The organism is Parasphingorhabdus sp. (genome assembly GCF_039968395.1).
GTDB lineage: Bacteria > Pseudomonadota > Alphaproteobacteria > Sphingomonadales > Sphingomonadaceae > Parasphingorhabdus.
The window spans coordinates 57,672-114,345 of record NZ_JBDVPV010000004.1 but is presented as its reverse complement, the minus strand read 5'-3'; the positions used below and the strand labels follow the sequence as shown (position 1 = coordinate 114,345).

59 protein-coding genes (2 of these 59 only partly in view) are annotated in these 56,674 nt (G+C 53.5%); 45 read left to right on the top strand and 14 right to left on the bottom strand.

All coding sequences use genetic code 11. From position 1 onward, the window contains the following. On the bottom strand, positions 1–1,948 hold the 5' portion of the coding sequence (locus ABJI30_RS09830) for an ABC transporter ATP-binding protein (protein ID WP_348018014.1). The gene continues 647 nt to the left of window position 1, outside the view; 1,948 of the gene's 2,595 nt are visible here — the first part of the coding sequence; it begins with the start codon at positions 1,946–1,948; its stop codon lies beyond the left edge, outside the window. Between the two features lie 223 nt (positions 1,949–2,171). Here ABJI30_RS09830 and infA point away from each other — a divergent pair, with 223 nt between their 5' ends. Genes infA through ABJI30_RS09795 form a run of 7 tightly spaced genes read left to right on the top strand, consistent with a single transcriptional unit; the run spans position 2,172 to position 7,641 of the window. After that, positions 2,172–2,390, top strand: coding sequence for a translation initiation factor IF-1 (gene infA / locus ABJI30_RS09825; protein WP_066742521.1), 219 nt, complete (start codon positions 2,172–2,174; stop codon positions 2,388–2,390). Between the two features lie 18 nt (positions 2,391–2,408). Then, positions 2,409–2,978: a nucleoside triphosphate pyrophosphatase gene (locus ABJI30_RS09820; protein ID WP_348018013.1), complete on the top strand. Its 570-nt coding sequence runs from the start codon at positions 2,409–2,411 to the stop codon at positions 2,976–2,978. Next, complete coding sequence (locus ABJI30_RS09815) at positions 2,971–3,981, top strand: ribonuclease (protein WP_348018012.1); 1,011 nt, start codon at positions 2,971–2,973, stop codon at positions 3,979–3,981. Before ABJI30_RS09820 ends, ABJI30_RS09815 begins: the two co-directional genes overlap by 8 nt. Then, positions 3,944–4,660 carry a maleylacetoacetate isomerase gene (gene maiA / locus ABJI30_RS09810; protein WP_348025471.1) on the top strand — a complete coding sequence of 239 codons (717 nt, stop codon included), beginning with the start codon at positions 3,944–3,946 and terminating at the stop codon, positions 4,658–4,660. Before ABJI30_RS09815 ends, maiA begins: the two co-directional genes overlap by 38 nt. A 2-nt stretch (positions 4,661–4,662) precedes the next feature. Beyond that, positions 4,663–5,073 (top strand): GFA family protein, encoded by a 411-nt coding sequence (locus ABJI30_RS09805; protein WP_348018010.1) that lies wholly within the window; start codon positions 4,663–4,665, stop codon positions 5,071–5,073. Positions 5,074–5,076: 3 nt separating this feature from the next. Further along, positions 5,077–7,188 (top strand): TonB-dependent receptor, encoded by a 2,112-nt coding sequence (locus ABJI30_RS09800; RefSeq protein WP_348018009.1) that lies wholly within the window; start codon positions 5,077–5,079, stop codon positions 7,186–7,188. A gap of 9 nt (positions 7,189–7,197) precedes the next feature. After that, positions 7,198–7,641 (top strand): MarR family winged helix-turn-helix transcriptional regulator, encoded by a 444-nt coding sequence (locus tag ABJI30_RS09795; RefSeq protein ID WP_348018008.1) that lies wholly within the window; start codon positions 7,198–7,200, stop codon positions 7,639–7,641. A gap of 69 nt (positions 7,642–7,710) precedes the next feature. On the opposite strand, the gene ABJI30_RS09790 is transcribed toward ABJI30_RS09795, so the two are convergent. The 7 genes from ABJI30_RS09790 to ABJI30_RS09760 form a co-directional block, all read right to left on the bottom strand. Then, complete coding sequence (locus ABJI30_RS09790) at positions 7,711–8,724, bottom strand: type II secretion system F family protein (protein ID WP_348018007.1); 1,014 nt, start codon at positions 8,722–8,724, stop codon at positions 7,711–7,713. 18 nt (positions 8,725–8,742) lie between these two features. Continuing rightward, positions 8,743–9,714 carry a type II secretion system F family protein gene (locus ABJI30_RS09785; RefSeq protein WP_348018006.1) on the bottom strand — a complete coding sequence of 324 codons (972 nt, stop codon included), beginning with the start codon at positions 9,712–9,714 and terminating at the stop codon, positions 8,743–8,745. Positions 9,715–9,757: 43 nt separating this feature from the next. Further along, a complete protein-coding gene (locus ABJI30_RS09780) occupies positions 9,758–11,041 on the bottom strand; it encodes a pilus assembly protein CpaE (protein ID WP_348018005.1) in 1,284 nt (427 codons plus the stop codon). Beyond that, on the bottom strand, positions 11,041–11,643 hold the full coding sequence (locus ABJI30_RS09775; protein ID WP_348018004.1) for a CpaD family pilus assembly lipoprotein: 603 nt from the start codon (positions 11,641–11,643) through the stop codon (positions 11,041–11,043). Before ABJI30_RS09775 ends, ABJI30_RS09780 begins: the two co-directional genes overlap by 1 nt. Positions 11,644–11,664: 21 nt before the next feature. Continuing rightward, positions 11,665–13,293: a type II and III secretion system protein family protein gene (locus ABJI30_RS09770; RefSeq protein WP_348018003.1), complete on the bottom strand. Its 1,629-nt coding sequence runs from the start codon at positions 13,291–13,293 to the stop codon at positions 11,665–11,667. Further along, entirely contained in the window at positions 13,293–14,252 is a 960-nt protein-coding gene (cpaB, locus tag ABJI30_RS09765) for a Flp pilus assembly protein CpaB (RefSeq protein ID WP_348018002.1), read from the bottom strand. Before cpaB ends, ABJI30_RS09770 begins: the two co-directional genes overlap by 1 nt. 75 nt (positions 14,253–14,327) lie before the next feature. Then, positions 14,328–14,825, bottom strand: a complete 498-nt coding sequence (locus ABJI30_RS09760) for a prepilin peptidase (RefSeq protein ID WP_348018001.1) — start codon at positions 14,823–14,825, stop codon at positions 14,328–14,330. Between the two features lie 60 nt (positions 14,826–14,885). Here ABJI30_RS09760 and ABJI30_RS09755 point away from each other — a divergent pair, with 60 nt between their 5' ends. From ABJI30_RS09755 to ABJI30_RS09745, 3 genes are all read left to right on the top strand, one after another. Further along, positions 14,886–15,848 carry an alpha/beta hydrolase gene (locus tag ABJI30_RS09755; RefSeq protein ID WP_348018000.1) on the top strand — a complete coding sequence of 321 codons (963 nt, stop codon included), beginning with the start codon at positions 14,886–14,888 and terminating at the stop codon, positions 15,846–15,848. Beyond that, complete coding sequence (locus tag ABJI30_RS09750) at positions 15,845–16,960, top strand: FAD-binding oxidoreductase (RefSeq protein WP_348017999.1); 1,116 nt, start codon at positions 15,845–15,847, stop codon at positions 16,958–16,960. The genes ABJI30_RS09755 and ABJI30_RS09750 overlap by 4 nt, the downstream gene beginning before the upstream one ends. 98 nt (positions 16,961–17,058) lie before the next feature. Further along, the gene (locus tag ABJI30_RS09745) at positions 17,059–17,235 is read left to right on the top strand and encodes a DUF1508 domain-containing protein (RefSeq protein ID WP_348017998.1); all 177 of its coding nucleotides are present in this window, start codon (positions 17,059–17,061) and stop codon (positions 17,233–17,235) included. Positions 17,236–17,250: 15 nt separating this feature from the next. On the opposite strand, the gene rnhA is transcribed toward ABJI30_RS09745, so the two are convergent. From rnhA to ispH, 3 genes are read right to left on the bottom strand one after another with little or no spacing between them, the layout of a single operon-like run. Next, positions 17,251–17,706, bottom strand: coding sequence for a ribonuclease HI (gene rnhA / locus ABJI30_RS09740; protein ID WP_348017997.1), 456 nt, complete (start codon positions 17,704–17,706; stop codon positions 17,251–17,253). Then, complete coding sequence (thrB, locus tag ABJI30_RS09735) at positions 17,703–18,662, bottom strand: homoserine kinase (protein WP_348017996.1); 960 nt, start codon at positions 18,660–18,662, stop codon at positions 17,703–17,705. Before thrB ends, rnhA begins: the two co-directional genes overlap by 4 nt. Continuing rightward, a complete protein-coding gene (ispH, locus tag ABJI30_RS09730) occupies positions 18,662–19,621 on the bottom strand; it encodes a 4-hydroxy-3-methylbut-2-enyl diphosphate reductase (protein ID WP_348017995.1) in 960 nt (319 codons plus the stop codon). The genes thrB and ispH overlap by 1 nt, the downstream gene beginning before the upstream one ends. Positions 19,622–19,808: 187 nt before the next feature. Between ispH and ABJI30_RS09725 the strand changes: the two genes are divergently transcribed. The 9 genes from ABJI30_RS09725 to tatC all read left to right on the top strand — a co-directional run bounded on the left by ABJI30_RS09725 (position 19,809) and on the right by tatC (position 26,988). Next, entirely contained in the window at positions 19,809–20,438 is a 630-nt protein-coding gene (locus ABJI30_RS09725; protein WP_348108519.1) for a hypothetical protein, read from the top strand. Between the two features lie 75 nt (positions 20,439–20,513). Continuing rightward, complete coding sequence (gene argS, locus ABJI30_RS09720; protein ID WP_348017993.1) at positions 20,514–22,235, top strand: arginine--tRNA ligase; 1,722 nt, start codon at positions 20,514–20,516, stop codon at positions 22,233–22,235. A 53-nt stretch (positions 22,236–22,288) separates the two neighbouring features. Next, on the top strand, positions 22,289–22,918 hold the full coding sequence (locus ABJI30_RS09715; protein ID WP_348017992.1) for an SPOR domain-containing protein: 630 nt from the start codon (positions 22,289–22,291) through the stop codon (positions 22,916–22,918). Between the two features lie 124 nt (positions 22,919–23,042). Continuing rightward, positions 23,043–24,050 carry a beta-N-acetylhexosaminidase gene (gene nagZ, locus ABJI30_RS09710; RefSeq protein WP_348017991.1) on the top strand — a complete coding sequence of 336 codons (1,008 nt, stop codon included), beginning with the start codon at positions 23,043–23,045 and terminating at the stop codon, positions 24,048–24,050. Next, positions 24,050–24,832, top strand: a complete 783-nt coding sequence (locus ABJI30_RS09705; RefSeq protein WP_348017990.1) for a ScpA family protein — start codon at positions 24,050–24,052, stop codon at positions 24,830–24,832. The genes nagZ and ABJI30_RS09705 overlap by 1 nt, the downstream gene beginning before the upstream one ends. Next, a complete protein-coding gene (scpB, locus tag ABJI30_RS09700; protein ID WP_348017989.1) occupies positions 24,825–25,556 on the top strand; it encodes an SMC-Scp complex subunit ScpB in 732 nt (243 codons plus the stop codon). The genes ABJI30_RS09705 and scpB overlap by 8 nt, the downstream gene beginning before the upstream one ends. A 25-nt stretch (positions 25,557–25,581) precedes the next feature. Next, the gene (locus tag ABJI30_RS09695; protein ID WP_348017988.1) at positions 25,582–25,806 is read left to right on the top strand and encodes a twin-arginine translocase TatA/TatE family subunit; all 225 of its coding nucleotides are present in this window, start codon (positions 25,582–25,584) and stop codon (positions 25,804–25,806) included. A 34-nt stretch (positions 25,807–25,840) separates the two neighbouring features. Further along, positions 25,841–26,212: a Sec-independent protein translocase protein TatB gene (gene tatB / locus ABJI30_RS09690; RefSeq protein ID WP_348017987.1), complete on the top strand. Its 372-nt coding sequence runs from the start codon at positions 25,841–25,843 to the stop codon at positions 26,210–26,212. Further along, positions 26,209–26,988 carry a twin-arginine translocase subunit TatC gene (gene tatC, locus ABJI30_RS09685; RefSeq protein WP_348017986.1) on the top strand — a complete coding sequence of 260 codons (780 nt, stop codon included), beginning with the start codon at positions 26,209–26,211 and terminating at the stop codon, positions 26,986–26,988. Before tatB ends, tatC begins: the two co-directional genes overlap by 4 nt. Before the next feature lie 16 nt (positions 26,989–27,004). Here tatC and ABJI30_RS09680 read toward each other — a convergent pair whose 3' ends face one another. Together ABJI30_RS09680 and ABJI30_RS09675 are read right to left on the bottom strand one after the other, a co-directional pair. Beyond that, complete coding sequence (locus tag ABJI30_RS09680; RefSeq protein WP_348017985.1) at positions 27,005–27,130, bottom strand: entericidin A/B family lipoprotein; 126 nt, start codon at positions 27,128–27,130, stop codon at positions 27,005–27,007. An 11-nt stretch (positions 27,131–27,141) separates the two neighbouring features. Beyond that, complete coding sequence (locus tag ABJI30_RS09675) at positions 27,142–29,298, bottom strand: TonB-dependent receptor (protein ID WP_348017984.1); 2,157 nt, start codon at positions 29,296–29,298, stop codon at positions 27,142–27,144. Between the two features lie 141 nt (positions 29,299–29,439). Between ABJI30_RS09675 and ABJI30_RS09670 the strand changes: the two genes are divergently transcribed. From ABJI30_RS09670 to ABJI30_RS09655, 4 genes are all read left to right on the top strand, one after another. Next, on the top strand, positions 29,440–29,904 hold the full coding sequence (locus tag ABJI30_RS09670; protein ID WP_348017983.1) for a VOC family protein: 465 nt from the start codon (positions 29,440–29,442) through the stop codon (positions 29,902–29,904). Positions 29,905–29,998: 94 nt separating this feature from the next. After that, positions 29,999–31,189: a formate-dependent phosphoribosylglycinamide formyltransferase gene (purT, locus tag ABJI30_RS09665; protein WP_348017982.1), complete on the top strand. Its 1,191-nt coding sequence runs from the start codon at positions 29,999–30,001 to the stop codon at positions 31,187–31,189. Between the two features lie 16 nt (positions 31,190–31,205). Beyond that, entirely contained in the window at positions 31,206–31,889 is a 684-nt protein-coding gene (locus ABJI30_RS09660; protein WP_348017981.1) for a hypothetical protein, read from the top strand. Positions 31,890–31,935: 46 nt separating this feature from the next. Next, a complete protein-coding gene (locus tag ABJI30_RS09655; RefSeq protein WP_348017980.1) occupies positions 31,936–32,622 on the top strand; it encodes a hypothetical protein in 687 nt (228 codons plus the stop codon). 73 nt (positions 32,623–32,695) lie between these two features. Here ABJI30_RS09655 and ABJI30_RS09650 read toward each other — a convergent pair whose 3' ends face one another. Then, a complete protein-coding gene (locus tag ABJI30_RS09650) occupies positions 32,696–33,121 on the bottom strand; it encodes a hypothetical protein (RefSeq protein WP_348017979.1) in 426 nt (141 codons plus the stop codon). Positions 33,122–33,317: 196 nt separating this feature from the next. Here ABJI30_RS09650 and ABJI30_RS09645 point away from each other — a divergent pair, with 196 nt between their 5' ends. The 22 genes from ABJI30_RS09645 to ABJI30_RS09540 all read left to right on the top strand — a co-directional run. Then, entirely contained in the window at positions 33,318–34,019 is a 702-nt protein-coding gene (locus ABJI30_RS09645) for a glutathione S-transferase family protein (RefSeq protein ID WP_348017978.1), read from the top strand. 99 nt (positions 34,020–34,118) lie between these two features. Then, positions 34,119–35,117: a cysteine synthase A gene (locus ABJI30_RS09640; protein ID WP_348017977.1), complete on the top strand. Its 999-nt coding sequence runs from the start codon at positions 34,119–34,121 to the stop codon at positions 35,115–35,117. Positions 35,118–35,159: 42 nt separating this feature from the next. After that, the gene (locus ABJI30_RS09635; protein WP_348017976.1) at positions 35,160–35,507 is read left to right on the top strand and encodes a hypothetical protein; all 348 of its coding nucleotides are present in this window, start codon (positions 35,160–35,162) and stop codon (positions 35,505–35,507) included. A gap of 2 nt (positions 35,508–35,509) precedes the next feature. Further along, positions 35,510–36,301, top strand: coding sequence for a DUF4350 domain-containing protein (locus tag ABJI30_RS09630; protein ID WP_348017975.1), 792 nt, complete (start codon positions 35,510–35,512; stop codon positions 36,299–36,301). 305 nt (positions 36,302–36,606) lie between these two features. Then, complete coding sequence (locus ABJI30_RS09625; RefSeq protein WP_348017974.1) at positions 36,607–37,095, top strand: division/cell wall cluster transcriptional repressor MraZ; 489 nt, start codon at positions 36,607–36,609, stop codon at positions 37,093–37,095. Then, the gene (gene rsmH / locus ABJI30_RS09620; protein WP_348017973.1) at positions 37,092–38,057 is read left to right on the top strand and encodes a 16S rRNA (cytosine(1402)-N(4))-methyltransferase RsmH; all 966 of its coding nucleotides are present in this window, start codon (positions 37,092–37,094) and stop codon (positions 38,055–38,057) included. Before ABJI30_RS09625 ends, rsmH begins: the two co-directional genes overlap by 4 nt. Then, on the top strand, positions 38,054–38,662 hold the full coding sequence (locus tag ABJI30_RS09615; protein WP_348017972.1) for a colicin transporter: 609 nt from the start codon (positions 38,054–38,056) through the stop codon (positions 38,660–38,662). Before rsmH ends, ABJI30_RS09615 begins: the two co-directional genes overlap by 4 nt. Continuing rightward, positions 38,659–40,347 carry a penicillin-binding protein 2 gene (locus ABJI30_RS09610; RefSeq protein WP_348017971.1) on the top strand — a complete coding sequence of 563 codons (1,689 nt, stop codon included), beginning with the start codon at positions 38,659–38,661 and terminating at the stop codon, positions 40,345–40,347. The genes ABJI30_RS09615 and ABJI30_RS09610 overlap by 4 nt, the downstream gene beginning before the upstream one ends. Positions 40,348–40,350: 3 nt before the next feature. Next, positions 40,351–41,820: a UDP-N-acetylmuramoyl-L-alanyl-D-glutamate--2,6-diaminopimelate ligase gene (locus ABJI30_RS09605; RefSeq protein ID WP_348017970.1), complete on the top strand. Its 1,470-nt coding sequence runs from the start codon at positions 40,351–40,353 to the stop codon at positions 41,818–41,820. Beyond that, positions 41,817–43,223, top strand: a complete 1,407-nt coding sequence (gene murF / locus ABJI30_RS09600) for a UDP-N-acetylmuramoyl-tripeptide--D-alanyl-D-alanine ligase (protein ID WP_348017969.1) — start codon at positions 41,817–41,819, stop codon at positions 43,221–43,223. Before ABJI30_RS09605 ends, murF begins: the two co-directional genes overlap by 4 nt. Further along, positions 43,223–44,293 (top strand): phospho-N-acetylmuramoyl-pentapeptide-transferase, encoded by a 1,071-nt coding sequence (mraY, locus tag ABJI30_RS09595; protein WP_348017968.1) that lies wholly within the window; start codon positions 43,223–43,225, stop codon positions 44,291–44,293. Before murF ends, mraY begins: the two co-directional genes overlap by 1 nt. Before the next feature lie 9 nt (positions 44,294–44,302). After that, on the top strand, positions 44,303–45,637 hold the full coding sequence (gene murD, locus ABJI30_RS09590; RefSeq protein WP_348017967.1) for a UDP-N-acetylmuramoyl-L-alanine--D-glutamate ligase: 1,335 nt from the start codon (positions 44,303–44,305) through the stop codon (positions 45,635–45,637). Positions 45,638–45,660: 23 nt separating this feature from the next. Continuing rightward, positions 45,661–46,881: an FtsW/RodA/SpoVE family cell cycle protein gene (locus ABJI30_RS09585; protein WP_348018172.1), complete on the top strand. Its 1,221-nt coding sequence runs from the start codon at positions 45,661–45,663 to the stop codon at positions 46,879–46,881. Continuing rightward, complete coding sequence (murG, locus tag ABJI30_RS09580; protein ID WP_348017966.1) at positions 46,878–48,062, top strand: undecaprenyldiphospho-muramoylpentapeptide beta-N-acetylglucosaminyltransferase; 1,185 nt, start codon at positions 46,878–46,880, stop codon at positions 48,060–48,062. Before ABJI30_RS09585 ends, murG begins: the two co-directional genes overlap by 4 nt. After that, positions 48,059–49,465, top strand: coding sequence for a UDP-N-acetylmuramate--L-alanine ligase (murC, locus tag ABJI30_RS09575; protein WP_348017965.1), 1,407 nt, complete (start codon positions 48,059–48,061; stop codon positions 49,463–49,465). The genes murG and murC overlap by 4 nt, the downstream gene beginning before the upstream one ends. After that, positions 49,462–50,376 (top strand): UDP-N-acetylmuramate dehydrogenase, encoded by a 915-nt coding sequence (gene murB / locus ABJI30_RS09570; RefSeq protein WP_348017964.1) that lies wholly within the window; start codon positions 49,462–49,464, stop codon positions 50,374–50,376. Before murC ends, murB begins: the two co-directional genes overlap by 4 nt. Beyond that, entirely contained in the window at positions 50,373–50,870 is a 498-nt protein-coding gene (locus ABJI30_RS09565) for a DUF4262 domain-containing protein (RefSeq protein WP_348017963.1), read from the top strand. The genes murB and ABJI30_RS09565 overlap by 4 nt, the downstream gene beginning before the upstream one ends. Continuing rightward, the gene (locus ABJI30_RS09560; protein WP_348017962.1) at positions 50,867–51,787 is read left to right on the top strand and encodes a D-alanine--D-alanine ligase; all 921 of its coding nucleotides are present in this window, start codon (positions 50,867–50,869) and stop codon (positions 51,785–51,787) included. The genes ABJI30_RS09565 and ABJI30_RS09560 overlap by 4 nt, the downstream gene beginning before the upstream one ends. 11 nt (positions 51,788–51,798) lie before the next feature. Continuing rightward, on the top strand, positions 51,799–52,665 hold the full coding sequence (locus tag ABJI30_RS09555; protein ID WP_348017961.1) for an FtsQ-type POTRA domain-containing protein: 867 nt from the start codon (positions 51,799–51,801) through the stop codon (positions 52,663–52,665). Positions 52,666–52,706: 41 nt separating this feature from the next. Next, positions 52,707–53,966, top strand: coding sequence for a cell division protein FtsA (gene ftsA, locus ABJI30_RS09550; protein ID WP_348017960.1), 1,260 nt, complete (start codon positions 52,707–52,709; stop codon positions 53,964–53,966). Between the two features lie 104 nt (positions 53,967–54,070). After that, entirely contained in the window at positions 54,071–55,606 is a 1,536-nt protein-coding gene (gene ftsZ / locus ABJI30_RS09545) for a cell division protein FtsZ (RefSeq protein WP_348017959.1), read from the top strand. A 135-nt stretch (positions 55,607–55,741) separates the two neighbouring features. Continuing rightward, positions 55,742–56,674 carry the 5' portion of an SPOR domain-containing protein gene (locus tag ABJI30_RS09540; RefSeq protein ID WP_348017958.1) on the top strand. The gene runs 897 nt beyond the window's last position, so 933 of the gene's 1,830 nt are visible here — the first part of the coding sequence; it begins with the start codon at positions 55,742–55,744; its stop codon lies beyond the right edge, outside the window.

The following is a 56,674-nucleotide window of genomic DNA, read 5'->3' as shown; positions in this document are numbered from 1 at the left end:
TTCTTTCCCGGCGCCCGGATGCTCCGGTTCTGCCGCCACGCCGCTGGCCAAAGCGTTTCGAGAAATTCAATCCATATCGAACCGTCTCTCTTCGAACTTCGCTGTAGGTGACGGGGCGGCGATCAATTGCGATCAGCCAACCGTCATTGTCGCGAGTCACGCGATCCTGAAACGCGGCCTCAATCTCGGGCGTCAGCAACGGGAAGCTGGTTGCAACATTCTCGCTATTGTTGCGGTTATACTCGACAAGCAAGGACAGATTATCCATCCATTTTGGTCGATAGCTTAGCGCCAGCTTGACGTCGCGCCGTTTTTCCGCGGGCAGGTTCCGATTTCCGCCAGTCGTAATATCAGCCAACACCGTTTCGCCATTTGTGAAATCAAAGATCGCTACATTGGGCGTCGTGATCAATGGATTGCCAAGCTGTGCGATTTCGGGGGCAGCCTCTTCACCAATTGCCGAGGCAGTGAAAACAAGACCATCCAGCGGTTCCCAATTCAATCCAAAACCAAATTCCAGCAATCCTCCAAAATCGGACAATTCGCTGTAGCCGAGATTTCCGTTGATCGAGAATTTGCCGATCGTGTCGACGACATCGATATTCTCGTCCGCCAGAGGAATTTCAAAATTAAAGCCAGTGTTGAAATCATTACGTGCGAGACTGCTGTTGGTAGTAACGCCATCCGTTATGTCGCGGCTGTCGATGCTCTCGCGGTCATATCCGCCGCGTAACGTGACGATAACCGGACCCGAGGGGAGCGTCAAAAGCGTTCCCGAAATCGTTGCCAGGCTGTCTATCGTCTGATTGATTGCTCGTGCTTCATCGGTGCGAGGGCCCCCGATGAGCGAACCCAGATCGTCTGAGAACGGATCAACAATGCCAGCATTGATTGATGTCTGCAGGGCCGCAAGATCGGCGGATCGGTCGGTAGTCGTGTCAATTTGTTCCCGGATATATTCCGCGGTTAGGGACCAGCGCCATTCCGACAATTTTCCGTTCAAAGCTGCACCTGCTTTGCCTGTATGTGTCTTGACGTCACGACGGAGCGGCCCAAATTCCGGAAAATAGCGCAAGATGCTCTCGTCCACGGGCGAAATAGCGAACGGGCTGGTCGCCGGAACATCCAGACTTGCGTTTGGCAAGCCCTGCAAACGCCGGGAACGATCATATTCAAAGTCCCCGTTGATTGAAAGCGCCGTGCCGTTCTCAAACGTCCGGCTGTAATTCGTATTAAACTCGAGATTATCAGTCGATGCGGAAAGACTTCTGAAGTCACCCAGATTGACCGCAGCACCCTCGTCGCTCTGGATAATATTGCGGTCTGCTTCGCTAATCCCGGTATTTTTCTGATATTCGAGATTCAGGTTTATTCGGCTGTTCTTGCCAATGCGGGTAACGTTGGTTTCATATTCCGTGTGCAACCGATCGCCGCGGGTTGGCTGGCCAATCTCTCCTTCAAGACTAAAGCCGGTAAAATCATCTTTCAGTATGAAGTTAATGACGCGCTGGTCGGGGCGATAGCCATATTGCAATGCCAGTTCTTCGGGAAATACCTGTACATTTTTGATCGCTTCTGGAGGAAGATCGCGAACTTCACGAAAACCGGATGTACGCTGTCCGTTGATCAGGACAATTGGCCGGCCGCTGCCGCGACCCCGACTGGACGTGGTCTGCGCGGAGATGGCTGTCAGCAGATCCTGAACCGACGACGCTCCAAAACTGTCGATATCCGCACTGTCCAGTTCGAGAACCGGAGGGACATCGGTGACCACGGCACCTCGAGCATATTCTGCGATAACCACAATCTCTTCGTCCCTGCGTTCCGTTCCATCTTCGGATTGGGCGAGTACCGGGGTCGAATGAAGCGCGGTTGACAGGATCAGACCTGTAGCGAGCGACAGCTCAAATCGGCAACGGGCAATGTACGGTGGAGAACCTTTTTTCATTTTTCCGATATGGTCGCATTGGTGTCAGGGGAGAATATGGCCTGAATGACGGGGTTTCCGTCTGGAAACAATCATTTCCTTGTAATAATTTGTCGCAAGAATTTGCCGGAAAGCGACAAGCGACATCAAATCCTTCCCTTTTGCGGTATTTCCGTTTATGTGCCCCTGAGCTGTACGAAACAGGCCGATTTTCCGGCCAGTGAACAAGGATAAGTCAAGCCGAATGGCAAAAGAAGAATTATTGGAAATGAAGGGAATGGTTCGCGAACTGCTCCCGAATGCGATGTTCCGGGTCGAACTGGAAAATGGTCACGAGATTTTGGGCCACACGGCAGGTAAAATGCGGAAAAACCGTATTCGTGTGCTCGTTGGAGATGAAGTTCTGGTCGAACTGACCCCCTATGACCTGACCAAGGGTCGTATCACTTATCGATTCAAATAAGCCGGGACTGGCGCGCGCATGCGGCTTGTCCTTGGCTCATCCAGTCCGCGCAGGCTTGAATTGCTGGGACGGCTGGGCATCAAGCCTGACAGGATTACTTCTCCCGACATTGATGAAACTCCGTGGGCCGGCGAATTGCCCCGCGATTATGTATTGCGCATGGCTCAAGAAAAAGCCTCTGCAGTCGCGCGGGATGCAGATGAGGTGCTGATCGCCGGAGATACCACGGTCGCGGTTGGTCGGCGCATTTTGGGGCAGGCGGTAGATGCGACCGAACAGCGACGGTTTCTCCAACTCATAAGCGGCCGGAGGCACCATGTTCTGTCCGCGGTTTGCGTCGTTGCGACCGACGGCACCACCCGCACGAAAATCTCCGACAGCTTGGTGAAATTCAAGCGGTTCGAGGCAACGGAAATTGATGCCTACATAAGCTCCGGAGAAGGGCAGGGCAAAGCTGGAGGCTATGCCATTCAAGGGCAGGCCGAGGCATTTGTTGTCGCAATGTCCGGCAGCTATAGCGGGATCATGGGCTTGCCTTTGTACGAGACCCGAAATCTTCTGATCAGTTCCGGTTATTCGGTTGTCTGAGACTTCGACATACTGGCTGTATGAGGCCGGCATTGGTGAAAATCGCGCGATGCTGGTCGATGGCGGAGTTTGTCGGAAAATCCGGATCGAGCGGCTGGAATCCGGCGTCAGGGCCGGGGGCGTTGTGGACGCGCGTTTTGTCCAGCAATGGGTTGCCGGCATGTCGGGCATTGTTTGCCTTGAAACAGGAGAGGAAGCGTTGCTGCAGCCAATACCGGAAGGTTTGACGGAAGGAAGCAATGTTCGTGTCGAAATCACGCGCGCAAGCTGGAATGAGAAAAACGGACAGGAAAAACGTGCCAAAGCCAGACCCGCCGCCTCCGGTACGGCAATAGCTGCCGGGCCCGGCTTGCTCGCGCAAATTGAAGCGAACGGAATTGCAGTAAAACCTGTCCGTGCCCATGGCGTCGATGATCTGACTTTGCAGGGATGGCCGGAAGCACTGGAAGAAGCGGAAACCGGCAAATTGGATTTTGATGGCGGAACTTTGCTAATCTGCGTGACGCCGGCAATGACGGTCATTGATATTGATGGTCCACTGGCTCCGTTTGAACTGGCAAAACGGGCAGCAAAGCAAGTGGCATTGTTGCTTCCGCGATTGGATATTACGGGTTCAGTTGGTGTAGATTTTCCAACTTTGGATACAAAGGCAAAGAGGACCGAAATCGGCAAGATTTTCGATGATCACATGTCAGCCGATTGCGAACGGACAGCTGTTAACGGTTTTGGCTTCATGCAGATTGTCAGCCGAAAAACAGGTCCATCAGTAGTCGAGCTTCTTCAAGCAAACCAAATTCTGAATGCGGCCCTGCAAATGCTCAGGCAAGCCGAACGAAGTACGGGAACAGGCGAGTTGTGCCTGGAATTGCACTCCGCCGTCGCGGCGAAACTGAACGCACATCCGCAATGGTTGGAAGAGCTGGCCAAACGATCCGGGCGTCCGGTCCGGCTCGAAGCAAAAGGCAATGTTCCAATCCAGGGTGGCCGGATCGTCACAGGTTGATCGAACCGGGCTTGCTTTTTGGAAGCTGGCTCTCCACAAGTCGCGAATGTCAGATATCATCCTCCACGACTATTGGCGCAGCTCGGCAAGTTACCGTGTGCGAATAGTCCTGAATCTCAAGAAAATTGAATATCGGTTACGGTCGGTCAATCTGCTCGAAGGAGAACAGCGCGGGAAGGATTATCTGTCCACCAATCCGCAAGGGCGCGTTCCCACACTGACGGTGGATGGAGAGGATATCATCCAGTCACTGGCGATCATCGATTATCTGGATGCAACATATCCTGATCCACCGATGGTGTCATCCGATCCGGTTGAGCGCGCAGCGACGCTCGCACAAGCTTTGATCGTCGCGACGGACATCCATCCGATCAATAATATCAGTATCGGCAATTATCTGAAAAGCGAATTTGGAGCAGATGGCAAGGCCGTGATTCAATGGATGCAGCACTGGATGACAACCGGGTTTGCAGCGCTTGAAAAACTGGCACCCGATACCGGATTGTTCGGCGGTGATACCCCCAATCTTGCCGACGTTTGCCTGGTTCCGCAAATGTACAATGCGCGGCGGTTTGAAACGGATCTGACCGCATTCCCGAAACTCGTGCGGATCGATGCAGGGTGCAACGCTCTGGAGGCTTTCGAAAAAGCAACGCCGGAAGCGGTAAAGGAGAATTAGAGATGAAGTTTGAAGGCGGATGTTATTGCGGCGCGGTGCGCTATTCGGCAGAAGGCGAGCCGATGATGAAAGCGGAATGTTTCTGCCGGGAATGCCAATATATTACGGGCGGAAATTCGCTATTGGCCATGGCGATGCCAGCGGAGAATTTTGCCATCACCAAAGGCGCGGTAAAAGGCTATAAACGCGCCGATCTGGAAAAAGGCGTCACCCGGGAATTTTGTGCCGATTGTGGTACTCATTTGACTACGCGCGCTCCGAGTTTTGAAGCTGGCGTAATCCTGAAGGTTGGCACAATGGACGATCCTTCGCTTTTCGGTGGCGCTGAAAGCGCGAATTTCGCATGTGACAAACAGGAATATCATCGTCTGCCCGATGACATGCCGGTTCACCAGAAGTGGATGCACAGCTAGATCATGACAAAAAAATGGATGTTTGCGTTGCCGCTTCTGGCGGTGAGTGGGGCGGCTTGGGGGCAGGTTTTTGATGATCCAAATGATCCCGACACTCTGATCATCAGGACCAATCATGATATTGTTGTTCAAGGCTTGCCTTTGCCAGATGCGAAGGGCGATGAGGCATATTCGCGAATATGGGTTGATCTTCGAGTTTCAGATCGTTCAGAAAACGCGCTTCGTCAGTTACCAGGCCTTCAACAATTCCGTCGCAGTGATGCGCGATCTGCGAACCCGACCAGCCAAGGTATCACGCTACGCGGATTAGGCGGTAATGCTTCGTCGCGAGCAGTATTGCTGCTGGATGGCGTACCGCAAGCTGATCCTTTTGGTGGCTGGGTTGCCTGGCCGGGATACGATGCCCTGCCGCTTGCTGAAGCGCGTATTCGTCGCGGTGGTGGCAGTGGAAGCGACGGCTCTGGCGCCATTGCAGGAACCATAGAACTTTTCAGTGAAGATGTTGGTGATCTGATCGAGTTCGGCGCCGCATATGGCAGCCGCAACAGTGTCGATGCTGATCTGCTGTTCGGGCGCGAATTAGGGCAAGGGCAATTGACCATATCTGCCAGTTATGCGCGTGGTGATGGCTTCATTCCGATCGTCGAGAGCCAGCGCGGGTCGGTCGATCGCCAGGCGGAATATGAACAGGCGGGCATTGCTGTGCGCTATGTAACGCCTCTGGCTGATGATACCGAACTGCAAGCCAACTTCCGCGCATTCACCGATGAGCGCGAACGCGGCTTTGAGTTTAGCGATAATCACAATGACGGTGCGGATGCGAGTATCAGACTGGTCAATCGGTCGGAAAGTGGCTGGCAATGGTCTGCTCTGGGTTATGTTCAGATCCGAAATTTCAATGTGAGCTTTGGCGGTGTGGCGGCAGATCGCAACAGCGTGAACCGCGTGTTTGAACAGTTTAATGTGCCATCGACCGGACTTGGAGCGCGTTTCGAGGTGCGACCTCCGGTCGGAGAAAATGCGGAGCTTAGGATTGGTGGCGACTGGCGCCGAACCGAAGGCACAACCAATGAGAATTTCTTTTTCCTCGACAATGATACACCTCGTCGCAGCCGGCGGGCAGGGGGTAATACTGCGACCTATGGCGCATTTGTGGAAGCCAGCTTGCAGGCGACAGATGCATTGGTGCTCACGGGGGGAGGGCGTGTCGACTTCTGGTCCATCAATGATGGTTTTCGGCGCGAAATCGAACTGATCAATCCTTTCCCCGGTTCTGTCCGGACTGATGCGAGCTTTGCCAATCGTAGCGGTAGTGAATTCACTGCAAGGGGTGGGTTTGCATTTGATGCCAGCGATGCGGTGACCTTGCGCGGAGCGGCCTATCTCGGTTGGCGTCTGCCTACGATTAATGAACTTTTCCGGCCCTTCCGGGTTGGCCCGGACGCTACGGCGGCAAATGAACTTCTCGAGCCGGAAAGGGTCAAGGGTGCCGAATTCGGAGTGGACTGGCAGACTGAAAACGTGTCGGTCAGCATCACGGCTTTTTATAACCAACTCGACAATGCCGTTGCCAATGTAACTTTGGACAGCGGTCCAGGTCTTTTCCCCGGTGTCGGGTTTGTGTCCGGAGCCGGGCTGTTCCGGCAACGGCAGAATCTAGACTCCATTGAATCCAAAGGTATTGAAATTGATGCGAGTTTTGATCTTGATGCCATCACCGAAAATCTGTCGCTCCGCGCCGGATGGTCCTATGTTGATGCGGATGTAAATGCGTCAGGGGCCGCGCAGCCGGTCGATGGATTGCGGCCTGCGCAGATTCCAAAGCATAACGCATCCGCTGGCGTGCAGTGGGAGCAGGATAATGGAACCGGTGCCAGTGTTTCGTTGCGCTATATCGGTAGTCAGTTTGAAGATGACCAGAATAGCCGGAGGTTGAACGACGCGTTCACCGTTGATGGTCGATTGGGCTATGCATTGACGGACGCGTTGCTGCTGGAAGGCCGGGTCGAAAACCTGTTCAACACGCAAGTTGAGACTGCGATAAGCGGCGCCGGTATCATTGAAAGAGCCTATCCGCGAACATTTTGGATTGGACTTCGCGCCAAAATTGAATAAATATTACTTATGACCACCAATCTTGATGATTTTATTCCATATCAACTGTCCACTGCGTCCAATGCCGTCAGTGATCTCATTGCCAGTGAGTATAAAAGCCGTTTCGGTTTGAAAATTCCGGAATGGCGCGTGATGGCCGTTTTGGGTAGCCGGGGAGCTGCGACACAGCGCCAGCTCGTGGAAGCTACATTGATGGATAAGGTTACAGTCAATCGCGCCGTCAAGTTGCTGGTAGACCGGGCATTGCTTGGACGCAGCCCCAATAGCGAAGATGGTCGATCGCATCACTTGATGCTCAGTGACACCGGACGTGATTTATATGATCAGATCATGCCCGCCGCCGAAACGATGGAAAAGAAGATTATGTCGGTGCTCACGGAATCGGAACAAAAACAGCTGTCCGGGTGGCTTGCCAAGATAAAAAACTCAGCTGATGCCATCGCTTCAGACTAGATAGTTGATGAAAAAAGGAGCGGCTGTTGAAGGCCGCTCCTTTTTTTGATTTCAGTATTCCGGACCGTTTTATAGCAGAGCATCGGAGATCGAGCAGGCCGCTGGCCCCAGGATCACGATAAACAACACCGGCAGAATGAACAAAATCAATGGAATTGTCATGATCGCCGGCAGGCGAGCTGCTTTTTCCTCAGCTCGCATCATGCGGTCATTTCGGAATTCCGCTGACAGAACGCGCAGAGCAGATGCCAGTGGTGTACCGTATTTCTCGGTCTGGATCATCGTTGTTACAACGCCTTTGACATGCTCCAGCGCCACACGATAGGCCAGATTTTCGAATGCCTGACGACGCTCGGTCAAAAAGCCCAGCTCGATCGAAGTAAGCGAGAATTCATCCGCCAGTTCAGGATAGGCATCGCCCAGTTCCTTGGAAACACGAGCAAAAGCAGCGTCGACCGTCAAGCCAGCTTCCGCACAGATCACCAGCAAGTCGATGGCGTCAGGCAGACCTTTGCGGATCAGATCGGTCCGCTTGTTGATCAGATTGTTGACATAGACATCAGCGCCTTTGTAGCCAGCGATTACCGAGCCAGCAAAAACCGCAAACTTCTTGATCGGCGTATAGTCAGGCAGATATCCCAAACCATAGATTGCCAATGCGGTGCCGCCGCCCAGCAGGATGGGAAGGACCAGTCGACTGAAAATAATCGCATAGGCCAGATCTTTTGAGCGGATACCAGCCTGGGCCAGCTTCTGCTGTGCCTCACTCAGCTGATCATCTTGCAACACTTTCATGGATTGCAAAATTCCACGCATACGGTCTGTTGTGTCGTTCTGGCGAACAATCTTCGCGCGTTTTTTGGTAGTGGAGGCGGTAATACCGGCCTTCAGCTGTTCCCGGCGCTCGTTGAGTGATTTGACTCGTTTCGCCATCGGATCGCGCACTGTTATCGCGGCATAGATTGCGAAAAAGACAGCCATGGTTGCGACAGCTGCCAAAATGGTTGCTACCCACAGGACATCAATGCCGAGTAAGGTTGGTCCACCCGTTGTCGCAGCGGCAGAAATTGCTAGATTGATCATATTCTCTGCTCCCTCCGACTAGATTTCGAAATTGACCATTTTGGCCATGATGAACACACCGATGCTCATCCACGTCAAACCGCCAAGACCTGCAATAATCAGGCGTTCTTCGTAGAAAAAGCCGGCGATATATTCCGGATTGACCGACCAGACGAGGCCGAAAACAATAAACGGTAGCGAGCCAACGATATAAGCAGAAGCTTTGGATTCGGACGACATCGCCTTGATCTTCAGTTTCATCTGACCACGTTTCCGTAGCACGTCAGCGAGGTTCGACAGGGTTTCTGCCAGGTTACCGCCGGTTTCGCGTTGAATTGCTATGGTTATACAGAAGAACTTGAATTCAGCTGTGTTCAGGCATTTTGCACTTTCAAGCAGCGCATCTTCCATCGTCCGCCCGATCTTGATCCGGTCAACGACCTTTTGAAATTCTTCACCGACAGGTCCCGAAATTTCTTTCGCCACCACACCGATAGTTTCGGTTACCGGAAGTCCTGAACGCAGTCCGCGCACGAGCAATTCGATAGCGTCCGGAAAGCTGGCGGTAAACTTGCCAACCCTTCTGGCAATCAGAAAGCTGATTGCGAGGTGTGGAAATCCGACACCGACGGCAAGACCCACGAACAGGCAGAGAAGAATCGGAGCGCCCTGCGTAAACAGGCCGACCGTGGTAACGATGAAAAGACCAACACAAACATAGGCAAACTGAGACAGACGCCATGGTTTTCCGGTCCGTTCCAGCCGAACCGCCAAAGCTTCTATCCGGGTCATGTTGTCGCCGGTGGGTCGATGCTGCTTGCGACGGGCGCTCAGCGCCTTTTTCATCTGCGCTTCAACTTTGACATTGGCACTTTCAGAATGGCGAAACTTGACCTTGTCCAGTCGTTTTGCCTGTGCCTTCGCTCCGGAAGGACCGGCAAATGCGAATATGAGCAGCAAAAGGCAAACGAGAGTGCCCGCTCCGATAATGAAGATTTGCATCATGTCCATTGCTTAAGTCCTTGAAGTTGAAAAAACCTTTGGAAACGGGTGCCTATTCGGCGTTCTGTTCCACCGATTTTTTCTTTGAAGGCAGAAGCGACTTGATGTTCAACTTGTCCATCAGCGAAGATTTCGCCTGACTGCCTGACTCATCATCATCGTCATCCACCGTTCCCAGTACCTGGTCAGCCAGTTCCACGATTTTTGTGGAAGCTTTGCTGGATTTGCCAGCTTCAACAAAAGCCTGACCCAATTTTGCAGATTGCGCCGCAGTTTTTGGATCGGACGGGATCACGATATCGATCTTGCGTTCGATCGATGTTTCGAAATCCTGCCTGGAAATTTCCAGACCGCTGGACTGAACCTTGTTGGCAACAACTATCACCTTGCTTTGTGCGGCATGGGATTTGAGCCATGACAGAAGTCGAATTGCATCGCGAGCAGATGCCAGCGTCAGTTCGGTGACAATCACCGTAGCGTTGACGTCGCCAAGAAGATGCGGATAGCTGATCAGCATTTCACGTGGCAAATCGATGACAGTGCATTCAAATGCTGCCCGGAATTCTTCCTGAAGTTGGAAAAATGCCGTACCGTCAGTCATCATGGGCGAGTTAATCGGTGCTTCTGCGGACAGCAATGACAGCTTGTCATTCGCCTTGATCATTGCGCGTTCGATAAAGAGACCGTCAATTCGGCTGGGATTGTCGATTGCATCCGTGAGACCACGTCCGGGTTCCAGATCCAGCGAAAGCGCGCCAGTTCCGAAATGCACGTCAAGATCAAGCAAGGCGGTGAGCCGTTCGCGATCCTGGCTGAGCAACCATGCAAGCGATGTCGCAATAGTCGAGGCACCTACACCTCCACGCGTGCCGATAACGGCGGTCGAGACATGTGGTTTCTCACTCGCAGCCTCGTCAGTTTTCGGAGCGTTCAGTACGGCATTGGCCTGACTGAGAACGTCACGAAGCTGTTCGGGGCTGAACGGTTTCAGCAGATAATCCTGCAGGCCGCTCACGATCAGATCGCGATAGAGGCGGACATCATTGACCTGACCCATTGCAATCACAACCGTTCCAGGTTCGCAAACCTCGGCCAGCGAGTTGATATCGCTCAGTGGATCTCCCGATTCGGAAAGATCTACCAGCAGGATATTCGGGCTCGCCGCGACAGAGAGCGATTGCACTGCGTTGCGCAAGCCGCCCTTGTGACATTTGTCAGCTGCCCATCCCATCTCTTCGACGACAGGGCGCAGAAGATCGAGTGTGTCATCGTCACAAACAAAGGCAGAGAATACATCCCGGCCATTAATCGAGCCTGGTTTCCAGGGAGCGTTCATTATTGACCTCCTACATTTTTGTTGCGATAGGCGCGAATGGCTTTCGATGCCCGGGCTTGATTATCGCCATCATCAGAAACGCCGCGAACCAGATCTTCGGGGTCAGCGATCATCGCAGACATTGTGCTGTTAATGCCGCAACCATAGTTTCCGCTGGTTCGACCCTGGAAATCCGTATGGCTCCGGTGGCTCCAGTCAGGGCATCCCGGAACACTTGCGTGCGAACGCGAAACAACTACGCGAACGGTACCCGGAGACACATTGCCTTCGGTCACCGGTGCGAGGTCGTTGATAAGCAACCCATATTGTGCTGCCAGTGCCTCTACGGCGGCTTTGGCATCAGCATTGGCGCCATAATTCGGGTCATCAATCGAAACGCGATCGCCATAACCGAGTTCGAGAGCTTCGAACCAGCCAGCGAGACGACGCTGTTCGGCTACAGGCATCGCTCCCGTATTTCCGATGTTAACATCAAGAACCAGATGGCTCCGGGTGACAACAGGCTGACGAACACTTTCAATTGTGCGATTGGCAGTGTTGCTGCCACAAGCCGTTACTGAAAGTCCGACGGCGGTCACTAGTGCTATTGAAACAAAACGCATGATAGATTCTCCTGGTCGGACTTAGTTGTCAAAGCTGAAGCCAGGCGCTGCGCTGCCGGACTTGCTTTTCTTTTTGGCGGATTGCGACTTTGCCGGCGCTTGCAGACTGCTGATCGCAGGACCACTTTCGACCGGAGGTGCCACTGTCGGTTTTGGCCGATCACCGGTTCCGGTAGAGCTATGACGGTTCATGAAAACCCGCTCAAAGTCATTGGCCTGCTTGAAACCGTCAGTTGGCAGAACGATTTCGTTCTCGCTCACCGGTTTCACCAGATATGGTGTCACCACAATCATCAATTCGGTCTCGTTTTTGCGATAACCGTCTGATTTGAAAAGATTACCAAGCACTGGAACATCGGCCAGGCCAGGTGTCTTGTCGACAGTCGAGCTATAGCTGTTCTGCATCAAGCCCGCGATCATGAAGCTTTCGCCAGAACCCAGTTCAACCGTGGTTTCAGCTTCCCGCGTCGAGATTGCGGGGATTTCAAAGCCGTTGATCCGCACTGCGCCAGCCGACGACAGTTCTGAAACTTTCGGAGCTACACGAATTGAAATTCGGCCATTGGACAGAACTGTTGGCGTGTAGGAAAGGCTCACACCGAAATCCTGATAGGTTACGCTGACTTCACCAAATCCCGACGATTGTGGGATCGGAAACCGTCCACCAGCCAGGAATGTCGCCGTTTCGCCAGAGATAGTCGTCAGGTTTGGCGATGCGAGGGTCGTTACAAGGCCGACACGCTCTGACACATCAAGTGCCGTTGCGATGTCCAGTCCGAACAGGCGACCTGCAGCTTGAATTGTGTTCAAGCCGGAACCCTGATTGAAGTTAAACGCCGTTCCGCCCTGGGTCACAAACTGTCCCGTAGCCGTGTTGAACGGCAGCGAAACAGAACCAGCTGGCAGACCGAACAGGTTGGATGCATCCAATGTCGGGAATCCGCTGGTATCAAAATTTGATATTGAACCAAACGCGCGGCCGCGAGACAATCCAAATTGAAATCCATTGGTATTGTCGCGTGTAAGGACATTACCATTGATTTCTTTTGCGAGGGTGCGACTGACTTCTGCAAAGCGAACCCGCAAGTTCACCTGCATCGGCGTCGCTGTTTTCAAGCGGCTAACAACATTTGTGCCTTCACCAACATATGCCTGAACAAGGTTCTCTGCTTCTTCCGCATCATCCGGATCCGCGATCGTGCCCGTCAGCAGAACAAAGTTGTTTGTTGTGCTGACCGCGATGTCTGCACCCGGCATTGCCAGTGACAGCATCTGATCGATCGAGGATATTTCGGCACCAATGACGGCAATTTCAGCTGAATACACAACTTTTCCGGAAGCATTTGTGGCATAGAAACTGGTCTCACCACTCTTCTTGCCGAATATGTATAGCTGACGAGGCGAGCGAACTTGCACGTCTGCAATACCATTTTCAGCAATGAAAATATCTTCAATCGGAGCAGGTAGCGTAACCAGCTTACCGCGGCTTACCGCAAGAGTAACACGCGAATTTGGCGTGGTGATCTTGGCAGACTGTGCCTGAACCGGAGTGGCGCTATTTGCTACCAGTGCGATAGCCAGGGTTGCGGCAACGGCCGCACCGATTGCTTTTTTGGCTGGATAGCTGTGATTTGCAAATGGGATGGTCATTACTTGCCTCCGAACTCGACTTCAGTGACAGCGTTGCCGCGTGACACCCGGACTACAGGTCCTTTTGGTTTTTGACCTTCGGGCAGTGCCGGAGGGCTGCGGGATTCAAAGCGAGATACTTCGCCGCCAGTTGAATAGGTTGATTTTCTGGCCGTTGGGCGTGCTGCCAGCGATTTGATGATCGCAGCTTCTTCATCCGGATTGTCCGTTTCAGGAAGCTTGATCTCTCCAGACGCAATCGCCTCTTCGAGCTCAGCATGGCTGTCTGCAAGAGAACGAAGCGATAAGCTCAATGTTCCCAGAGTCTGGGCCACAGCGATTTTCTCGGCAATTTTTGGTGTCGATTCCAGCGTAACCAATTTGGTCTTGGTTGCAACCATCTGGCCAGCCTCGTTTTTTCTCGAAGTCACTCGGTTGTCGGTGGCGAGAACGCGGACATTGCGAATGACTGTTTCCGATACTTTCATGTCGGGACCCTGTCCCTGTACGGTCTGGGTCAACATCAAATCAATACGGTCGCCGGGAAAGACGAAACCAGCCACGCCGGTGAGACCGGATACCGGGATTGTAACGGCACGCATGCCAGGTCCGAGTGCCGCAGCAAGAAATCCGCGTTCGCCCGGGCTAACAATAGAACCGCGTGTCAATGGCTGACCAGCTGTGATGGCATTACGAACGACTGTACCGTTTAAGGAGTTTATGTCGGTGCCTTCTTTTTGATAATAGGCTTCTTCGACAAGTTCTTCCGGCCAAGGCTGGAAGCGGAAGCTTTCAGGCGTAATGATTGTGCCGACGGGAAGCGCGCGGGTCGCGACCAGCACTTCTTCACCAAGCACTTCTACTTTTTGGGCTTCTGCCTGAGGCGCGGATGCACCTGTGAACATGTTCCTGGCCAGCAAGGCAGTGACTGCAGCCACCACCAGTGCGCCTATGAGTAAAATTAGTTTCTTCTTGTCCATGACGTCTCACGCCTCCTGAATGCCCCACCTGTTTTGATCATCTTGAAAATAATCAGATGGCGGTAGATTTCTCTTTCAAGCAAAATGGTTAAAATATCGTTCGTACAATTTTGTAACTTGATCCCCCCAGATCGTCCAAAGTCCCGCAAATGATATTGCGACACCGTAGGGCACCTTTATTGGACCAGGGGTTTTGTGGATTCTGTTTCGGATCATCATTAACGCCGTCAACACGCCGCCGGCGATCGACATGATGATCAACATGTGCACCAAAGGGAGCCAATGGAGCCATAAAGCAATGGCTCCCAACAGTTTTACATCCCCGCCGCCCATGGCGCCCAGAGCGAAAAAACCGGCAAATATGGTAAACACCAAAGCAGCGATACCAATTTGCATGATCATTTCCGGCCAGAAGTTCATGCCGCTGGCAATCCAGAAGACAGGTGCACCGAGTGCAATAAGGATGTTGAGCCGATTGGAAATCGTGCGGCTTTTGATATCCGTAATCGCAGCAACGATTAGTGCAATTGCCAAGCCGCTCCAGAGCAAGTAGATAAATTGTTCGCCGTTCATGCGATCTGCTTTAGAAAAAATGACTTACCAAATAGTAACCATGATAGCCGGAGCCCATTTTTGAACCGATCCATTGACCCGCCGTTCAATCGACGATCAATCCCGGCAATGGCGGAGGAATCTTTCTGGACCACTCCGGATGACTGGGATTTACGCCGTATTGACTGGAACCAGCAGAATGGAAAACCCAAAGGATCCGTTCTGTTCATGACCGGTCGTGCCGATTTCTATGAGAAATATCTGGAGACATTTCACGATTTTCATCGCGAGGGCTGGAACGTAACATCCGCGGATTGGCGTGGACAAGGAAGATCGGGACGATGTGGACCGCATCCTCATGTTGGTCATATCAAAGATTTCGCGATTTGGGTCGATGACCTGACAGCATTGTTCGCGGATTGGCAGCAAAGTCATCCTGGACCGCATGTCGTGATTGGACACAGCATGGGTGGGCATATCGTATTGCGTACGTTGGCTGAACAGCGGATCCATCCAGACGCATCGATATTGAGCGCTCCCATGCTTGCCCCGGTCGGCGGCGGAATGCCTGAATGGACCGCTCATCTGATCGCCCGCATCATGTGCGGGATGGGAAGGGCAAAGCGCCGCGCATGGAAAGTCAGCGAAAAACCGCTGGAACCGGAGGTGCTACGTCAAGGGTTGCTGACTCACGATGTCGAACGTTACTCAGATGAGTTTTTCTGGTTTTCCGAACGCCCCGATCTGCGCCTTGGTCCTGCGAGTTGGCGCTGGGTTGAACGGGCCTATGGTTCCACCAAAAAGCTCAGGAACCGCAAGAACCTGGAGTACATGGATATTCCGATGCTGGTGTTGGCGACCGAAACAGATGAATTGGTCGACCACCCGACGATCATGCGTGCGGTGCATTTGTTGCCCCACGCCAGGCTCAAGCTCTTTGGACAGGAATGTGCACACGAAATATATCGCGAATGCGATGCTGTTCGCGACGAGGCGCTGAAGTCCAGCTTCCAGTTTCTGGATGAGGTGCTGACAAAGCGATGACGGATTATGATGTTATTATCGTTGGTGCGGGCATAGCCGGGGCCAGCGTCGCTTCCGAAATTTCGGAAGATTGTTCGGTGTTGATTTTGGAAGCCGAATATCAGCCCGGCTATCATTCGACCGGCCGGTCTGCGGCTTTCTGGACAGAAAGCTATGGCGGCCCGTTGGTTCAGCCCTTGACCACCGCATCTTGTGCTTTCCTTAAAAACCCGCCTGCCGGTATTTCCGAAAAGAGTCTGCTACTGCAGCGAGGCGCCATTAATATCGGGCGGACCGAGGAAGCACATCTCGCTGACCAGCTTTTGTCCGCATTCTCCGGAAGCGGAGTCGCGATGGATCGCTGGAGCCGAGAGGAAATCCAGACCAGGGTACCGCTTCTCAAAACAGGTTGGGATCACGCCATTTTTGAACCGGATTGCTGTGACATCGACGTTGCCGGGCTTCACACTGGATATCTGGCCAATGCCCGGCGCAATGGAACGGTGATTCAATGCAACGCACGTGTGACCAATATCAGTCGCACAAACGACATCTGGCGGGTTAAAGCTGGCGACAAAAGCTATTCCGCTCCTGTTCTCGTTAATGCTGCTGGCGCATGGGCCGACACGATCGCTAATTTTGCCGGTGCTGCGCCCATCGGTATCCAACCCATGTTGAGAACTATGGTTCAGCTTCGCACTGATCCACCTTCCCATCCGGATGTCCCCCTTGTTGTTGCGCTTGATGGTAGCTTTTATTTCAAACCGGAGGCCAGCGGCAGCTACTGGTTGAGCCCGCATGACGAGACAGCGGTTCTGCCCGGAGATGTTGCTCCAGAGGAGATGGATGTGGCAGTGGCCATAGACCGGTTTCTTTCGGTACTCGATGTGAATGTTCAGAGCGTGACACGAAAATGGGCCGGTTTGAGAAGTTTTGCGCCAGATCGTTTGCCTGTTTACGGGTTTGATCCCGAAATTCCCGGGTTTTTCTGGTTTGCGGGGCAGGGCGGGTTCGGCATCCAGACTGCGCCAGCGGCGGCAAAGCTTGCGCACGCGTTGTTGCTAGGCAATCCGAAGGGCGACGATCTCAATTCCATAAATCCGGATCGCTATGATCCTGCTCGTTTCAGATAACCGGTTCAGGTTTTACAATTTTTCGTTTGCGCCTGCCTTTTGAACAGGCAATAAAAATCCGTCGTCCAGACTGGCGACCCAAAAAGGAGATGAGGCTTATGGCGCACAAGTTTGAAATTTATAAAGACAAGAAGGGTGAATTCAGAGTTCGCTTCAAACATAACAGCGAAATCATGTTTTCAACCGAAGGTTATTCGAGCAAGGCCAGTGCTAAAAATGCGATCAAATCGATTTTGAAGAATGGCCCCAATGCTGAAATCGAAGATAACAGCTAAACTTGGCTGAGAAATTCAGGCGCCGCCCCTGATCTGATCGAGGGCGGCGTCGCTAGCCAGCTGGTCCGCGCGTTCATTGTCAGCGTCACCGGCATGGCCTTTTACCCATATCCATTCGATCTGGTGGCGTTTGACCGCTTCTAACAGGTCTTGCCAGAGGTCGGCATTCTTTACAGGTTTTTTGGCCGCCGTGCGCCAGCCATTTTTTTGCCAGTTATGAACCCATTGCGTGATGCCATCCTTGACGTAGGTGCTATCGATCGACAGTTTTACCTGGCATGGACGTTTAAGCGTGTTTAACGCCTCGATCGCCGCGCGAAGTTCCATCCGGTTGTTGGTTGTCTCTGGCTCGCTTCCGGATATTTCCTTTTCATGCCCGTTATAGCGGATAATCGCGCCCCAGCCTCCCGGTCCGGGATTTCCCTTGCAGGCGCCATCCGTGGCAATCTCGACATGCTGCGAATTCGTCACAGCGTGAAAGCGTCCGCATTGTTCTGATAAAACCGCAACCGATTCAAAAACGCCATCGGATCCTTGCGGGTCACCAGCGCTTCGGGCGGTGTGTTGATCCAGTCATAGGCGCGCGTCAGCAAGAAACGAAGTGCTGCTCCGCGAGCCAAAATGGGCAGGGCAGCGAATTCATTTGCCATGATCGGGCGTGCGTGATGATACCCGGCCATCAGCGCAGCAGACAGGCTTTCCTGATAGACCGATCCGTCGTCGGAAAAACACCAGGCAGCGTGAGTAACCGCTACGTCATAGGCCGTGAAGTCGGTGCAGCTGAAATAGAAATCAATCACGCCTGTCACTTCGTCGCCGAGCATCAGCACGTTATCCGGGAACAGGTCCGCATGAATGGCCGAGACGGTGAGATCTTTTGGCCAGTGCTGCTCAAGAAATCGGAGCTCGCTGGAAATAATGTCAGCCAAACCCACTTCAATTTTGTCCAACTCCGCTTCCCCGCAATCGTTCGCCAGTCTGGCCCAGCTCGCGAGACCCATGTCATTTGTACGGCGCGGTTCATAGTTCAGGGTTGCCTCGTGCATCTTCGCCAGTGCTTGGCCTGCGGCCTTAGCCTGACCTGGTGTCGGATGAGATACTGACACACCGGGAAGAAACTGGATCAGACAGGCTGTTCTTCCAGCGAGCTGCTGGATTTGTTGGCCGTGACGGTCCTTTATCGCAGGCGGTACGGGCAACCCGGCCCGTTGCAGATCATCCAGCAAGCCCAGAAAAAAAGGCAAATCTTCAGGGTCAACTCGTTTCTCGTAGAGAGTCAGTATGAATCGGTCTTTTGTGGTTTCAATCAGATAGTTGCTGTTTTCAACACCTTCGGCAATGCCTTTCGCCGAAACCAGCGTGCCCACTTCATATTGCTGCAGGAACGTTTCTATTTCTTCAGATGCTACCCGCGTATAAACCGCCATCAAGCTGTTTCCAGGCCACGCGGGAGCTTGAAGACCATATTTTCATCGGCAGTTCTGATTTTTTGTTCATCTATCGTGAAATGTTCGGCGAGCCGGTTTTTTACTTCACGAACCAGAATCTCTGGTGCCGAAGCTCCTGCCGTCAATCCGAGAGCGGTGACGCCATCGAACCAGCTCATATCAATTTCATCTGCTCTCTGGATCAAATAGGATGTTGCACCTTCCCGTTCCGCGACTTCGACAAGTCGCAGGCTGTTGGAACTGTTGGGGGCTCCGATGACCAGAACCAGCTGACATGAGGCCGCAATCTGCTTCACGGCATCCTGCCGATTGGACGTTGCGTAGCAAATGTCCTCGCCCTTGGGACCAACGATGTCCGGAAAGCGTTTTTGCAATGCTTCGATAATTGCTTGAGTATCGTCCACAGAAAGCGTGGTTTGAGTCAGGAAAGCCAATTTGTCAGGATCATCGGGATTCAAGGCCGCGACGTCGTCCAGCGTTTCGACCAGCGTCATATGTCCATCCTCAACCTGACCAAATGTTCCGATGACTTCGGGATGATTGGCGTGACCTACGAAAAGAATATGGCGACCAGCCTCGACCTGACGCTCTGCCTGGCGATGAACTTTGGATACCAGAGGGCATGTTGCATCGAGATACTCCAGACCACGTTCTTCGGCTTTGTGCGGAACAGCCTTTGGCACGCCGTGTGCGGAAAAAACGACGGGAACCCCATCTGGGACCTCATCAAGCTCTTCAACAAAAACGGCTCCGAGTTCACGCAAGTTATCTACGACATACCGGTTGTGCACGATTTCGTGCCGGACATAGACTGGTGGGCCGTATTTTTCGATCGCGAGTTCGACGATTTTTATCGCGCGATCAACGCCGGCGCAAAAACCTCTGGGGGCGGCTACAAGCAAGCTTATCTGCCGCTTTTGTATTTTCGAGTCAGTCATAGTCAGTGCCTTAGGGAAAAACCGGGTTGGCGAAAAGCCCATCTGTTCATCTTATGGACGGTTGCACCGCATTAAAGGCACAGATAAGGGTTGCAAAACCCAAATCATGTGCGCCCTCCATATGGGTGTCATCAGGGAACAAACGCAAGGATCAAGCATGAAATTGAATGGCCGCATGAAATATCCAATGTTCGCTAGTGTAATGGCGGTCACGCTGTCCGGTTGTGCGCAAGATGGCGCGCTGGATGTGAGTACCGGAGTCGGCGTTTCGATTACCAGAACAGGCTGTCCGGCAGTGGCTGTCCCTGATCATACCGGAGATATCACGATCTTCAGTCCGGCGGGTAGTACAGATGCAAGCGCAATTGATGTTGTTGCGAACATTACCAACGTGCGCTCCACTTGTAACAATGAATCAGCCAGAATTTACAGCGAAGCGTCATTTGATGTCTACGCAGTGCGGTCTCGCCCTGAAGGAGCGCGCACCGTTACCATTCCTTATTTCTCCACTGTTGTTCAAGGCGGCACGGCTGTCGTCGCCAAGCGCGTTAAAAATGTAACGCTGCAATTTGCTGATGGTGCCTACCGTGCGAGTGCATCTGGTAAAGCCGGAGCTTATGTTGACGCAGCATCAGCACGGTTGCCGGATGATGTCGTCGAACGTATTACCCGGCGACGCAAGCCGGGAGACCCGGATGCGGCATTGGATCCCCTCGCAGATCCAGCTGTTCGCGCCGCTGTTGCCCGTGCATCTTTTGAGTTGCTGGTTGGTTTTCAGTTAACCTCCGAGCAATTGCAATATAACGCGACGCGATGAAGGTTTGTGCCTTTGACGATTGATTCAGCTTGATTCTGTTGGGCTGATTGGCCTTTTGACGGATTGAGTGAAACTATGTTGTTCCAAAAATTTCAGCGGCATGTTGATGAAGCGCTAGACCATCTGGCAACCGATGCAGTGTTACCGGCAGATCTGGATCGTAAAAATGTGACGTTGGAGCCTCCGCGCGATCCGGCTCACGGCGATTTGTCGACCAATGCTGCCATGGTTCTGTCGAAAGCAGCTGGCATGAAGCCACGTGATCTGGCGGAAAAGATCACCGAGAAGCTCAAGACGCTTGATGATGTCAAAACTGCGGAAATCGCAGGGCCGGGATTCATCAATCTGCGGGTCAGTGATAGCGTCTTGATCGAAGAACTGAACGAAATAGCGGCGCAAAGCAGCGAATATGGGCGATCCACCAAAGGGAAGGGCGTCACTGTTAACGTGGAATATGTCTCCGCCAATCCCACCGGTCCAATGCATATGGGCCATTGTCGGGGTGCCGTTGTCGGCGACGCACTGGCTGATCTGCTAGAGGCTATCGGCCACAAGGTGATCCGCGAATATTATGTGAATGATGCCGGCGCGCAAGTCGATATTCTCGCAGAATCGGCTCATATTCGTTATCGGGAAGCCTTGGGCGAAACGATTATGGTCATTCCCGAGGGGCTTTATCCCGGAGAATATTTGAAACCTGTGGGCTCGGCATTGGCACAGCAGTTCGGTGATCAATATGTAAATGCCCCCGTCGAAGAGTGGCTTCCGATTTTCCGCAAAGCCGCGGTTTCCGGAATGATGGACATGATCCGCTCCGATCTCGCATTGCTTGGTATCAAGCATGATGTCTTTTCATCTGAAGCTGAGTTGCATGAAGCCGGAAAGGCAGATGCGGCGGAAGCCGAGCTGCGGGCGCGTGATCTGGTTTATGACGGCGTGCTGGAAAAGCCGAAAGGTAAGACCATTGATGATTGGGAGGCGGTCGAGTTGCCGCTTTTCCGATCTACGCAATTTGGTGATGATCAGGATCGGCCGATCAAAAAATCAAACGGCCGCTGGACCTATTTTGGCGGTGATCTCGCTTATCATTTCCAGAAAGCGCAGGATGCTGATGAACTGATTGATATTTGGGGTGCGGATCATTCCGGAACTGTGAAACGGATCAAGGCAGCGGTTGCTGCGCTCACTCGGGGCAAGACCAAGTTTGACGTCAAGCTCGTCCAGATGGTGCGCTTGTTGCGTAATGGTGAGCCTGAAAAAATGTCGAAGCGTTCAGGAAACTTTGTCACGATCGCCGATATGGTCGACGAAGTGGGCAAGGATGCCGTACGGTTTACGATGCTGACCCGCAAAGCCGACGCACAGATGGATTTTGACTTTGCTAAAGTCACCGAAGCATCACGGGACAACCCGGTATTTTATGTCCAATATGCACATGCCCGGATACAATCGATACTGCGCAAAGCGGCGGAAGAAGAAATTTATCCGTCTGATGCAGATCTGACAAAGCTGGATGGAGAAGATCTCGAACTGGTGAAACTGGCAGCGCAATTCCCGAGAATTGTCGAATCAGCGGCGCAAAATCGCGAGCCACATCGAGTCGCTTTCTATTTGAACGACCTCGCAGCAGCGTTTCATGCATTTTATAATTTGGGCAATGATCGGCCTGACAGGCGGATCCTGATGGTTAATGATCCTCAAACGACGTCTGCGAGGCTTTTCTTAGTTAAAAATATCGGGCAAACAATTCGTAACGGTTTGGCGCTAATGGGTGTTGAGGCTGCCGACAATATGTAGGCATGTGTCAGAATTGCGCTTAGGTTAGTGACCGGTAGTGGGGAGTTTGTCGAATGTCCGAAGGTAATCGCGATAGTCTGGATCTGGATGATGAAGATCGTCTGCCTTGGCTGGAATCTGCGGATGACTATGATGATGACGGCGAATATTCACCCGTCCGTGTTGCATTATTCGTGCTGGCTGGCTTGCTTCTGCTAGGCGGCATTGTTGGCGGTGTTTACTGGTTGCAGAATCGGGACAATGACGGCCTGGACGGTAGCGGCGAACTGATTGCGGCACAGGAAGGCGACTATAAGGTTCGCCCTGATGATCCTCAGGCCCGGCAGTTTGAAGGCGAAGGCGATGCAAGCTTCGCGGCCAGCGAAGGCAAGGATACCAACGCGAAGCTTGGCACCAGTGCACCCGTGGAAGCCCCGGTACGTAAACCCGAAGCACCCAATGCACCGGGCAGCGCCATGATCCAGCTGGGCGCGTTTAGCACAGCGGCTATGGCGGACCGCAGCTGGGCCGGTTTTGCACGGCGCTTCACCGATATCGGTTCGCTGCCCAAGAAAATTGTACGCGGTTCTGTTGAAGGAAGTCCCATATATCGGCTCAATGCCGTGGCGCCCAGCGTTGCGCAGGCTCAACAGGTTTGTAACAGCCTGAAAGCTGCCGGTGAAAGCTGTCTGGTCGTCCGATAACGGAACATCAGGGGATTCGCTGTGGATAACGGCGCTTTCTGCTTTACCGGCCCAGGTCTTTTGCCCATGGTATTCCGGTTATGATTTGCAATTTGTTCCTGCGCCCATTTCTTGAGGTCGGCCCGTGAAACCGGTAATTTTCGGGACGTCAGGTTTGAGGCTGACCGCAGATGAAAAGGCGTTTTTCAAAGACAGCGATCCTGCAGGCTATATCATTTTTGGACGAAATATTGAGAACAAGCAGCAGCTGCTCGCACTGACGGACGAATTGCGTGCCCTTCACGGTCGCGAGAACCTGGCGATACTGATCGATCAAGAGGGCGGCCGTGTTGCACGAATGAAAGAGCCTGTCTGGCCCAAATTCCCTTCCGGTGAGATATTTTCCCGGCTGTACGATATTGCTCCGGCAACGGCGATCGAAGCTGCTCGGTTGAACGCGCAAGCGATTGCTGAAAGCCTCTCTGAAGTTGGCGTAACCGTGAATTGCTTACCGCTGCTTGATGTCAGACAGCCCGAAACGGTTGATGCTATTGGTGATCGCGCCATGGGCAGTGATCCCATGCAGGTCGCGGCTCTTGGCCGTGCTGTTATTGATGGTCAGAAACAAGGCGGGGTCGTGAGCGTGGTCAAGCATATGCCGGGCCATGGCCGGGCGGTTGTCGACAGCCATATGGAACTGCCGCACGTGTCGGCTTCGCGCGAACAGTTAGAGACGGATATCGCTCCGTTCAGATCTCTTTCCGGTGCCGCCATGGGTATGACCGCGCATATTGTTTACGAAGCCTGGGACCACGACCGTTGCGCCAGCCTGTCTCCAATCGTTATCAACGATATCATTCGGGGTGAAATTGGTTTTGATGGCCTGCTTTTCTCTGATGATCTCGATATGAAAGCGTTGAAGGGTGAGGTTCCGTCTCGCGCCCGCGACGTGGTAGCCGCCGGTTGCGACATTGCGCTCAATTGCTGGGGCCGGATGGATGAGATGGTCGCCACGGTTCAACTTCTTGATGATATTTCCGATGTTTCGCGCCAGCGGCTCGACCGCGCGATGGCAGTAGAAAATACTGATCGGCAGCATGCGGAACTGGCAGAACTCTTGTCGCGGCGTGATGCGCTATTGGCGGTAGCTTGATGACCGAAGCCACTGAACTAGAAAGTTTTTTCTTTACCTCGCCTGTGCAGGATGATGACGACTCCCTGACATTGAACATCGACGGATGGGAGGGGCCGCTTGACTTGCTGCTGGCGCTCGCGCGCAATCAGAAAGTCGATTTGCGCGAGATTTCCATTCTGGAGCTGGTCCAGCAATATCTCAAATATATTGCCGATGCGCAGTCGTTGAAACTGGAGCTGGCGGCAGATTATTTGGTGATGGCGGCCTGGCTGACTTATCTGAAATCCGGCTTGCTGTTGCCCAAGGATCCCGAAGTTGATCCATCTCCGGAAGAGCTGGCACTCCGATTGCAAATGCGGCTGGAACGCCTCAATGCCATGCGAGAAGCGGGAGCGCGTTTGCTGGCGCGTGATCGGGTTGGTCGTGATGTTTTTGCGCGCGGCGCACCGGAAGGCTTGCGGGTTGTGAAAAACCGGCATTGGCAGGCGGAATATTATGACCTGATTTCTGCCTATAGCCGGGTGAAGTTGAGAAGCGCACCAGCCGTGCATATCGTCAAGCAGCGTCTGGTGATGACGCTGGAAGATGCTTTGGCGCGGGTGTCACTGATGCTTGGTGAAGCGATTGACTGGATGGATATTCGGGATTTTCTGCCCCCGGGTGCGCCTCCGCAATTGCGCAAGTCTGCACTGGCATCAAGTTTCGTTGCGGCGCTCGAGCTCGCTCGGCAAGGAAAGCTTGTGATGAGTCAGGATGAAAGTTTTGCGCCGCTCAGACTGAAGGCAAAAAGTGATGGATGAAGATGTGACTGAAGATCAAAGCTTGATACTGGACGGCGCGACTGAATCGGCAAGGGAAATCGACGTTGGTATTCGTGCCGTCGAAGCGACTTTATTCGCTTCCGAAAATCCAATGACAATAGCCGATATCAAGCTTTACGTTGGCGATGATATTGATATTCGGGCCACGCTGAAGCGTCTTGAGAGCGACTATGCGGAGCGCGGTGTTACGTTGATCCGGGCAGGAGATCGCTGGCACTTCCAGACCGCCCATGATTTGTCTCATTTGCTTCGCCGGGAACGTGCAGAATTGCGCAAACTAAGTCGGGCTGGAATGGAAACTCTTGCGATCATTGCCTATCACGAACCCGTCAGTCGGGCGGAAATCGAAGCTATCCGCGGCGTCCAGGTGGCCAAAGGTACGCTGGATGTGCTGATGGAAGCGGGATGGGTCCGTCCTGCCGGGCGCCGGGAAGTCCCCGGTCGACCGCTTATCTATGCAACCACTGCGGAATTCCTGACACATTTTGGCCTGCAAAGTCGCAAGGATTTGCCGGGGATAGATGACCTGAAAGCGGCGGGATTACTGGATCCTGTTGATCTCGCGCTGGAACGGATGGAGATGGAAGCCGAAGAAGCTATTGAATCGGCTGGGCACCCGGAAGCGATAGTGAACGCGTCTTTGGACGAAGAAAGTGAGTCTGAAACCACGCTGTCACTGGAAAACGCTGAGGAAAGCGCCTAAGTAGGATGCATAGATCAGGAGATTTTTGATGCAACCGAGTATTTGGCAGATTTTAATTGTAGCGGCGCTGGTGCTGATCCTGTTCGGACGTGGCCGAATTTCCGAGATGATGGGTGATGTCGGCAAAGGTATCAAGTCCTTCAAAAAGGGCATAACCGAAGAAGATCAGAGTCCGTCCCCGACTATCGACAGTAAACCAGCTGAAGTGGCTTCCGATAAAAGCCCCACGCAAGACAAGACAGCTGGTTGATTTAGCGGTCCGGTGAACAGGACCGCGCGCGTTTATGTTTGATTTATCATTCTCCGAGATCGCGATTATCGCGATCGTTGCCGTTGTCGTCATCGGCCCGAAGGAATTGCCTCGTGCGCTGTCCACCGCTGGTAAATGGATGAGCAAGGCCCGCGGCGTGATGAACAATTTCCGGACCGGGCTGGACGCTATGGTTCGAGAAGCAGATTTGCAGGAAATGGAGAAGAAATGGGCATCCGAAAATGACCGGATCATGCGTGAGCATCCTGCTATTTCCGACGATGAGCCCAAAATGGAAGCACTTGAAGGACCATCACCGGATCCACCCGCTGCAGGTTCGGAGCAACAAGATTTGCCATTGAATGACAGTGCTGGCGACAAAACCGACGATATATCAAAGCCATGAACAAACCAGCGGCACCGGACATAGATGACAGCAAGGCGCCATTGCTCGAGCACCTGATCGAACTGCGTCAGCGACTGCTTTGGGCGGTGGTGGCGCTGGTCATTGCATTCGCGTTCAGTTTGTTTTTCGCGGACGAAATATTCGGACTGCTGGTCGTCCCCCTGACAGATGCGTTTCCCGCCGGTGAAGGCAAGCTCATTTACACCAAGCTCTACGAAGCCTTTTTCGTCGAGATCAAAGTCGCGATGTTCGCGGCGTTTTTCATCGCCTTTCCAATCATATCCAATCAGCTTTGGACTTTTGTGGCGCCCGGCCTCTACGCCAATGAAAAGAAGGCATTTTTGCCCTTTTTGTTTGCAACTCCAGTTCTTTTTACTGCTGGTGCGGCACTTGCATATTATATCGTCATGCCGACTGCGTTCCGGTTTTTCCTTGGATTTGAAGGACAGGTTGGCGGGCTAACCCAGGAAGCCCTGCCAGCCATGGGCGACTACCTGTCACTGGTGATGCAGTTCATTCTCGCATTTGGCGTTTGTTTCCAGTTGCCGGTATTACTGCTGCTGCTTAATCGGGCGGGACTGGTCACGCGTGACCAGCTAAAGGGTTTGCGCAGGTATATGGTCGTGGCCGCATTCGCTTTGGCAGCGATCTTGACACCACCAGATGTCGTTTCGCAGCTCATGCTCGGTATTCCGCTCATTCTGCTTTATGAAGTCTCACTTGCAATCATGTGGTTTACTGATCGCAAGCGATCCGAGGTTGAAGGCACCGAGTAGAAACCGACATCGGCGCCTAGTTGATGACCTCTTCGCCGGCCTGTCCGACCGATTCAATATCCCGGCCAACGCCTTTTACCGTGTTGCAGGCGCTCAGCACCAAGGTGGAACTGATCAAAAAAGCGACAATGATTTTCTGCATCTTGTAATGTCCTAAAAACTGAATTTCGCACTCACGCGAATATCACGCCCGGACAGAGGTACAAAGTCTTTCGTGAACGAGGCATGACGGCGCGCATTCACGTCGAAAATATTGTTTGCGGATGCCAGCAGGGTGACACCACCGTTTTTACCCAATGGCCGCCAGGCAGCTGACGCATTGACCATGGTGAAGCTGCTGGTTGGCGTCTCAAAAGTAGTGACGCGATTTTGACTGTCCGACCATTCCAGCTCAGCTCGAAGGTCTATGGCATCGCTTTGAGCTCCGATCCCGCCCAACAGACGCAAAGGCGGAATCCGTGGTACGGGGCCGCCGCCATTCCGGATTTTTGCCCGGACGAAATCAGCAACTCCGTCAGTGACGAACTCAAACCCGCCAGCACGACCGACAACAAAGGATGCGGAGGCTTCCACACCATAATAAGTGGCATCCTGTTGGAAAAACTGGAAGACAGGCAAGCCGTCTTCTTCTGCACCGGTTGCGGTCTCAAAAATATAATCGTCGAAAATATTGGCGTAAACAGTGGCGCTTAACTGGATGCCCTCTGAATTCCAGCGCGCATAGAGCTCACCGCCCAGGCTTTTTTCTGTTGTGAAAGTCGGATTGCCGATTTCAAAGGCCTGTGTAGCGATATGAGGTCCGTTGGACAGCAGTTCTTCCGGCGAGGGCGCCCGCTCCGAACGTGAGACATTTACTCCGACTTTAAGGCCACTTTCGTCCGGCGCATAGGCCAGGCCGAGGGCACCGGAAACGCTGTCAAAACTGCGATCGAAACTGACGATATTGGACGAGATATCGGTACTGTCATAACGCCCCGCGACCTCAACCTCGAAATTGCCGAGATCAATCTCCTGAATAGTAAAAAGAGCGATGCTTTCAACGGAGTTTTTCGGGACAAAGGCTTCTGCACCGATGGCATTGAAATCACGCACGAGTAACTGTGTTCCGATCACCCCGCGCCAGCCGTTGCGTTCGTTCTGGACCAGCTCCGCACGGGCTTCTATGCCTTCAACGGTAAACACAGTTCCGACTTCATCGCCTTCAAATTCAGTATGTTCGTAATCGGAATAGCCTGCGCGCAGGTTAAGCGATTCAAAGAACCCATCACCAAGGTTGACGCCAGCCCGCAGATCGACTCGAATCTGTTCGAGGTCGATCGTGACCGGACCTTCTTCCTCTTCTTCTTCGCCGCCATCTTCATCACCATGGGCATGTTCAGCACCCGGACGCGCCGGGACGCCATAGTTCGTGTCGTAATAACTGACCGAAAAACCGATATTGCCGCCTTCGCCAATATAGGCGAGGCCGGTTGCCGCGCTAACCGTGCGGCTGGCCGTGTTCGCAATCGTGTCCTGTTGATCAGCAGTTTCGGCCAGCTCCGCTGCTTCGTCGAGATTGCCTTCTTCTGTTTCCTCGGCGACCTGAGCGAGCACGTCGGCCCGCAGTTCGGGCGCCAGCACAAAGCCGGATATGTCGGTGTCGCCAGTATCGCGATAGGCACCATTGACGTGAAAAACCAATGTGTCACTTAGCGGCACATCAAGCGATCCGCCAATGCTATAGTCGTTGGCCGCGCTGCCATAGCCGGCGATCGCATCAATGTGAAAGGCCTCGTCTGGAACATCGCGTGGAATACGCTTGTCGATCACATTGACCGCGCCGCCAATCGCGTCGCCGCCAAATAGCAATACGGCCGGTCCGCGCAGGACTTCGATACGCTGGGCTGTAAGAGGGTTGATCGTGACCGCGTGATCTACGGAAGTATTGGATGCATCCAGTGCGCCAATGCCATCGGTAAGAACCCGCACACGTGGCCCCTGAAAACCGCGCAATACTGGCCGCGAAGAGCCAGGAGCAAAGCTGGTGGAGGAGATGCCAGGCAATTTGGTCAGGCTGTCTCCGATCTGACCGCGCAAATCGTTGGTGAGCTGATCGCCAGTCAGGACGGACGTGCCCGCCAATATGTCCAGTCTTTCAAGATATGGAGCTGTGACAACAATCGCGTCGTCATTGTGAAAATCATCTCCGCCAGCCTCTTCCTGACCAGAATCATTCGTTTGCGCAAAAGCGGGGGAGAGGGAGGCGGCCAGCAAAGCTGTCGACGCCAGCAAACGGGACAGGGAAGAAGCGGGGGAATTGGATAAGGACATGACTACTCGCAATAATTTGAGGACTTTGTGTCAGAGGCGTTAGACGTAATGATATAATATATCAATTGTAAATTTGCAGCTGTCGCCAGACCGATTGAAATTTGCTATGAATTTCAACGGAGATTTGGAGAGGAGAAGCGAATGACAAAGTGGAAAGAGGACGGATATCACAGTGTAACGGCCTACCTGGTGGTCGATGACGCAGCAGCGGCGATCGAATTCTACAAGGCAGCGTTCGGCGCGACGGAAGTCATGCGCATGCCCATGGGCGACAAGATTGGTCATGCTGATATGCTGATTGGCGACAGTCATGTGATGTTGGCGGATGAATTTCCGGAAATGGAAAAGCTCGGGCCGAAAAAGCGAGGAGGTGCTACTTCGAGCCTGATGATCTATGTCAAGGATAGCGACGCGGCATTTGCAAAGGCAGTGGAAGCAGGCGCGACGGCTGTACGTCCTGTGGAAGATCAGTTTTATGGCGATCGTGCAGGCTGGATCAAGGACCCATTCGGGCATGAGTGGACGCTGTCTACGCATATTGAAGATGTCAGCCCCGAGGAATTGAATCGGCGCATGTCGGAAATGATGTCAGCAGAAGACGCTTAGCGAACTCAAAATTTTGTATCTGTTTAGACCGTAAGTATCTGAACATCATCAAGTTCGGGATGACGACCGATGTTTTTTGATATACCGTCCGACAATGTCTTTTACGCGCAAAATCCTTCTCCTTGGTTCCGGCGAACTGGGTCGGGAATTCGTTATTTCGGCCAAGCGACTGGGCGCCTTTGTGATCGCCTGTGATGCCTATGAGAACGCGCCTGCGATGCAGGTGTCGGATGCTTCAGAAGTGTTTTCGATGCTTGACGGCGAAAAGCTGCGGGCGGCTATCGTAAAACACAAACCGGATCTGGTTGTCCCCGAGGTCGAAGCCATTCGCACTGAAATTCTCGCCGAGATGGAAGGAGAGGGCTATAATATCGTGCCCTCGGCCCGGGCAACCCAGCTGACGATGAACCGCGATGCGATCCGCGATGTGGCAGCGCAAGAATTGGGCCTGAGGACTTCTCGCTATCATTATGCCGAGAGCTTCGAACAGGTTGCCAGTGCAGCTGAAGATATCGGCCTGCCGCTGGTAATCAAACCGGTCATGTCCTCTTCGGGCAAGGGTCAAAGCAAGGTAGATAGCGCGGATCAGCTTGAAGAGGCGTGGAACTATGCTGTCGACAACATGCGCGGCGACCGCAAACGGGTAATTGTCGAGCAATTTATCGACTTTGACTATGAGATTACCTTGCTAACCGTACGAACCAGAGGCGATGTGTTGTTCTGTCCACCGATCGGCCATCGTCAGGAACGCGGTGATTATCAGGAAAGCTGGCAACCGGCGGAGATGAGTCAAGATGCGCTTGCAGCCGCGCAGGATATGGCGCGCAAGGTGGTCGAAAATCTCGGTGGTGGTGGAAAGGGCTGGGGCTTGTTCGGTGTCGAGTTCTTCGTGACCAAAGAAGGTGAGGTCATTTTCTCTGAACTCAGTCCGCGACCGCATGATACTGGCATGGTGACGCTGATCGGTCAGAACCTTAGCGAATTTGACTTGCATGCCCGTGCGATCATGGGCTTGCCGATTCCGCATATTGCCCTGACCGCGCTAGCGAGCGCCAGCGCTGTAATTTTGGCTGATCGAGATAGCGATAAATTTGCGTTTGGCGGTGTAGATGAAGCCCTCGCTTTGGGCCGTGGAGGAGCAGAGGTAGACGTCCGGATTTTCGGCAAACCGATAACCCGGCCTTATCGCCGGATGGCCGTTGCTCTGGCAACCGGAAAAGATACCGATGCGGCGCGATTGCTGGCAAAAAAAGCAGCTGACCGCGTAAAGATTCAATACGACTAAAGAAGTGGGGGCGGATGTGATACCAGTAGATCCTGTCAATATTTTTGATCCGGCACCATTCGGTCCGTTTAGCTATTACGCGCATATTGGCATTGGTGTGATTGGATTGCTCGCTGCAATATTGGCGCTTTCCACGAAAAAAGGCAGTCCGGTCCACATCTGGTCCGGCCGCACTTTTATGGTTTGCGTGGTGCTCGTTGCGATCACGGCACTGATTTTACTGGCAACGCGAATGGCGCCGCCACTGATGGTGGCAGCATGTGCTTCCGTATACGCAATCGCGACGGCATGGCTGGCACTGAAGCCTGGGTCAGACAAGGTTCGGCGGGCAGAATATGGTTGGTCCATTTTTCTTTTGGCTGTCATGGCGGTCTTCACGTCAATGGCAATCCCCACGGTTCTGGCGGGGCAAATTCCAGCGATTGGCCCGCTGGTTATCTGTATCATTCCGTTGGTGTTGCTTGCCGGGGATGCGAACTTTTTCGTCAAACCCGATCAGCGTGAGGCGCTTCGTATTCGGCGGCATCTGGCGCGAATGATCTGGGCATTCGTTATCTCCGTTCGTGCCCCACTCGCGGAATTCTATGCGGAACTGGATATTCCGGTGGCCTTCATTTTGTTCGGACCGCTGATTGTGGCACCGATGATGATCTGGTTTTTCTTGTGGAAGCAGAATAGTGTTCTTTCTCGAAACCCGTGACGTGAGTTTCGGCTAAACAGATTTGTGTTACCGGGGTTTTTCGGGAGTGTTTGCGATTGTCCGCTTTATCCACAAAGCGGACATTGGTGATAGAAACTTATTCGCTTTTGAGATTGTCGATTGCGAAGTTTCGCTATACCAAATGCCTATGATCTCAGCTGGCTATCTATATAAAAACGTTGAGCAAACACCTAACTGGCTGAAACCTGGACTTGATCACGTCCTTGAAGTTTGTAGTGCTTCATCCTGCGTAAGTGAAAACACCATCTCGCCCGATGACGGGTGGAAGCATAATGGATTTGGCTTTGCAAACAGTGAGCAAGTGCTCATCGAGTTGAATAAAAAGAATCAAGTCGATTTGAGTGAAGCACGTTTGTTTTACTACGAAGCCTATGAACAGGAATTGGATTCTGATGGCAGAGAGTTCAAAAAAACATCATGGCGACCAGTATCACCTTTGCCTTCTGCAGGTGTTGAGACAAATGTGGAAGAGCCGATCGCAAGCGCAAGGCTTGAATTATTGGGCTACGATGTTGTCAATGGCGAGGACTATCTGTTTTGCTCTCCTCTCTCATGCAATTCCAAGGCGAAGGAGCTTCTCGTAAACGAACACTGCTTGTTCGACGATCTGGCTTCTGCAATCAGGACCACAGAAGACGGTAGCTTTCAAGGCTGCTCGCAGGGCATCTACAGAATATTCTCCGTACATTCTGTCGCAAAGCAAAAGACCTAGTGCCCAAAGGGGGTGTCTGCTTTATCCCGAAAGCGGACATTGGGATATTCGACTAGGGACACCAAATTGTTGTCTAATTCCAAAAAACGCCGTGCCAAAGAGAAGACTGAATTCTAACGAAAAAATAAGTCACCAGCCCTGCCGCCAGAGGCAGAAGAACCAATGAAGAGGTTCCAGCAAACATATCCAAGCGAAAGCCCTTTCCCGACATTCCGCCAATCAATAAGCAAAAGGCAAATGGAGACGCCGCTAAACCGAATGTGAAAAGAGTGGTGGAAAATGGATCGAAGTTATTTGGGATTTGGTGGAGCATATATCCAACGACAAATGCAGCGAAAAGCGCAAAGAAAAAGGATGAAACAAAATAGAGTGGCAGTAGTGGCTTCGCCTTAGCGTACACATCGAGGCCGATAGCAAGTGCTGTCAAAAAGAATGCAGCGGTAAGTCCATATGGGTTGAGAATATTCCAAATAAGCTCAATTCTGTCGTGAAGAAACATACAAAAAATATCTCATTCTCAGGGCCTCCGTTGCATATTCTTTGTATGACAAATGCCCGAGAATTGTAAACGTTGTAATCAGTACACCCTAACGTCCGCTTTTGCGCCCAAAGCGCATTAGACATTGATGGGCGCTTGATCAGGCAGCCTCTCCGTGGCTATGCAAAATTTTTCATGTACAGAAAGTCCAATCGCAATGACTGCATCCTATATCGTTTACGGTTCGCCGCTTTCCCCGTTCCAGCGCAAAGTGGAGGCCGTTCTGGCGTTAAAGGGCCTCGATTATGAGTGCGAAGCGATTAATATCATGGCGATGCCGGACTGGTATCTGGAAATCAGCCCGCTGGCGCGAATACCCGCCTTGCGTGATACGTCTTTGGGTTCGGAAGGACCGGCGGGTACGATCGCCGACTCTTCGGCCATCTGTGGTTATCTGGAAAAGAAATGTCGGGAACCCGCCCTCTACCCGGATGATCCGTTCCTCCATGGCCGGACGCTTTGGTTGGAAGAATATGCAGACAGCGTGATGGCCATGAATGGCGGCGGCGGTGTTTTTCGGCCGATTGTCTTTGCATCCATGACCGGGGGTGAACCGGACCTCGAAACGGCCCGCAAGACCTGGAATGAAAAATTGCCACCGCTGTGGGATTATCTGGAGGGTCAGCTGGATGGCGGCGCTCATTTCCTTGGCGACACGCTTTCCATTGCTGACATCTCCATTGCAGCGCAACTGATGCAGACGGACCTGATTGTCGGGCCGCCTGATGCTGCCAAATGGCCAGGGCTGGTCGCGTTTCTGAATGCGATGAACGCGCATGATATTTTCCAGCGCAACCTCTCGGTCTGCAACAAGATGCTGAGCAAGATGGTGCCGGAGAAAGTTGATCTGTCTTATTGACTGGAGTGGCCCGAACGATCGACTGGCTGAAAGTTTGGCTTTCGAGCCTGCAAATTGTCCCTGCTTGTCGGTTGGTGAGGTCAGCACTATGACATGCACATGACCATGATAACAAACACGCTCGATTTGATCGGCAACACCCCGCTTGTTCGTCTTTCCGGACCAAGTGCTGAAGCCGGTTGCGATATTTATGGCAAATGCGAATTTGCAAATCCCGGTGCTTCGGTAAAGGACCGCGCAGCATTGTTCATTGTTCAGGATGCAGAAGAACGCGGTCTGTTGAAATCCGGCGGTATGATTGTCGAAGGCACAGCAGGCAATACCGGTATTGGTATTGCGCTGGTGGCAAATGCCAAGGGGTACAGGTCCACAATCGTCATGCCCGAAACGCAATCTCGAGAGAAGATGGACACGCTGCGGGCTTTGGGCGCGGAGTTGATTACCGTACCGGCTGCTCCTTATTCCAGCCCGTGCCATTTTGTCCATCAATCACGCAGGATTGCAGAAGAAACGGAAGGCGCAATCTGGGCGAACCAGTTCGACAATGTTGCCAATCGCCGAGCGCATATCGAGACAACTGCGGAAGAAATCTGGGCACAGAGCGACGGCGAGATTGATGGTTTTGTCTGTGCGGCCGGAACCGGTGGAACAATTGCCGGCGTCGGTATGGGACTGAAAGCCAAAAATGAAAAAGTGAAAATCGCATTGGCAGACCCTCACGGGGCCGCACTCTATAACTTCTATGCCCATGGAGAATTGAAATCCGATGGTAGCAGTGTTGCCGAAGGCATCGGTCAGGGACGGATAACCGGCAATCTCGAAGATGCGCCAATCGATACGCAATATCGTATCTCCGATGAAGAAGGTTTAACATGGGTTGCACGGCTTCTTCAGGAGGAGGGGCTTTGCCTTGGCCTCTCATCGGGCATTAATGTTGCTGGCGCTATTGCCCTCGGCAAGGAATTGGGACCGGGCAACAAGATCGCGACGATATTGTGCGATACTGGCTTTCGCTACTTGTCGTCCTTGTATAACGCTGAATGGCTCCGGTCGAAGGATCTCCCGGTTTTCCCGTGGCTTGAAAACCAGACAGGATGACCAGATGCTCGGAACAAAGTCGAAATGGGCAGGAAAAATGAAATGAATGATCGGCAGGACACAATGCAGCGCATCCAGGTTGGCGTGATCGGACTGGTGGCTGTCCTGCTGCTGGTCAGTGTCGCCAATTTTGTCCTGCAGCGCGCCAGTGACGAACGATCCGCCATTGAAGAGATCCAGGCGGAATCCATAGACACGAGCCGCGATCTGGTGGCGGAACCAGAGCCTGCGCCAGCAGAGCCGCTCGCGGAACTTGGAATTACACCCGCGCCGGCTCCTGAAGAGATTGAAGAAATCCCGACCCCCGTTGCACCAGAAGCGCGTGGCCAGGTCGTCCCGGATCTGCAGCCAGATCCAAAGCTCGAAGCTCCGATGGACCAGGAACAGTAATCTTGTTTCGGTTCGCGGCTCCGCTCGTACTGTTGACCGGTGCTGCGATACTGTTTTGGCAATGGCCGGTTTCCTCCGACGATGCACCAAATTCTGCGGCAACCGCGCAACCAAATATCACATTGATGACCAGTCTCCCGATAATTTGGGGGGAAGCGGCATCCATGACCGAGATTATTTCAGGAGAGGCCGTCCCGGAACCGATCTATGCGCATTGGCAGGCTCGATATAAAATGGAGGCTGTGGACAGTTTGGAGGCGCTGCCGGGATCTGAAACAGATTTGATAATTCTGGCTCAGCCCAAGGCTATGGATCCTGCAGATATCGCTGCGTTAGATACATGGATCAGGGAAGGGGGGCGGGCCATAATCCTGACTGATCCGATGCTGGTCTGGCCAACTGAATTGCCTTTGGGAGACTCCCGCCGTCCGCTTGCAACAGGCCTGTTGTCGCCATTGCTCGATCATTGGGGTCTGGAACTGCTTGCGCCTGACGAAACCGGTTCTGAAGTGGTCGAGCTGGAGTTGGACAATCTGGTGATTGTTACAGCTGGTATCGGGACGTTTGATCTGGTTGATCCGGCGAACGAAACCAACGGCCAATGCACTTTGAGTGTGGGACGGGTGCTCGCGCAGTGCGAAATTGGGGACGGGCAGGCGATCTTGATTGCGGACGCCGATTTTCTGAATTCCGGATTCTGGTCCGATGACAAGGGGTGGAACGCCGGGCAACTCAGTAATGCCATGAAGTTGGCGGACAGACTCGTCTCTCAATTGATCGGCAAAACATCTTGAACCTCGCAATCGACATGCCGTCGATTCGCGAGTCTGTGGTGGTTGGCAAACTGTTTGTAAAATTTCCCCATCTTTTCAAATTGCTCAAAAAATATAATCTATATTTTTCAGATAGATAAGTTCTTAGGCCCATAAAATCCCATAAATTCCCGTAAAATCCCCTTCCATCCCCATCATTCCCCTGTTAACCCTGCTCAGTCATCGGGGTAAATTTCCTGTCGGGAATCTGGATTTTCGAGAGGCGCTGAACATGCGCTTCCTCGGCCAGGAAAGCTATGTCTTCGATGCGGGTGAGGGATTTGGCTGTGTCTGGTGTATACGCGTATTCAGGATCGGGAATTTCCGCGATAGATGACAAGGGTCGTCTGTCGGTGCCCGCCTTTTTGCGCAAGGATCTGATTGCCAGCAGTGACGGACGAACAGTTTGTGTGGGCAAGCATGAAAAATGGGATTGCCTTGTCGGATTCGGCCTCAGCCGGAAGATCGATATGCTGGCTGATATCGACAGGGAAGAGAATAATGCGATCGCTCGCGGTGAAGAATATGATCGCGATCTGGCCAGCTTTAAAAAGTTTCATTCGATCAAGGATCTGAATTTTGATGCAAGTGGCCGGTTTGGTTTGCCCGATGGTCATCGGGCTATGGGGAATCTGAATGACAAGGTTATCTTTTTCGGCACAGGTCTGACCTTCTGTCTTTGGGACCCGCAAGTTTTGCTTGAAACAACGGCGTCCATCCCGGTCGACAAGGATGAAGTTCGCCGTCTGGTTGATGAGCTGGGGAAGAAGAAATGAGTCCCGCTCAATCCTTGACCCCGGATGCGCCGCACATTCCTGTTTTGATGGACGAGGTAATTGATGCGCTGACCATCACTGCGGGCGAAGTTCATGTTGACGGCACCTTCGGGGCGGGCGGGTACACCAACGCGATGCTGCAGGCCGGGGCAAAGGTCCACGCATTTGATCAAGACCCTGATGCTATTGAAGCAGGGTCAAAGCTGGTGGAGTCTTCGGAGGGTCGCCTGAAGCTCCATCATGCTCTCTATTCCCAAATGGCGGATGTACTTGCTGGTGAGGCAATTGATGGCGTCACTCTCGACATTGGCGTCTCCTCAATGCAACTCGATCAGGCGGAACGCGGTTTTTCGTTCCAGAAAGATGGTCCTCTGGACATGCGTATGGCTCAGGACGGCATGAGTGCCGCCGAGTTTTTAAACGAAGCGGACGAAGAAGAAATTGCCAATGTCATATATCAATATGGCGAAGAGAGGCGGTCTCGCAAAATCGCTGCGGCGATTGTCCGGGCACGTCCTCTGTCGAGAACATCCGAACTTGCCAATGTCGTGCGCAAGGCGCTCGGTCACCGCTCCGGAGATAAAAAAGATCCGGCAACCCGGACGTTTCAGGCCATTCGAATTTATATCAATCGTGAGCTCGGCGAGCTCGAAGATGGTTTGGTCGCGGCAGAGCGGTTGCTCAAGCCAGGCGGCCGGCTGGCAGTGGTTACATTCCACAGCCTTGAAGATCGCATTGTCAAAAATTTTCTGCGGAACCGGAGCGGCCAGCAGGCTTCCGGATCGCGTCATCTCCCCCAAGTTTCCGAAAAACGGTCGGCACCCACCTTTTATAAACCAGCCAAATTGGTGCGTCCGACCGGGGCGGAGCAGGCCTCTAATCCCCGAGCCCGCTCCGCCACCCTACGTTCAGCGGTGCGTTCCGACGCGCCGCTCCAAGTTGCACCAGGTGCCTTGAAATGAAGTTGGCAGCCAAAAGACTCGAAGGGATTGGCTGGCTGCTGCTGGTGTTTCTGGTGGCCGTTCTGCTGTACCCATTGTCGCTCAGTGTGGCGACATTGCGCAGCGATCTGGCACGTACTGACCAGAAGATTGTTTCTGTCAAAAAGGAAATCCGCTATCTTGAAACAGAGTTCAGCGCGCGCGCCAATTTGCGTCAACTTGAGCAATGGAACAAGCTGGAATATGGCTATGTCGCGCCAAAGGCTGCGCAGTATCTTGAAGGTGAACGGGCGCTCGCCAGTCTGGGTGGCAAGGTACCTCGCGGACCTGTGAAAATTGCGATGATCAATGCAATGGATGATGTCCGCCCGGCCGGGATTATCGGATCGGTTATCCCGACAGCATCAGCGCAAACACGCAGTCCGGATGGAGACGAGGCATCTGTATCCGTCGATGAAGAATCATCAGAATCCGATTTGCAACAGAATGCACAAAGCCCATCAAGCCCCAAGGAAAACCGGACCGAACGTGTCGCCAGCATGGAGAAGAAGCTTCTCGATGATGGATTGATGCGCGACCTAACGGTCAAGGCCGACCGAGAGCAGACCCGGAGTAACGGGGGATGACAACGCTCCTGGCAAGCAGCAGAAAAGTGCAGTTTTCCGGTAAATATAAGGAAATTTCCGCCAGCGCCCACTTTCGATTGATGGTGCTTTTGCTCGTTTTTATCGCAGGGTTTACGATTGTAGCTGGGCGATTGATCAGCTTGACCATATTGGAGGATGCCCAACCTACCCGCGTTTCCAGCGCCGTTTATGTTCCACAGCGCGGAGATATTGTTGACCGTAACGGTGTCGCTCTCGCTCGCACGATGCGCGGCTATGCAATCCGAGTGGTGCCCGAACGTATTCTCGGTGACAAATCATTGCTGGCGCGGCAGCTGGCCGAACTGTTTCCCGATACTAGTGAAGCCGAGTTTCTCGAAAAGCTGACCGGATCGAGGCCTACCTATTTGCGCCGCCGCGCGCTGCCCAACGAAGTAAGGCAGGTACACGCCATTGGTGAAATCGGCATCGAATTTCCCAGAGAGAATGAACGTCTCTATCCGCAACGCGATCTTGCGGCACACATATTGGGTTATGTGGATGCTGACGGGCAGGGCGTGATGGGTATGGAGCGAGCGCTGAACGATCGTCTGATCGACAAGTCCTTGCGCGGAGAGCCAAGCGCCTTGTCCATCGACAGCCGTGTACAGGCGGCACTGGAAAGCGAACTGATGACGGCGATGACCGTGAATGATGCGCGCGGAGCAGCGGGCATTATACTTGATGTGCGTACCGGCGAAGTCATGGCGCTGGCCTCGCTGCCGGTTTTCGATCCTAACAAAATTCGCAAAGCCACAATGAAGCATCAGATGAATGAGGTGACGCAGAGTGTTTTTGAGCTGGGTTCGACGTTTAAACCGCTGACAGTGGCGGCGGCTCTCGACGCGGGAACGGTGACCGATCTTGCCGTGCGCTACAATGCCACCGAACCGATCAAGGTTGCCGGTTTTACCATCAAGGATGATCACAGCCAGAACCGGTATCTCAACGTTCCAGAAACCCTCGTGCATAGTTCCAACATCGTCACAGCCCGAATTGCCGATAACCTCGGCAAGGAAGGCATGGAGAACATGATCCGGCGGCTCGGTTTCGATGAGCGGCCCCATATTGAAATTGCCGAGCGCGGTCGTCCGCTGTGGCCGCAAAGATGGGGTAGAGTGACCAACATGACCGTGGCATATGGTCACGGCATCGCGGTTACGCCGCTTCATTTGGCAAGTGCATATGCCGCACTGGTCAACGGCGGTATCTGGCGGCCAGCGACATTGATGAAAGTGGAGCCAGGTGAGGAAGCAGAAGGGCGCCGGGTATTTAAAGCTGCTACCAGCGCGCGCATGCGGCAATTGCTGCGGATGATCGTTTCCAACGGGACAGGCAGAAATGCCGATGCCCCGGGTTTCCGGATTGGCGGAAAAACCGGGTCTGCGGAAAAGCCAGCTGATGGCGGTTACAACAAGACATCTCTTGTTTCGACTTTTGCAGCGGCGTTCCCGATGGACAATCCGCGCTATGTCGTGATTGCAATGCTGGACGAGCCGAAGGGTACGGCGGAGACCGGATTTGCGAGAACTGCGGGCTGGACAGCAGCTCCTGTAGTCAGAAAACTCGTACCGCGGGTCGGCCCGATGCTGGGTGTGATCCCCGATGAGCATCGGGATGTGGATGTGTCTGAGCTGACCCCCCTATTGTGGACGCCGAAAGGATAGCGGATGAATTTGCGTGCGCTGGTTGCCAGCATAGCTGAGGCAGATCTGAGCGGGGAAGCCGGAGATTGCCATGTGTCCGGCCTTGCGATCGACAACCGAAAGATTGCTCCGGGCAATATTTTCGGAGCATTTCGCGGGTCAAATGCTAATGGTGAAGACTATATCGAAGCCGCAATAGAAGCCGGAGCTGTGGCAGTTGTTGCGCGGCCGGAAGCGATTGTTGAAGGTGCGGTTCATATCATGGCGGACGAACCACGCCGCATATTTGCTTTGCTGGCAGCGCGCTATTTTACACCTACGCCAGGCTGTGTTGCGGCGATCACCGGAACGAACGGCAAAACATCCACGGCTGAACTGACCCGTCAATTGTGGCATATGGCCGGACTGAATAGCGCATCCATCGGTACGCTGGGCGTCACTACCGCAAGCGAGCAAGTCAAAACTGGTCTAACGACGCCGGATATTGTGACATTTCTGTCCAACATGTCCGGCCTTGCGCGCGAAGGCGTCAGCCATGCCGTTTTTGAAGCTTCCAGCCACGGCCTCGCTCAATATCGCACCGAAGGCCTGCCGGTCCAGGTTGGCGTGTTCACCAACCTCAGTCGAGATCATCTCGACTATCATGGCGATATGGACAGTTATTTTGAAGCCAAGATGCGGTTGTTCGATGAAGTTGTAGATTCTGATGGCACGGCAATCATCTGGGCCGATGACGAAACCTGGTCGGGCGCCGTTTCGCGCCGCGCCAGAGATCGTGGCTTAAATCTGTTCACTGTGGGCGAACAAGGAACATCTCTGCGACTGGTTTCGCGGATGCCAACCCAATTGGGTCAGGTTTTGATGGTGAAAGCAGGAGGAAATACCCACCGGATCGCGCTGCCATTGATCGGAGCTTACCAAGCAGCCAATGCCTTGTGCGCAGCTGCAGTCATTCTGTCGACGGGTGGCGAACTGGACGATGTGCTGGATCATATGCAACGTCTGCAACCCGTCCGCGGCCGGCTGGAACGGGCGGTGATTACATCTACCGGAGCCCCGGTTTACGTCGACTATGCACATACACCTGACGGACTGCGTGCCGCAATTGATGCGCTTCGCCCGCATGTCAAAGGTCAGTTGATCACTGTATTTGGAGCGGGCGGTGACCGTGACAAGGGCAAGCGACCCGAAATGGGGAAGGTCGCTGCCGAAATGTCTAATGTCGCGATTGTAACCGATGACAATCCGAGGAACGAAGATCCTGCCGCCATCAGGTCAGAGATTTTGGGGGGAACCAGCAAGGCGATCGAAGTGGCGGACCGCCGGGAAGCGATACTGCATGCTATCACATTGGCAGGAGCTGATGATATTATTTTGCTGGCCGGAAAAGGGCATGAGCAGGGTCAAATTGTCGGTGATCGAATCATTCCCTTTGACGATGTTGAAGTCGCTCGCGAATGCGCTCGCCAGGCTACCGATGAAAAGGTTGCATGATGGCTTTGTGGGAATCACAAGAGATTGCAAAGGCTGTTGGCGGCGCAGCGTCTCAGGACTTTGTGGCGACCGGAGTGGCGTTCGATTCCCGTGAAATCAGCGACGGAGACCTGTTTGTCGCTCTCAAGGGCGAGCAAAGCGACGGACATCTTTACCTGGACAAAGCCATCAAGGCTGGTGCAGCTGGTGCGGTTGTCAGTGAGTCGTTTGACGGACCTCATGTTCTGGTCGACGACACAGTTAAAGCTCTTGATCGGCTTGGAAAAGCCGCGCGTGCCCGGACGGATGCAAAGATTGTGGGCGTAACTGGTTCGGTGGGAAAAACTGGTGTGAAGGAAGCGCTCCATGCCGCGTTGAACAGATCTTCGATCGGCAAAGTCCATCGCTCGCTCAAGAGCTATAATAATCACGTGGGTGTTCCCTTAAGTCTCTCACGCATGCCGCAGACTACGAAATATGGTGTTTTCGAAATGGGAATGAACCATGCGGGGGAATTGTCAGCGCTGACACAACTGGTCCAGCCTGATGCCGCTATCATAACGGCTGTCGCTCCGGCGCATATCGGGCACTTTTCGGGTGAAGAAGAAATTGCGGATGCCAAGGGTGAAATTTTTGAAGGACTGCGAGAAGGCGGAACCGCCATCATCCCCTTTGATAGCCCGCATTATGAGAGGTTGCGTGAAAAAGCATCCCGGCATGCAGAGCATGTTGTCAGTTTCGGTCTGCATGAAGGCGCTGATGTCCGTGCAGTCGATGTTGTTCCAGCCCCGATGGGAGGTTCTTTGGTCACAGCCAGGATTGGCGATCAAAGCTTGTGCTTCACAATCGCCATGCCCGGCGAGCACTGGGTATCAAATTCACTGGCAGTTCTCGCTGCCGTGCGGGCGGTGGGCGGTGACCTTGCTTCCGCTGGTCTGGCACTGGCAGAGCTGGAAGGTTTGGCGGGACGCGGCCAACGCCACAAGCTGACGCTCAAGGACGGCGGTTCAGCGCTTCTGATAGATGAAAGCTACAATGCCAATCCCGTTTCGATGAAGGCGACGCTTGATCAGATGTCAACCGAGCCGTGTGACGGAAAGCGGATTGTCATTCTCGGCGCAATGGGCGAGTTGGGCGATCAGTCCCGTCACTATCACCAGGCACTGGCAGACGATATACGCAATTCGGGTGCGGCACATATTATACTGGTAGGCGACGAGATGGCGCATACATCGGCCCGGCTGGTGGATGCGCAAGCAGAACCGCTTGATCAACTGATGGAAATATCACATGTCGCCAGCGCTTCGGATGCGCTGATTGAAGTCGCAACACGGCTTGGCGACGGAGATGTTCTTCTCGTCAAGGGATCAAATTATCTGGGACTTTCCAAGACTGTATCCAGCCTGGTGAGCGGGGAGTATTAATGTTTTATTTGTTGGCACAATGGCTTGAATTCGAAGGCATTTTCAATGTGTTTCGCTATTTGAGTTTCCGTTCAGGCGCAGCGGTAGCTACCGCGCTTTTTATTGGAATGATGATCGGGCCCCGGTTTATCAACATGCTCCGCATGCGTCAGGGGAAAGGGCAGCCGATCCGTGAAGACGGACCGATTACCCATCTGAAAAAAGCAGGTACCCCGACCATGGGCGGTCTCATGATCCTCATTTCTCTGGTGATATCGCTGCTCTTGTGGATGGATTTGAGCAATATATTCGTTTGGGCCTGTATCTTTGTGACCCTTGGCTTTGGAGCGATTGGCTTCATGGATGATTATGACAAGGTTACCAAGTCCAGCCATAAAGGCATACCGGGCAAAGTCAGATTGCTTCTGGAAGCCATAATCGCCGGATTTGCAACATGGTTGATCATACAGGAAGTAGGCACAAGCTTGTATTTGCCTTTCTTCAGTAACGTAGAAATCGATCTGGGTCTTTTCTATTTTCCTTTTGCGATGTTCATCATCGTCGGTGCCGGCAATGCCGTCAATCTGACCGATGGACTTGACGGCCTTGCAACAATGCCGGTGGTTATCGCCAGCGCGACCTTCCTGATCATTGTTTATTTGTCGGGCAACGCGGTCTTCTCCGAATATCTTGGTATTCCTTTTGTGAAGGGCGCGGGCGAGCTCGCGATATTCTGCGCCTGTATTATCGGGGCATGTCTGGCATTCCTGTGGTTCAACGCCCCGCCAGCTGCCGTGTTCATGGGGGATACCGGCAGCCTTGCTCTGGGTGGCGCACTGGGGGCGATCGCCGTATCCATCCATCATGAGATTGTACTCGGCATAGTGGGCGGACTGTTTGTCCTCGAAGCTGTATCCGTCATTGTACAAGTGTTCTTCTTCAAGCGCACCGGTCGACGCATATTCCGCATGGCTCCGATACACCACCATTTTGAACAGCTGGGCTGGTCTGAATCGACGATCGTGATCCGGTTCTGGATCATCAGTTTGGTTCTGGCCCTGGCCGGCCTTGCGACGTTGAAACTGAGGTAAGTATCGAGGATGATCACTTCTTCCGTCTTTGCCGGCAAAAAATACGCCATCCTGGGTCTGGCTAGATCCGGCATGGCGACGGCGAAAGCCTTGTCGGCGAGCGGGGCAGAGTTGCTGGCCTGGGACAATCAAGAAGAGCAACGTGAAGTCGCCAAAGAATATGCAGTCATCACCGATCTGATGGAAGCGGATCTCTCGGGATATGATGGTATCATTGTTTCTCCTGGTGTTCCGTTGAACCGGCATCCGATTGTGAGGAAAGCGACAGCTGATGGCGTTCCGATTATTGGCGATATTGAGCTGTTCAGCCAGGCCCGTTCTGAGCTTCCGCCGCACAGGATTGTCGGAATCACCGGAACCAACGGAAAATCAACGACGACGGCTTTGATCCATCACATCATTCATAGCGCAGCTTTACCGGCGCAGATGGGCGGAAATATTGGATTGCCAATCATGGCACAAAACCCTTTGCCTGCGGGTGGAGTCTATGTGCTGGAGCTATCTAGCTATCAGATAGATCTGATGCAAAGTCTCGATTGCGATGTGTCAATCTTGTTGAATATCAGTCCTGATCATCTTGATCGCTATGATGGGTTTGATGCCTATGCGGCATCCAAAGCCAGATTGTTTGACATGATGGCCCCCGAACACACAGCCGTTTTTGCGGGCAAAGATGAAAAGTCCCGGCTAGCCCTTCGAGAAATTGGTGCTGAAGGCCGGGTGCAGAATGTCGTGGATACCAGCCGCAACGAACTGTCCGGGCAGGCCGATTGGCCTTCGCTCCAGGGGCCACATAATCTGGAAAACGCAGTCGCCGCCGTAGCGGCTGTTGAAGCCCTGGGTATCGAGGAAAAGCAATGGCGGCCGGCACTGGAGAGTTTTAAAGGCTTGCCGCACCGGATGGAGCGCACGGCAGAAGCCGATGGCGTCCTTTTTGTGAATGACAGCAAGGCAACAAATCCGGCGTCCAGCGGACCAGCGCTTGGAGCGTATCCGAGGATCCACTGGATTTTGGGCGGACTACCCAAAAGTGATGATCTGGCCGAGTGCGAGCCTTTTTTTGCGAATGTCCTGAAAGCCTACACGATTGGCGATGCCGGCCCGCTCTTTCAAGAACTGCTCGAGCCGCATATGTCCGTAGAGCCATGTGAAATGATGCTGACGGCGGTACAACGCGCGGCGGCCAACGCCCGTCCGGGAGATACAATTCTTCTCTCTCCGGCATGTGCCTCCTTTGACCAGTTCAAGGATTTTGAATCGCGAGGGGAATGCTTCCGCTGCGCCGTGAAATCAGTCATCGAGAAAAAGCAAATCGGCATATCCACTGAAGGAACAGCGGCATGACAGACAGTCCTTCAACCAGCGTGATGCCAGAACTTGCAGCAGGTCTGCAGAGGAAACGTTTTCAGCTTCAATCCCGCCTGGGTAGAAGTGATCGCTCGCCATTATCCGTCTGGTTCTGGGAACTCGACCGGGTATTGCTGGCGCTCATCATGTCGTTGGTTGCGATCGGTCTGATCGCCGTTGCGGCTGCCTCGCCCGTTTCGGCGCTAAAACACAGCACAGCTGCCGTCACACTTGACCCGCTTTATTATTTTTATCGTCAGCTGGGCTGGGTTGCGGTGGGCATACCGGTTATGCTGGTTGTGTCGATGTTGCCCAAGGAGCAGGCCCGGCGGTTTGCGATCCTCGCAGCGATCGGCGCGTTTGCGCTGCTGTTTCTGGTTCCGATTATGGGGCATTCTGTCAACGGAGCCCAACGCTGGATTGGCTATGGCTTCGCCACATTGCAACCGGGAGAGTTTCTCAAACCGTTTTACGCGGTATCGGTGGGCTGGTTGCTATCCTTGCGCGTCAAAGATCAGTCGTTGCCGGTTGTGTCTTTGTCCTTTGTTCTCACCGGGGTCGTGGCCTTGCTCCTGATGATGCAGCCAAATCTTGGGCAAACGATCATTTTTTGCGGCATCTGGTTTGTGCTGATGATGATTTCCGGGCTGTCCGCGCGTATCATTGGCGGTATCAGCATATTGGGAGTTGGCGGCATGATATCAGCCTATTTCCTGTATCCGGTCGCAACCCAGCGAATCAACTCCTGGCTGTTTGGTGGTGATGAGTTTGATCAGGTAATGCTGGCACATAAAGCTTTGACTGGTGGCGGCTTGTTGGGGACCGGGCCTGGTCTTGGAACCGCTAAGTTCAAACTGCCCGAGGCGCATACTGACTATATCTTCTCGGTCATAGGTGAGGAATTCGGGTTGCTGGCCTGTATCGCAATTGCGCTGGTTTATCTCGCCATCATTGTCCGGGTCTTCTTGCGGTTGCTCGATGAAGAGGATAATTTCATCATTCTGGCCGTAGCCGGACTGACTGCCCAATTTGGTGGGCAGGCGCTGATCAACATGGCGGTTAATCTGCAACTCTTCCCGTCCAAGGGCATGACGTTACCCTTTATCAGCTATGGCGGCTCTTCGTTCATTGCGCTTTCACTGGGCGCAGGACTGTTGCTGGCATTTACACGGAGAAACCCGTATCTGGATCGTTCTCAATATGTCAGAGAATGGACACCGGAAGGACGAGCGACGCGATGAGTTTTACCAAACATTATGTTCTTGCAGCTGGCGGAACCGGCGGACACATGATCCCGGCTTATGCGCTGGCGAAAGAGCTCGTGTCACGAGGTCATCGGGTCGCTTTGATTACAGACGAACGCGGAGAGAAAATTCCTGGCATGGTTGATGACGGGCAAGCGCATATCCTTCCCGCCGGCCGCATTACCAAAGACCCAAGAGGCTGGCTTTCGGGTGCTCGCGCGATCATGAAAGGTCGCAGCATGGCGCTGCAGCTCTATAAGACATTTGAACCTTCTGCGGTCATTGGCTTTGGCGGTTATCCTGCTTTCCCCGCTTTGCTGGCAGCCAACCGCAACAAGATCCCGACGATTGTACATGAACAAAATGCTGTTCTTGGAAGGGTTAATCGACTGGCTGCCCGAACCGTCAATGCTATTGCCACATCCTATCCCGACATACTGAAGCTAAAACCAAAGCATGTGCACAAGGTCCATCTGGTTGGAAATCCTGTGCGTGAGGAAGTGATTGCACTTCGTGATGAGCCTTATCCACCTCTGGCCGAAGAAGGTATCTTTCGTGTGTTGGTTACCGGTGGCAGTCAGGGCGCAACGATATTGTCCGACATTGTCCCGGACGCTCTTGCGATGTTGCCCGTCCACTTGCGCCGGCGCCTGCAGGTGACACAGCAGTGCCGTGAACAGGATATAGAAAAAGTTCGCGCAAAATATCTCGAGCATGACATTCCGGCGGAACTGGCCACTTATTTGCCCGACTTGCCGCAACGACTGGGATGGTCCCATCTGGTCATTTCACGGGCTGGCGCATCGACCATTGCAGAGCTGACAACCGCAGGGCGTCCGGCCATATTGATTCCATTGCCAATCGCCACTGATGATCACCAGAGTTATAACGTAAAGGAAATGGTTGCTGCCGGCGGCGCGCGTGCAATTGCACAACCACATTTCACGGCGAAAGAACTGGCCAAGCAGATGCAGAAAATGGCCCTGAGCCCGGGCGCTTTGGAAAATGCCGCGCGCTTTGCAAGAAAATGCGGACGGCCCGACGCTGTTGGTGACCTTGCCGATTTGGTCGAAAGTATTGGCACATCCCCCTTGTCCAAAACCCTCAAGGTAAAAGATCAGAGTAATTCTCTTGCCACTTCCGGACGCGAAGCTCTGGCACAGGACAATGTCGGATGAAGGGTGTCGGAACGGATATCGGGACCATTCACTTCGTTGGCATCGGCGGTATCGGGATGTCTGGTATCGCTGAGGTGATGCACAATATGGGCTATGCAGTTCAGGGTTCGGATATTGCAGAAGGTTACGTCATCGAGGGGCTCCGTGCCAAAGGCATTGATGTCAAGATTGGCCACAAGCCGGAAAATGTCGAAGGGACGTCCGTGATAGTCACATCCACGGCGGTCAAGCGCGGCAATCCCGAAGTGGAAAAAGCACTGGCGGACCGTATTCCTCTCGTCCGGCGCGCAGAAATGCTCGCCGAACTGATGCGGCTGAAGTCGACAATTGCAATTGCCGGCACCCACGGCAAAACCACGACGACGTCGATGGTTGCTGCCATGCTCGATGCAGGCGGAATTGATCCAACCGTGATCAACGGCGGCATTATCAACAATTATGGTTCCAACGCCCGTCTTGGCGACGGTGAGTGGATGGTCGTGGAAGCGGATGAGAGCGACGGCAGTTTTCTCCGGCTCGATGGAACGATTGCGGTGGTCACCAACATCGATCCGGAACATCTGGATCACTATGGCAGCTTCGACAAAATCAAGGACAGCTTTGTCGAGTTTATCGAGAATGTTCCCTTTTACGGTGCCGCAATTCTTTGCCTCGACCATCCGGAAGTACAGGCTATTTTGCCGCGCATTCGGGATCGTCGATTGATCACCTACGGATTTTCGGCGCAAGCTGATGTTAAAGGCGTGAACGTCACACCCATTCCACAAGGCAATCGCTTCGATGTAGTTGTCCGCGACCGTGATGGAGAAACCCGCACCATTGATGGGATAACCCTTCCCATGCCAGGACGCCACAACGTCCAGAATGCGATTGCAGCTGTTGCTGTTGGCCTGGAAATGGGCATGACCGATGAACAGATTGCCAGCGGTTTTGATCAGTTTGGCGGCGTAAAAAGAAGGTTTACCAAGGTCGGCGAAGTGGATGGTGCGTCGATTATCGATGATTATGGCCATCATCCGGTCGAAATTCAGGCGGTACTGTCTGCAGCGCGCGAGGGTGCTGAAGGGCGCGTTATCGCTGTTGTTCAACCGCACCGTTTCACCCGTCTCCGTGACCATATGGAAGAATTTCAGCAGGCCTTTAACGACGCCGACATGGTTTATGTAACTCCGGTATTTGTCGCGGGAGAAGATCCGATCGAGGGTATCGACAGCGAAGCACTGGCCGCCGGATTACGCCGACGTGGTCACCGGGTTGCCGAAACTGTGACCGACCAGACGGATCTCGCTCAGCGCCTTGCGGAAGTTATCGAAGACAAGGACATGGTCGTCTTCCTCGGTGCCGGAGACATCACCAAATGGGCTGCGGGAATGGCTGATGCAATCAAGGGTGCGCGTTCATGAGCGTCGCAACGCTTCCCCAGGTGCGCGGCAAGCTGACTGAGAATGCCGCGCTGGACCGGCTTGTCTGGTTCAAGACAGGCGGCCCGGCGGATTGGTTGTTTGAACCAAAGGACGTCGATGATCTGCAGAATTTTCTGCGTGACCTCGATCCGGAAATTGCGGTCTGGCCGTTGGGGCTGGGGTCAAACCTTGTCATCCGTGACGGTGGCAAACGCGGTGTTGTTGTGAGGCTTGGCAAGGCTTTTGCCGGAATTGAGACCGTCAGTAAGGGCCGCTTCGGAATCGACAATGTTCTGATTTGCGACGCAGGTGCGCCCGGAATTTCAGCTGCGAGCATGGCGCGCGATCACGGCATTGCCGGGTTGGAGTTTCTGAGAGGAATACCCGGCACGATCGGCGGCGCCGTCCGTATGAACGCCGGAGCTTATGGACGTGAAGTCAGCGACATACTGATTGAGGCCGACATTGTTGACCGCAGCGGTGAGCGCAAAACCCTTTCGCTCTCCGATATGGGCTATACATACCGACATTCTGAATTGCCGGAAGGTGCGATTGTTGTTGGCGCTACGTTTCGCGGTTCCGATGGCGATCCGGAAACCATCGGTGCAGAGATGAAGCGGATTGCGGACGAGCGTGAGGCGTCTCAACCCCTGCGGACAAAAACCGGCGGGTCGACATTCAAAAATCCCGACGGCCACAAGGCCTGGCAGCTGGTCGATGCAGCGGGTTGCCGAGGATTGCAGGTCGGACAGGCCCAAGTGTCTGAAAAGCACTGCAATTTCCTCATCAACCTCGGCGGTGCAACGTCTGCCGACATTGAAGCGCTGGGCGAAGAAGTCCGCCGCCGGGTGAAAAAACATTCCGGCATTGAACTGCAATGGGAAATCCAACGTGTCGGAGAAACGGCATGACAGGCGAACGCGGGTATAATGATCACGAAACAAAACTTCTTGAAAATGTTGAAAAACATGGATGTCAGGTGACGTTCGTTTTTGATGCAGACGGTGATGAACCCGACTTCTGCTATTCAATTGGTTTCTCGCAGTCGATCTCTCAGCCTGAAGTCATTGTTTTTGGGCTTCCCAGAAAACTCATGCACTCGATGGTGAACAACGTTCTGGAACAATGCCGTAATGGTTTGGTATTGGCGGACGGTCTGGTCATTCATGGATTGCTGGAGGGACATGTTTGCATTTTGCGATCCGTTCATATCAGCCAAATCGTGGGGGAATATTTCGGATCGGCTATGTGGTTTCACAGAGATCAATTTGGTTCCGAATTGGTCGAAGCCTTTCAGATAGTCTGGCCCGGTGCAAAGGATGGCAAATTCCCTTGGGATGAGAATAGCTCCAAAGAAATTCGTTCGGCCCAACCGGCGCTGTGCGAACCGAGGCTTGCGGCATGACAGGCAAGCTTCACGTAGCAGTATTGATGGGTGGGTGGTCCGCCGAACGCGAAGTGTCGTTGATGAGCGGCAATGGTGTGGCTGATGCGCTTGAGAAAAGCGGGCATCAGGTGAGCCGGGTCGACATGGATCGCAATGTCGCCATGGTCCTCGATTCCCTGAAACCGGATGTTGTATTCAATGCGCTCCACGGGTGCCCCGGAGAAGATGGGACCGTGCAAGGTATGCTTGATCTGATGCAAATTCCCTATAGCCACAGTGGTCTGGCGACATCGGTCATTGCTATCGACAAGGAGCTGACCAAACAGCAACTGGTTCCGGCAGGAATTCCGATGCCGACCGGCAAAATGGTAAAAAGCGCCGACATACATCTGGCCGACCCACTCCCGAGACCTTATGTGCTGAAGCCGGTCAACGAAGGGTCATCCGTCGGTGTCGCGATTGTGAAAGACGAGGGCAACTACGGCAATCCGATCGGCCGCGATGTGGCCGGGCCCTGGCAGGAATTTGAAGAATTGCTTGCCGAACCCTTCATCAAGGGCCGTGAACTTACGACGGCGGTCGTCGGAGGGAAGGCCCTTTGCGTGACTGAATTGAGAACCAAAGCCGGTTTCTACGACTATGATGCGAAATATACGAACGGGCTGACGGAACATATCTGCCCGGCGGATATCGATCCGAAAATCGAAAAACTGTGCCTCGACTATGCATTGCTCGCGCATCAGGTGCTGGGTTGCAAGGGAACGTCGCGCACGGACTTTCGCTGGGACGATGAATTGGGTGCCGATGGCCTGTTCGTTCTGGAAACCAACACACAACCGGGCATGACACCGCTCAGCCTTGTACCGGAACAGGCAAAACAGATGGGGATCAGTTATGAAGAGCTGGTCGAACTGATCTTGAAGGACGCATTATGACGGCAACACAAATGAAGCGCACAAACAAAAAGACAAAAGGCAAGCCGCGCAAGTCAAACCGCAAAAAAGTGCGTCAGGTTTCGATTCTGGATCGAATGATCCGTGCATTGCCGGTAACCGAGGCGCAAATTCAAAAAGGCCTGACCTGGGGATTGATCGGAGTCTTCATCCTCGGTGCATTTAGCGTGGGTCACTATTCGGGAATTAATCAGCGTGTCAGCTCGGAATTGGCATCTGCAGTAGGGTCTGCCGGCTTTGAGGTCAAACGGGTCGAAGTCACGGGGATCAACCGGATCGACGAACTGAAAGTATACGAGATCACTCTGGCTCAGAAAGACCGGTCAATGATGCTGGTTGATATTGATCAGGTGCGCGATGATTTGCTCGGCAATGGCTGGATCAAGGAAGCTCGGATATCCCGGCGTTTGCCGGATACACTGGTGGTGGAGATTACCGAGCGGGAGCCAGCAGCCGTGTGGCAGCGCGATGGAAAGCTGTCGTTGATCGATCAGACCGGCTTCCCGCTTGAGGATATCAGTAAGGAAAACCTCCCCGATCTGCCAGTCGTTGTTGGCCGAAAGGCGAACAAGCAGGTTCCGGAACTGACTGCCTTGCTCGATGCCGCTCCGGCACTGCGTCCGATGATTACCGGGGCGACATGGATCGGGAACAGACGCTGGAATCTTGAATTTGACAGCGGTGAAACGCTGGCACTGCCAGAAGGACGTGATACGGCAGCTGCAGCTCTGCTCAACTTCGCACGAATGGACGGGGTGAACCGGTTGCTCGGGCGCGGAGTGGTTCACTTTGACTTGCGCGACGCAGAACGCGCATATCTGAGGATGCCGCCAAAGAAGAACAGCGAACCGGAAAGTTGACCGGATCCATTCGCACTGAATACAGAAGAGGGACTATCTAAATGACCGCACGGGTGGAAAAAATATTTACCGCTTTGGATATTGGATCATCCAAGATCACGGCGATGATTGCCGGCAGGATGGACAATGGGGAACTGGCGGTTTTGGGAACCGGACAGCGCGCCAGTACCGGCGTGAAGCGCGGTTATATCGCTGATACCGAAAAAACCGAACTGGATGTGCGTGATGCAGTCGAGCAGGCGGAACGGATTGCCGGAACCAATATTGATGATGTCTGGGTCAGCTTCTCTGCAGGCGGCCTGAGCAGCATGCTGACCTCGGTTGAAACGGAACTGGGTGGTCACAGAATCGAACAGGATGATATTGATCATCTTCTGGATGCCGGCCGCAAAAGCATTGATCCGCAGGGCAAGATGGTTCTGCATGCGCAGCCCGCGCTGTACACATTGGACGGTCTAAACGGGGTAAAAAAACCCAAAGGGCTTCATGCTGATCGGTTGGGTGTCGACATCCATGTTATTCTGGCTGACGGGTCGCCGGTTCGCAATATAGATATGAGCGTCCGGGGCGCGCATCTGAATGTGAAGTCCATTGTCGCTTCGCCGATTGCGACGGGCACGGCCTGTCTTTCGAAAGAAGAACGCGAATTGGGTGTAGCGCTCGTCGAACTGGGCGCCGAAGTCACCAATATTTCGTTGTTTGCTGGCGGGATGCTGGTCGGTTTGCAGACGCTGCCATATGGTGCTGCTGACATTACCGATGATATCGCGTCATCCTTTGGCATGCGCCGCGCGCAAGCCGAACGGATCAAGTGTTTCTATGGTTCCGCCACCACCAGCCCGCGTGACAATCACGATGTGATCGAACTGGATCCGGAGACAAAGACCGAAGAAACAGATGAAGATGGACGGATTACGCGCGCGCAACTGATTGCCGTAATCCGTCAGCGGCTGGATCACCTGGTTGGTGAAATCGGCCAGTCACTCAAGGGTCTTGGATTTACCGGGCCAGTGGGCCGGCAAGTCGTTCTGACCGGCGGTGGTGCTGAATTGAAGGGGATAGCGGACTATGCCCAATCCGCACTGGGACAGACGGTTCGCATTGGACGTCCACTTGGTCTGAACGCGCTGCCGGAAGCTCATAGCGGTCCGGCTTTTGCCGGATTGGCAGGACTGGTGCTTTATGCTGCAGAAGAACCGGTCGATCTCAGATCGCTTTCCGGACCCTATCAGAGCGTACATAAATATGCCGGTTCCGCCGTAATTGGGCGGCTTATGTCAGCGATCCGGGGGAATTTTTAAAATTTTACCAAAAAAATTAACTTTTCGGGTGATTCCGATGACAAAAATGTGCAAAGCGTTACCCAAATGATACACTACTATATTATGTCTTGGGAGACAGTGAGATGAGCATCAATATTGGCCCGCCCGAAGTAGAGGAACTGAAACCGCGGATTGCCGTGATCGGCGTTGGCGGCGCGGGTGGCAATGCCATCGCAAACATGATCGCAGCAAAGGTCGAGGGCGTCGATTTTGTTGTCAGCAACACTGATGCGCAATCACTCAACAGCTCTCCGGCCGAGCGCCGGATTCAGCTTGGCCCTGACATTACACAGGGTTTGGGGGCAGGGTCTCGTCCAGAAGTTGGCCGCGCTGCTGCCGAAGAAACGATTGATCTGGTCGAGCAGGCTCTGGAAGGCACGCATATGTGCTTCATCGCTGCGGGCATGGGCGGCGGTACCGGAACGGGTGCTGCGCCAGTTATCGCCAAGGCTGCACGCGACCGCGGTATTTTGACCGTTGGTGTCGTCACCAAACCATTTACATTTGAAGGCACTCGGCGGATGAAATCCGCAGAAGCCGGTATTGAAGAATTACAAAAGAATGTCGATACGCTGATCGTCATTCCCAACCAAAATCTGTTTCTGGTGGCGAATCCCAATACCACTTTCAAGGAAGCCTTCCTGCTCGCAGACGAAGTTCTGCAACAAGGCGTTCGCGGAATCACAGACCTCATGGTCATGCCTGGCCTGATCAATCTCGACTTTGCTGACGTGCGCAGTGTGATGCACGAAATGGGCAAGGCAATGATGGGTACCGGTGAAGCAGAAGGCGACGGCCGGGCTCTTGAAGCGGCAGAAAAAGCGATTGCCAACCCGCTGCTGGACGGTGTTTCGATGCAGGGAGCCAAAGGTGTCATCGTTTCGATCACGGGCGGCGAAGACATGCGTCTGATGGAAGTCGACGAAGCAGCCAACCACATTCGTGAACTGGTTGATCCTGACGCGAACATCATCTGGGGAAGCGCATTCAACGAGAACCTCGACGGACGGATTCGGGTATCTGTAGTTGCGACCGGCATCGATCATGACGCATCGCTTGCAGCGCCAGCACCGTCTTCCAGCTTTGCGATGAGCGCTCCGGCTCCAGCAGCGGAACCGGTTGTTCCTTCTTTCGCTTCTGAGGACGATGACGAACCAGCCGTGGAATCCGAAGAAGAACCATTGGAACTGGCAGAGGCTGTATCCGATGACGTTGCTGAGGAAATTGAAGAGGAAATTGCAGCGGCGGAAGAAGTTGAGGAAGCGGAGGACGTCGCGCCCACACCTGCGGCAACTTATGATGATGCCGGTGAGCAGCATGACAGCGCTGCGCCATCTTTCGCGTCTTTGACACCCGGTTCAGCTGAGGACAATGCACCAGAGGATGAACTCGTTCTTGGCGGCGATAGCGCCCAGGCGGTTGAAGAAGGGGATGCGACAGCAGCCCCTGGGTCTCCGGCGCCTCGGGTGGCAAGTGGCGGGGGAACTCTGTTTGAACGGATGTCCAATCTCACGCGCGGCGGATCAAAGGCCGAAGACGAAGATGATGGAGAAGCAGATGATGAATCTCGCGATCCTCTGGATATTCCCCGCTTCCTGAATCGCCAGAACAATCAATGACTGGATTGTTTTCGCAACCCAACGGAGATTAATATCCATGCGGGGCATCGGCGCTGGTCTGCAGAGAAGGGCAACCGGCCTCGCAAATATTCGTGCCTACTTGATTTTGAATCGATTTGAACGTCTAGAAAGTTCGTGAAACTGATCTCAAAATATGTGTTGCTGACCGGCCTGTCATTGCTGACCTTGGCCGGAATTGAAGCGCCTTCCGCAATGGCCCAAACCAACATTCGGGCGGGCACTGCGGAATTACAGGATGCACTGAAGCGCATTGCGCGCAACTCCAATGATTCATCGGCACTCGCAGATGCGGGACTCGCGGCTCTGAAGTTGGGAGATACGCGGGCAGCGATCGGATTTCTTGCCAAGGCGGATGAAATTTATCCTCGCAGTGGCCGCGTAAAAGCGGGTTTGGCCAGAGCTTTGCTCAAGGAAAAGAACCCGTTTGGGGCATTGCGTTATTTTGATGAGGCAATCGCCAATGGTGTTGCGGCTCACAGCATCGCTGCAGATCGCGGTCTGGCTTATGACTTGATCGGTCGCAACGAAGATGCGCAAAAAGACTATGAGCTGGCGTCACAGCATGACCCCAGCGATTTACTGTCCAGTCGACACGCAATCTCTCTTGGAATCAGCGGCAATATAGCGGCATCTGATGAAAAGCTTGCAAGTCTGCTGCAGAAAAGTGACCGCGGCGCCTGGCGGACCCGCGTGTTCATTCTGGCGATGAATGGCCAGACCAACGAAGCCAACAAAATTGCACGGCAGACGATGGCCAAAAGAATGGCGCAGGCGATCAAACCCTTTCTGGTCCGAATGCCAAAGCTTACGGCTGCCCAAAAGGCCGCCGCGGTCCATTTTGGACATTTCCCTGCCAGCGAGAATGTTGGGGTTGATGTCGCATCGGTGCGATATGCGGCCAACACTGCCGTGCGCGGTGGAGAAGGCGCTGATGCTGGATTGATTCCGCTGGGCAAGCCATTGGGCGAAGATGCAAACAAGCCCAGAGTGCTTGCCATGCCCGATCAGTCAGAAAGACGGCGTCCCGGAGTGAGCTCGACGGTCAAG

What these genes read in the sequence shown, in the direction of transcription:
- infA (WP_066742521.1), top strand. Translation starts at nt 2,172, where the DNA reads ATGGCAAAAGAAGAATTATTGGAAATGAAGGGAATGGTTCGCGAACTG.
- ABJI30_RS09820 (WP_348018013.1), top strand. Translation starts at nt 2,409, where the DNA reads ATGCGGCTTGTCCTTGGCTCATCCAGTCCGCGCAGGCTTGAATTGCTG.
- maiA (WP_348025471.1), top strand. Translation starts at nt 3,944, where the DNA reads ATGTTCCAATCCAGGGTGGCCGGATCGTCACAGGTTGATCGAACCGGG.
- ABJI30_RS09805 (WP_348018010.1), top strand. Translation starts at nt 4,663, where the DNA reads ATGAAGTTTGAAGGCGGATGTTATTGCGGCGCGGTGCGCTATTCGGCA.
- ABJI30_RS09800 (WP_348018009.1), top strand. Translation starts at nt 5,077, where the DNA reads ATGACAAAAAAATGGATGTTTGCGTTGCCGCTTCTGGCGGTGAGTGGG.
- ABJI30_RS09795 (WP_348018008.1), top strand. Translation starts at nt 7,198, where the DNA reads ATGACCACCAATCTTGATGATTTTATTCCATATCAACTGTCCACTGCG.
- ABJI30_RS09790 (WP_348018007.1), bottom strand. Translation starts at nt 8,724, where the DNA reads ATGATCAATCTAGCAATTTCTGCCGCTGCGACAACGGGTGGACCAACC.
- ABJI30_RS09785 (WP_348018006.1), bottom strand. Translation starts at nt 9,714, where the DNA reads ATGGACATGATGCAAATCTTCATTATCGGAGCGGGCACTCTCGTTTGC.
- ABJI30_RS09780 (WP_348018005.1), bottom strand. Translation starts at nt 11,041, where the DNA reads ATGAACGCTCCCTGGAAACCAGGCTCGATTAATGGCCGGGATGTATTC.
- ABJI30_RS09775 (WP_348018004.1), bottom strand. Translation starts at nt 11,643, where the DNA reads ATGCGTTTTGTTTCAATAGCACTAGTGACCGCCGTCGGACTTTCAGTA.
- ABJI30_RS09770 (WP_348018003.1), bottom strand. Translation starts at nt 13,293, where the DNA reads ATGACCATCCCATTTGCAAATCACAGCTATCCAGCCAAAAAAGCAATC.
- cpaB (WP_348018002.1), bottom strand. Translation starts at nt 14,252, where the DNA reads ATGGACAAGAAGAAACTAATTTTACTCATAGGCGCACTGGTGGTGGCT.
- ABJI30_RS09760 (WP_348018001.1), bottom strand. Translation starts at nt 14,825, where the DNA reads ATGAACGGCGAACAATTTATCTACTTGCTCTGGAGCGGCTTGGCAATT.
- ABJI30_RS09750 (WP_348017999.1), top strand. Translation starts at nt 15,845, where the DNA reads ATGACGGATTATGATGTTATTATCGTTGGTGCGGGCATAGCCGGGGCC.
- ABJI30_RS09745 (WP_348017998.1), top strand. Translation starts at nt 17,059, where the DNA reads ATGGCGCACAAGTTTGAAATTTATAAAGACAAGAAGGGTGAATTCAGA.
- thrB (WP_348017996.1), bottom strand. Translation starts at nt 18,662, where the DNA reads ATGGCGGTTTATACGCGGGTAGCATCTGAAGAAATAGAAACGTTCCTG.
- ispH (WP_348017995.1), bottom strand. Translation starts at nt 19,621, where the DNA reads ATGACTGACTCGAAAATACAAAAGCGGCAGATAAGCTTGCTTGTAGCC.
- ABJI30_RS09725 (WP_348108519.1), top strand. Translation starts at nt 19,809, where the DNA reads ATGTTCGCTAGTGTAATGGCGGTCACGCTGTCCGGTTGTGCGCAAGAT.
- argS (WP_348017993.1), top strand. Translation starts at nt 20,514, where the DNA reads ATGTTGTTCCAAAAATTTCAGCGGCATGTTGATGAAGCGCTAGACCAT.
- ABJI30_RS09715 (WP_348017992.1), top strand. Translation starts at nt 22,289, where the DNA reads ATGTCCGAAGGTAATCGCGATAGTCTGGATCTGGATGATGAAGATCGT.
- ABJI30_RS09705 (WP_348017990.1), top strand. Translation starts at nt 24,050, where the DNA reads ATGACCGAAGCCACTGAACTAGAAAGTTTTTTCTTTACCTCGCCTGTG.
- scpB (WP_348017989.1), top strand. Translation starts at nt 24,825, where the DNA reads ATGGATGAAGATGTGACTGAAGATCAAAGCTTGATACTGGACGGCGCG.
- tatB (WP_348017987.1), top strand. Translation starts at nt 25,841, where the DNA reads ATGTTTGATTTATCATTCTCCGAGATCGCGATTATCGCGATCGTTGCC.
- tatC (WP_348017986.1), top strand. Translation starts at nt 26,209, where the DNA reads ATGAACAAACCAGCGGCACCGGACATAGATGACAGCAAGGCGCCATTG.
- ABJI30_RS09680 (WP_348017985.1), bottom strand. Translation starts at nt 27,130, where the DNA reads ATGCAGAAAATCATTGTCGCTTTTTTGATCAGTTCCACCTTGGTGCTG.
- ABJI30_RS09675 (WP_348017984.1), bottom strand. Translation starts at nt 29,298, where the DNA reads ATGTCCTTATCCAATTCCCCCGCTTCTTCCCTGTCCCGTTTGCTGGCG.
- ABJI30_RS09670 (WP_348017983.1), top strand. Translation starts at nt 29,440, where the DNA reads ATGACAAAGTGGAAAGAGGACGGATATCACAGTGTAACGGCCTACCTG.
- purT (WP_348017982.1), top strand. Translation starts at nt 29,999, where the DNA reads ATGTCTTTTACGCGCAAAATCCTTCTCCTTGGTTCCGGCGAACTGGGT.
- ABJI30_RS09650 (WP_348017979.1), bottom strand. Translation starts at nt 33,121, where the DNA reads ATGTTTCTTCACGACAGAATTGAGCTTATTTGGAATATTCTCAACCCA.
- ABJI30_RS09645 (WP_348017978.1), top strand. Translation starts at nt 33,318, where the DNA reads ATGACTGCATCCTATATCGTTTACGGTTCGCCGCTTTCCCCGTTCCAG.
- ABJI30_RS09640 (WP_348017977.1), top strand. Translation starts at nt 34,119, where the DNA reads ATGACCATGATAACAAACACGCTCGATTTGATCGGCAACACCCCGCTT.
- ABJI30_RS09635 (WP_348017976.1), top strand. Translation starts at nt 35,160, where the DNA reads ATGAATGATCGGCAGGACACAATGCAGCGCATCCAGGTTGGCGTGATC.
- rsmH (WP_348017973.1), top strand. Translation starts at nt 37,092, where the DNA reads ATGAGTCCCGCTCAATCCTTGACCCCGGATGCGCCGCACATTCCTGTT.
- ABJI30_RS09615 (WP_348017972.1), top strand. Translation starts at nt 38,054, where the DNA reads ATGAAGTTGGCAGCCAAAAGACTCGAAGGGATTGGCTGGCTGCTGCTG.
- ABJI30_RS09610 (WP_348017971.1), top strand. Translation starts at nt 38,659, where the DNA reads ATGACAACGCTCCTGGCAAGCAGCAGAAAAGTGCAGTTTTCCGGTAAA.
- ABJI30_RS09605 (WP_348017970.1), top strand. Translation starts at nt 40,351, where the DNA reads ATGAATTTGCGTGCGCTGGTTGCCAGCATAGCTGAGGCAGATCTGAGC.
- murF (WP_348017969.1), top strand. Translation starts at nt 41,817, where the DNA reads ATGATGGCTTTGTGGGAATCACAAGAGATTGCAAAGGCTGTTGGCGGC.
- mraY (WP_348017968.1), top strand. Translation starts at nt 43,223, where the DNA reads ATGTTTTATTTGTTGGCACAATGGCTTGAATTCGAAGGCATTTTCAAT.
- murD (WP_348017967.1), top strand. Translation starts at nt 44,303, where the DNA reads ATGATCACTTCTTCCGTCTTTGCCGGCAAAAAATACGCCATCCTGGGT.
- ABJI30_RS09585 (WP_348018172.1), top strand. Translation starts at nt 45,661, where the DNA reads ATGCCAGAACTTGCAGCAGGTCTGCAGAGGAAACGTTTTCAGCTTCAA.
- murG (WP_348017966.1), top strand. Translation starts at nt 46,878, where the DNA reads ATGAGTTTTACCAAACATTATGTTCTTGCAGCTGGCGGAACCGGCGGA.
- murC (WP_348017965.1), top strand. Translation starts at nt 48,059, where the DNA reads ATGAAGGGTGTCGGAACGGATATCGGGACCATTCACTTCGTTGGCATC.
- murB (WP_348017964.1), top strand. Translation starts at nt 49,462, where the DNA reads ATGAGCGTCGCAACGCTTCCCCAGGTGCGCGGCAAGCTGACTGAGAAT.
- ABJI30_RS09565 (WP_348017963.1), top strand. Translation starts at nt 50,373, where the DNA reads ATGACAGGCGAACGCGGGTATAATGATCACGAAACAAAACTTCTTGAA.
- ABJI30_RS09560 (WP_348017962.1), top strand. Translation starts at nt 50,867, where the DNA reads ATGACAGGCAAGCTTCACGTAGCAGTATTGATGGGTGGGTGGTCCGCC.
- ABJI30_RS09555 (WP_348017961.1), top strand. Translation starts at nt 51,799, where the DNA reads ATGAAGCGCACAAACAAAAAGACAAAAGGCAAGCCGCGCAAGTCAAAC.
- ftsA (WP_348017960.1), top strand. Translation starts at nt 52,707, where the DNA reads ATGACCGCACGGGTGGAAAAAATATTTACCGCTTTGGATATTGGATCA.
- ftsZ (WP_348017959.1), top strand. Translation starts at nt 54,071, where the DNA reads ATGAGCATCAATATTGGCCCGCCCGAAGTAGAGGAACTGAAACCGCGG.